General features: G+C 48.1%; 45 protein-coding genes (2 of these 45 running past the window's edge). 26 read left to right on the plus strand and 19 right to left on the minus strand.

What is annotated here, in order from left to right; translation table 11 throughout:
• Positions 1–122, minus strand: partial view of an S-(hydroxymethyl)glutathione dehydrogenase/class III alcohol dehydrogenase gene (locus ASC40_RS05165; RefSeq protein WP_055438710.1) — the 5' portion only. Its footprint begins 1,003 nt before the window's first position; 122 of the gene's 1,125 nt are visible here — the first part of the coding sequence; it begins with the start codon at positions 120–122; its stop codon lies beyond the left edge, outside the window.
• Between the two features lie 144 nt (positions 123–266).
• Positions 267–3,053, minus strand: coding sequence for a M16 family metallopeptidase (locus ASC40_RS05170; RefSeq protein WP_055438711.1), 2,787 nt, complete (start codon positions 3,051–3,053; stop codon positions 267–269).
• A 193-nt stretch (positions 3,054–3,246) separates the two neighbouring features.
• Between ASC40_RS05170 and udk the strand changes: the two genes are divergently transcribed.
• Positions 3,247–3,879: a uridine kinase gene (gene udk / locus ASC40_RS05175; RefSeq protein ID WP_055438712.1), complete on the plus strand. Its 633-nt coding sequence runs from the start codon at positions 3,247–3,249 to the stop codon at positions 3,877–3,879.
• Positions 3,880–3,915: 36 nt separating this feature from the next.
• Positions 3,916–5,163: a NupC/NupG family nucleoside CNT transporter gene (locus ASC40_RS05180; protein WP_055438713.1), complete on the plus strand. Its 1,248-nt coding sequence runs from the start codon at positions 3,916–3,918 to the stop codon at positions 5,161–5,163.
• Between the two features lie 33 nt (positions 5,164–5,196).
• On the opposite strand, the gene tesB is transcribed toward ASC40_RS05180, so the two are convergent.
• Positions 5,197–6,054, minus strand: coding sequence for an acyl-CoA thioesterase II (gene tesB / locus ASC40_RS05185; protein ID WP_055438714.1), 858 nt, complete (start codon positions 6,052–6,054; stop codon positions 5,197–5,199).
• Positions 6,055–6,107: 53 nt separating this feature from the next.
• Positions 6,108–6,983 carry a sensor domain-containing diguanylate cyclase gene (locus ASC40_RS05190; protein ID WP_055438715.1) on the minus strand — a complete coding sequence of 292 codons (876 nt, stop codon included), beginning with the start codon at positions 6,981–6,983 and terminating at the stop codon, positions 6,108–6,110.
• 244 nt (positions 6,984–7,227) lie between these two features.
• Between ASC40_RS05190 and acnA the strand changes: the two genes are divergently transcribed.
• A complete protein-coding gene (acnA, locus tag ASC40_RS05195; protein ID WP_055438716.1) occupies positions 7,228–9,906 on the plus strand; it encodes an aconitate hydratase AcnA in 2,679 nt (892 codons plus the stop codon).
• On the opposite strand, the gene ASC40_RS05200 is transcribed toward acnA, so the two are convergent.
• Both ASC40_RS05200 and folK read right to left on the minus strand, forming a co-directional pair.
• Positions 9,899–10,609: an SDR family oxidoreductase gene (locus tag ASC40_RS05200; protein WP_055438717.1), complete on the minus strand. Its 711-nt coding sequence runs from the start codon at positions 10,607–10,609 to the stop codon at positions 9,899–9,901. The two genes, acnA and ASC40_RS05200, sit on opposite strands and share 8 nt — an antisense overlap.
• Positions 10,602–11,018, minus strand: a complete 417-nt coding sequence (folK, locus tag ASC40_RS05205) for a 2-amino-4-hydroxy-6-hydroxymethyldihydropteridine diphosphokinase (RefSeq protein ID WP_072243388.1) — start codon at positions 11,016–11,018, stop codon at positions 10,602–10,604. The genes ASC40_RS05200 and folK overlap by 8 nt, the downstream gene beginning before the upstream one ends.
• 96 nt (positions 11,019–11,114) lie before the next feature.
• Between folK and ASC40_RS05210 the strand changes: the two genes are divergently transcribed.
• From ASC40_RS05210 to asnB, 4 genes are all read left to right on the plus strand, one after another.
• A complete protein-coding gene (locus ASC40_RS05210; protein WP_055438718.1) occupies positions 11,115–11,630 on the plus strand; it encodes a hypothetical protein in 516 nt (171 codons plus the stop codon).
• Positions 11,623–13,050, plus strand: coding sequence for a sodium:solute symporter family protein (locus ASC40_RS05215; protein ID WP_055438719.1), 1,428 nt, complete (start codon positions 11,623–11,625; stop codon positions 13,048–13,050). The genes ASC40_RS05210 and ASC40_RS05215 overlap by 8 nt, the downstream gene beginning before the upstream one ends.
• Before the next feature lie 125 nt (positions 13,051–13,175).
• Positions 13,176–14,240, plus strand: coding sequence for an aspartate/ornithine carbamoyltransferase family protein (locus tag ASC40_RS05220; RefSeq protein WP_055438720.1), 1,065 nt, complete (start codon positions 13,176–13,178; stop codon positions 14,238–14,240).
• Positions 14,241–14,257: 17 nt separating this feature from the next.
• Positions 14,258–16,273: an asparagine synthase (glutamine-hydrolyzing) gene (gene asnB / locus ASC40_RS05225; RefSeq protein ID WP_055438721.1), complete on the plus strand. Its 2,016-nt coding sequence runs from the start codon at positions 14,258–14,260 to the stop codon at positions 16,271–16,273.
• Between the two features lie 4 nt (positions 16,274–16,277).
• Here the strand turns inward: asnB and ASC40_RS05230 are convergent, their stop codons facing one another.
• The 8 genes from ASC40_RS05230 to mfd form a co-directional block, all read right to left on the minus strand.
• On the minus strand, positions 16,278–17,633 hold the full coding sequence (locus tag ASC40_RS05230; protein ID WP_055438722.1) for an alkaline phosphatase: 1,356 nt from the start codon (positions 17,631–17,633) through the stop codon (positions 16,278–16,280).
• 71 nt (positions 17,634–17,704) lie between these two features.
• A complete protein-coding gene (locus ASC40_RS05235; protein ID WP_055438723.1) occupies positions 17,705–18,565 on the minus strand; it encodes a PDZ domain-containing protein in 861 nt (286 codons plus the stop codon).
• An 11-nt stretch (positions 18,566–18,576) separates the two neighbouring features.
• Positions 18,577–18,924, minus strand: a complete 348-nt coding sequence (locus ASC40_RS05240; RefSeq protein ID WP_055438724.1) for a hypothetical protein — start codon at positions 18,922–18,924, stop codon at positions 18,577–18,579.
• Positions 18,917–19,474, minus strand: coding sequence for an RNA polymerase sigma factor (locus ASC40_RS05245; protein WP_055438725.1), 558 nt, complete (start codon positions 19,472–19,474; stop codon positions 18,917–18,919). The genes ASC40_RS05240 and ASC40_RS05245 overlap by 8 nt, the downstream gene beginning before the upstream one ends.
• Positions 19,475–19,552: 78 nt before the next feature.
• Entirely contained in the window at positions 19,553–21,337 is a 1,785-nt protein-coding gene (locus tag ASC40_RS05250) for an ExeM/NucH family extracellular endonuclease (protein WP_055438726.1), read from the minus strand.
• Positions 21,300–21,800, minus strand: a complete 501-nt coding sequence (locus ASC40_RS05255; RefSeq protein WP_055438727.1) for a MarR family winged helix-turn-helix transcriptional regulator — start codon at positions 21,798–21,800, stop codon at positions 21,300–21,302. The genes ASC40_RS05250 and ASC40_RS05255 overlap by 38 nt, the downstream gene beginning before the upstream one ends.
• A 26-nt stretch (positions 21,801–21,826) precedes the next feature.
• A complete protein-coding gene (locus ASC40_RS05260) occupies positions 21,827–22,900 on the minus strand; it encodes a CsiV family protein (protein ID WP_055438728.1) in 1,074 nt (357 codons plus the stop codon).
• A gap of 2 nt (positions 22,901–22,902) precedes the next feature.
• Positions 22,903–26,370: a transcription-repair coupling factor gene (gene mfd / locus ASC40_RS05265; protein ID WP_055438729.1), complete on the minus strand. Its 3,468-nt coding sequence runs from the start codon at positions 26,368–26,370 to the stop codon at positions 22,903–22,905.
• Between the two features lie 131 nt (positions 26,371–26,501).
• On the opposite strand from mfd, the gene ASC40_RS05270 reads away from it, so the two are divergent.
• From ASC40_RS05270 to ASC40_RS05280, 3 genes are read left to right on the plus strand one after another with little or no spacing between them, the layout of a single operon-like run.
• Positions 26,502–27,743, plus strand: a complete 1,242-nt coding sequence (locus ASC40_RS05270) for a lipoprotein-releasing ABC transporter permease subunit (protein ID WP_055438730.1) — start codon at positions 26,502–26,504, stop codon at positions 27,741–27,743.
• A complete protein-coding gene (gene lolD / locus ASC40_RS05275; protein WP_055438731.1) occupies positions 27,736–28,443 on the plus strand; it encodes a lipoprotein-releasing ABC transporter ATP-binding protein LolD in 708 nt (235 codons plus the stop codon). Before ASC40_RS05270 ends, lolD begins: the two co-directional genes overlap by 8 nt.
• Positions 28,440–29,669 carry a lipoprotein-releasing ABC transporter permease subunit gene (locus tag ASC40_RS05280; protein ID WP_072243389.1) on the plus strand — a complete coding sequence of 410 codons (1,230 nt, stop codon included), beginning with the start codon at positions 28,440–28,442 and terminating at the stop codon, positions 29,667–29,669. Before lolD ends, ASC40_RS05280 begins: the two co-directional genes overlap by 4 nt.
• Here ASC40_RS05280 and ASC40_RS05285 read toward each other — a convergent pair.
• A complete protein-coding gene (locus ASC40_RS05285) occupies positions 29,666–30,211 on the minus strand; it encodes a DUF2062 domain-containing protein (RefSeq protein WP_055438732.1) in 546 nt (181 codons plus the stop codon). The two genes, ASC40_RS05280 and ASC40_RS05285, sit on opposite strands and share 4 nt — an antisense overlap.
• 52 nt (positions 30,212–30,263) lie before the next feature.
• Here ASC40_RS05285 and ASC40_RS05290 point away from each other — a divergent pair, with 52 nt between their 5' ends.
• Genes ASC40_RS05290 through kdsB form a run of 5 tightly spaced genes read left to right on the plus strand, consistent with a single transcriptional unit; the run spans position 30,264 to position 36,398 of the window.
• The gene (locus tag ASC40_RS05290) at positions 30,264–32,555 is read left to right on the plus strand and encodes a DNA internalization-related competence protein ComEC/Rec2 (RefSeq protein ID WP_055438733.1); all 2,292 of its coding nucleotides are present in this window, start codon (positions 30,264–30,266) and stop codon (positions 32,553–32,555) included.
• A 57-nt stretch (positions 32,556–32,612) separates the two neighbouring features.
• Positions 32,613–34,388: a lipid A export permease/ATP-binding protein MsbA gene (gene msbA / locus ASC40_RS05295; RefSeq protein WP_055438734.1), complete on the plus strand. Its 1,776-nt coding sequence runs from the start codon at positions 32,613–32,615 to the stop codon at positions 34,386–34,388.
• A complete protein-coding gene (gene lpxK / locus ASC40_RS05300; RefSeq protein ID WP_055438735.1) occupies positions 34,389–35,453 on the plus strand; it encodes a tetraacyldisaccharide 4'-kinase in 1,065 nt (354 codons plus the stop codon). It abuts the gene before it with no gap.
• On the plus strand, positions 35,443–35,649 hold the full coding sequence (locus ASC40_RS05305) for a Trm112 family protein (RefSeq protein WP_055438736.1): 207 nt from the start codon (positions 35,443–35,445) through the stop codon (positions 35,647–35,649). Before lpxK ends, ASC40_RS05305 begins: the two co-directional genes overlap by 11 nt.
• Entirely contained in the window at positions 35,646–36,398 is a 753-nt protein-coding gene (kdsB, locus tag ASC40_RS05310) for a 3-deoxy-manno-octulosonate cytidylyltransferase (RefSeq protein ID WP_055438737.1), read from the plus strand. Before ASC40_RS05305 ends, kdsB begins: the two co-directional genes overlap by 4 nt.
• Here the strand turns inward: kdsB and ASC40_RS05315 are convergent.
• From ASC40_RS05315 to ASC40_RS05330, 4 genes are all read right to left on the minus strand, one after another.
• On the minus strand, positions 36,376–39,447 hold the full coding sequence (locus tag ASC40_RS05315) for an efflux RND transporter permease subunit (protein ID WP_055438738.1): 3,072 nt from the start codon (positions 39,445–39,447) through the stop codon (positions 36,376–36,378). The two genes, kdsB and ASC40_RS05315, sit on opposite strands and share 23 nt — an antisense overlap.
• Entirely contained in the window at positions 39,444–42,674 is a 3,231-nt protein-coding gene (locus ASC40_RS05320) for an efflux RND transporter permease subunit (RefSeq protein ID WP_055438739.1), read from the minus strand. The genes ASC40_RS05315 and ASC40_RS05320 overlap by 4 nt, the downstream gene beginning before the upstream one ends.
• Positions 42,674–43,801, minus strand: a complete 1,128-nt coding sequence (locus tag ASC40_RS05325) for an efflux RND transporter periplasmic adaptor subunit (RefSeq protein WP_055438740.1) — start codon at positions 43,799–43,801, stop codon at positions 42,674–42,676. Before ASC40_RS05325 ends, ASC40_RS05320 begins: the two co-directional genes overlap by 1 nt.
• A gap of 351 nt (positions 43,802–44,152) precedes the next feature.
• Entirely contained in the window at positions 44,153–45,433 is a 1,281-nt protein-coding gene (locus ASC40_RS05330) for a citrate synthase (protein WP_055438741.1), read from the minus strand.
• A 489-nt stretch (positions 45,434–45,922) separates the two neighbouring features.
• On the opposite strand from ASC40_RS05330, the gene sdhC reads away from it, so the two are divergent.
• The 11 genes from sdhC to ASC40_RS05385 all read left to right on the plus strand — a co-directional run.
• Positions 45,923–46,297 (plus strand): succinate dehydrogenase, cytochrome b556 subunit, encoded by a 375-nt coding sequence (gene sdhC, locus ASC40_RS05335; RefSeq protein WP_055438742.1) that lies wholly within the window; start codon positions 45,923–45,925, stop codon positions 46,295–46,297.
• Positions 46,291–46,647, plus strand: a complete 357-nt coding sequence (gene sdhD / locus ASC40_RS05340) for a succinate dehydrogenase, hydrophobic membrane anchor protein (RefSeq protein ID WP_055438743.1) — start codon at positions 46,291–46,293, stop codon at positions 46,645–46,647. Before sdhC ends, sdhD begins: the two co-directional genes overlap by 7 nt.
• The gene (gene sdhA, locus ASC40_RS05345) at positions 46,648–48,414 is read left to right on the plus strand and encodes a succinate dehydrogenase flavoprotein subunit (RefSeq protein WP_055438744.1); all 1,767 of its coding nucleotides are present in this window, start codon (positions 46,648–46,650) and stop codon (positions 48,412–48,414) included.
• 15 nt (positions 48,415–48,429) lie between these two features.
• A complete protein-coding gene (locus tag ASC40_RS05350; RefSeq protein ID WP_055438745.1) occupies positions 48,430–49,149 on the plus strand; it encodes a succinate dehydrogenase iron-sulfur subunit in 720 nt (239 codons plus the stop codon).
• Between the two features lie 101 nt (positions 49,150–49,250).
• The gene (sucA, locus tag ASC40_RS05355) at positions 49,251–52,058 is read left to right on the plus strand and encodes a 2-oxoglutarate dehydrogenase E1 component (protein WP_055438746.1); all 2,808 of its coding nucleotides are present in this window, start codon (positions 49,251–49,253) and stop codon (positions 52,056–52,058) included.
• A gap of 13 nt (positions 52,059–52,071) precedes the next feature.
• Complete coding sequence (odhB, locus tag ASC40_RS05360; RefSeq protein ID WP_055438747.1) at positions 52,072–53,631, plus strand: 2-oxoglutarate dehydrogenase complex dihydrolipoyllysine-residue succinyltransferase; 1,560 nt, start codon at positions 52,072–52,074, stop codon at positions 53,629–53,631.
• A gap of 145 nt (positions 53,632–53,776) precedes the next feature.
• Complete coding sequence (sucC, locus tag ASC40_RS05365; RefSeq protein ID WP_055438748.1) at positions 53,777–54,943, plus strand: ADP-forming succinate--CoA ligase subunit beta; 1,167 nt, start codon at positions 53,777–53,779, stop codon at positions 54,941–54,943.
• Entirely contained in the window at positions 54,943–55,815 is an 873-nt protein-coding gene (sucD, locus tag ASC40_RS05370; RefSeq protein WP_055438749.1) for a succinate--CoA ligase subunit alpha, read from the plus strand. The genes sucC and sucD overlap by 1 nt, the downstream gene beginning before the upstream one ends.
• Positions 55,816–55,908: 93 nt before the next feature.
• Entirely contained in the window at positions 55,909–56,811 is a 903-nt protein-coding gene (locus ASC40_RS05375; protein ID WP_055438750.1) for a DMT family transporter, read from the plus strand.
• A gap of 108 nt (positions 56,812–56,919) precedes the next feature.
• On the plus strand, positions 56,920–57,204 hold the full coding sequence (locus ASC40_RS05380; protein ID WP_055438751.1) for an excalibur calcium-binding domain-containing protein: 285 nt from the start codon (positions 56,920–56,922) through the stop codon (positions 57,202–57,204).
• Positions 57,182–57,671: the 5' end (the start) of a hypothetical protein gene (locus ASC40_RS05385; protein ID WP_141656111.1), read on the plus strand. The gene runs 902 nt beyond the window's last position; only the first 490 of its 1,392 coding nucleotides appear in the window; it begins with the start codon at positions 57,182–57,184; its stop codon lies off the right edge, out of view. The genes ASC40_RS05380 and ASC40_RS05385 overlap by 23 nt, the downstream gene beginning before the upstream one ends.

Consider the following 57,671-nt stretch of genomic DNA (forward strand, 5'->3'; position numbering starts at 1 on the left):
CCGGTGGCAACAATACGCACTAACACTTCACCTTTTTGCGGCGGCATTAAGTCCACTTCTTCAATGGATAATGGCTCGCCAGGTGCCCATGCTACTGCAGCGCGCGTTTTGATCATGTCCATGGTTACGTCCTTTTGCTTTCATGTATGAGAAGGGTAGTTTAACCCTTACGGTGGAAAATTAAAAAAGGCTCATAAAAAAGCCGCTCTGTAGCTAGGCTAGCAGAGCGGCAATAGGTGCAGAATACTACATTAGTTGAACGTGTGTTACAGCGGGTTACCATCGCTATCAAGCATAGTCACTTCACCTAAGTTCAAACTACGAACTTCGTCAGTGATTGTTGCTGCGTCGCCAATAATAACCCAAGTAAGTGACTCCGGATTAATTAGCGTATTTGCGTTGGCTTTCACGTCATCTAAGGTAATAGACGTTACACGCTCGGCATAGTTCTCTAACCATGCCATATCTTTACCTTTATCTAACGTACCCACAATGGCACTTAGCAATGCGCCTTTAGTTTCGTAGGCGCCTGGCAGTTTCGCCGTTTTGTTCATTTGAACTTTCTCAAGCTCTGCTGCTGTTGCTGGCTTTTTGGTTTGGTACTGGGTCAACTCTTTTACGATTTCTTGAATCGACTCTTTGGTTTTATCAGTTTGTACCGGCGCCATGGTAATGAACATACCGGCTTCATTGTAGCTAGACCAAATAGTACGGGCACCGTAAGACCAACCTTTGTCTTCGCGTAGGTTCATGTTGATGCGGCTGGTGAAACTGCCGCCCAAAATGGTATTGGTCACGTCTAATGCTTCAGCGTTATCAACGCGCTCAGATGGTGCTAAATGCCCCGCTAAAATAGTTGATTGTGGTGCGCCGGGTTGGTCAATAATGTACACACGCTGCTGTGGCTGCATGGCAACATCGGTGAACTGCTTGGTTGGCTTCGCTGTCGCTGGAGCCTGCCAGTTGCTCAGGGCCGCTTCCAACATTGGCTTAATTTCAGCTTCTGTTGTGGCACCCACAATAACTAAGCGTGCATTGTCAGGGCGCAACCATGTATTACGGTAACTAATTAAGTCATCACGAGTTAATGACGTGATTGAAGCTTCAGTACCCGAGCCGGTTAACGGCACACCATAAGCATGGTTATCACCAAAAATTAAACCTGGCAGAATACGAATTGCCTGGCTGGTTGGTGAGGCTTTCTCTTTCTTAATATTTTCTAGCCAGTTGCCGCGTTTACGTTCAATTTCATCTTCGGCAAAGGCGGCATTTTGTACCACGTCAGCAAAAATCGCTAAGCTTGGCTCAAGATTTGCTACCAAACTGTCCATGGATACGGTTGAGCTGTCGATACCTGCGTTGGTGTACAAGTTGGTGCCGAGCATCTCTAGTTCACGAGCGATGTCTTGCGATGTGCGCTGTGCGGTACCTTCACGCAGCATGCTCATGGCAAAGCTAGCGGTACCCACTTTACCACCGAAATCTGAAGCGTAACCGCTATCAAAGCTTAAGTTCATTTGTACAGTAGGTACGTCGTGACGTTCAGCTAAAGCCACTTCAAGGCCGTTTGACAGGGTAAAAGTGGTTAGCTCTGGCAAATCAAGCTTGGGCAACTCGCCAACTTCAGGAAGTTTAGAGCGGTCAGCTTGTGCCGCTGCTGGCTGATAACGCGGCTGTGGCACAACGTTTAGTACAAATGCACCATCGCTTAACCAGCGTTTTGCGGCGGCTTGAATGTCGGCCGGGGTAGCACTTTTTAGTTGTTCAAATTCGGCTTTGTAGAAACCAGGGTCGCCATGGTAAACCTCACCAGCGGCTAGCAAGTCTGACTTACCACCAAAGCCACCAATACGCTCTGCACCACGAACAAAGTCGGCTACACCAGAGAACTTCACGCGCGCTAGCTCTTCAGCAGTTGGGCCTTCGGCAATAATTTTCGCAAGCTCTTCGTCAATAATGGCTTCAATGCGCTCAAGTTCGACACCAGGTTTGGCATCGGCAATCACGAAGAACTGGCCGGCAAGGGTACGTTCATATTGGAAGCCAGAAACCATACTGGCAATTTGCTCTTCGTGAACTAGGCGCTGATACAGACGCGAGTTTTTACCGCTTGCTAAAATACTGGTTAGCAAATTCAAGTAAGTTGAGTCGGTGGTACCCATTTCAGCAGTATTCCACAGCTTATAAACTCGTGCTGCAGGCACGTTGTCTTCCATTGTGGCGCGCTTGGTGCCGGTTCTTTTCGCAACCCAGCTTTCTAATTTCTGTAGCGGCTTACCCGGTGCAATATGGCCAAAGTATTTCTGCATTTTTTCTTTCGCAGTCGCAACATCAATGTCGCCGGCCAAAACAACCACCGCGTTAGCGGCACCGTAGTAGTCGTTAAACCACTGATGCACGTCTTCTAAAGACGCAGCATTTAGGTCTTCCATCGAACCAATGGTTGACCACGAGTATGGGTGACCTTCAGGGAAGGTTTGTTCAGCTAAGAAGCCAAATACACGGCCATAAGGCTGAGCTTCGCCTTGGCGCTTCTCGTTTTGTACAACGCCGCGTTGCTCATCAAGCTTGGCTTGGGTAACAGCACCAAGCAAGTGACCCATACGATCAGATTCCATCCATAACGCCATGTCGAGCGCCGGGGTTGGTACGTTTTGGAAGTAGTTGGTACGGTCACTGTTGGTGGTGCCGTTCATGTCGGTAGCACCTGCACGTTCAAACGGACCGAAATATTCGTCATCATAGTTTTCGGTGCCGTTAAACATTAAGTGTTCAAATAAATGCGCAAAGCCGGTTTGACCTTGTTTTTCGTCTTTTGAACCTACGGCGTACCAAACGTTTACCGCCACAATAGGCGCTTTACGGTCTTCATGAACAACAACGCGTAGACCGTTATCTAAAGTGAAGCTTTCGTAGTTAATGGCAACGTTCGGGAACTGTTGGGCTGCAACTGCTGTAGTTTCGGTAGCTGGTGCATTGTTTGCGGTAGCTTGGCAGCCGGTCAGTAATACAGAAGCAACAGCGACAGCCGTTAGCGTATGACGAAATTTCATAGTCGGTTTCCTTGTTTATACCTAACATGAATAAATTAATGTGTGGCTATCATAGCCAACCTTGGCAACCGAGCCTATGAATTCGCGGCGCAAAAATGTAACAAGATTGTTCAAACTTTTACAAAGCTTCCATTTAGCCGCCTAATCGACGATAATTCTCGGCTGTTGTCGGGCAAAAAGAAAGAAGTTAAGCGTGGGAAAAACAACCATCATCGCCATTGCAGGCGCATCTGCATCGGGTAAAAGTTTATTTGCATCAACCGTTTACCAAGAGCTCGTGGCTGAGCTTGGTGGGCAAGGTATTGCTATATTGGCTGAAGACGCTTATTACCGTGACCAAAGCCACATGAGTTTTGAGCAGCGTCAGTTGACCAACTACGACCACCCGTCGGCATTTGAACATGAGTTGTTGGTTGAGCATTTAGAGCAGCTTCGTCAAGGCCAAGCTATTGAAATGCCTCAATACAGTTATAAAACCCATACACGCTTGCCAGACACCATAAAAATTAGTCCAGGGAAGGTCATCATGGTTGAAGGAATTCTTCTGCTTAACGACCCTAACCTGCGAAAAATATTCGATATTTCTGTGTTTATGGATACGCCGCTTGATGTTTGTTTGCTGCGCCGTATGACACGAGATGTGGAAGAACGCGGCCGTACGATTCAGTCAGTAGCAGAGCAGTATCAAGAAACCGTGCGTCCCGCCTTTTTTGAGTTTATTCTGCCTTCGAAGCAATTTGCTGATTTAGTGGTTACCCGTGGTGGCCACAATGAAATTGCCATCGATTTAATTAAATCAAAAATTCGCCAGTTGCTGGCTGAATAATCCGATAAATAACGATAACAAAAACGGCATTTACTTATGAATAGTTTTCTTGGAATCGCGATCATCTTATTGGTTGCTTATTTATTTTCTAGTAACCGTAAACAGATTCGCTGGCGCACCGTAGGCGGGGCATTTGCATTTCAATTAGCATTGGGTGCGTTTGTGCTTTATGTGCCATTTGGGCAAGACGTTTTATATGCGGTCGCCTCGGGCGTCGCTAAAGTAATTGCTTTTACCAACGCCGGTATTCAGTTTATGTTTGGTGGCTTAGCGTCGGCCGATTTTGGCTTCGTGTTCGCCATTCAAGTGCTTAGCGTTATTGTCTTTTTCTCGTCTTTAATTTCGGTGCTGTATTACTTAGGTATTATGAAGTGGATTATCCGCGTGTTGGGTGGTTCATTGCAAAAAATAATCGGTAGTAGCCGTCCTGAATCAATGTCAGCTGCCGCTAACGTATTTGTTGGCCAAACCGAAGCACCCATGATGGTACGCCCATTTATTGCCAGCATGACACGCTCAGAATTATTTGCGGTTATGGTTGGTGGTATGGCGTCAGTGTCAGGCTCTGTATTGGCTGGCTATGCTGGTGTTGGGGTTGAGCTGAAATACCTTATTGCCGCCAGTTTTATGGCAGCACCTGCTGGCTTGTTAATGGCCAAAATGATAATTCCAGAAACCGAAAAACCGCGCGAAGATATTGAAAATATTATCGCCGGCGCAGGTGATGGCGCAAAAACCGACGATGTTGAGGTTGAAGACCGCGCGGTTAACGTCATTGATGCCGCCGCTGCGGGCGCCTCCAGCGGTGTGCAACTCGCTATTAATGTGGGGGCTATGTTGATTGCTTTCGTGGCACTTATTGCACTAATTAACGGCATGTTTGGGTGGGTTGGCGGCTGGTTTGGCTACCCAGACTTATCGCTGCAACAACTCTTTGGTTATATTTTCCAACCAGTTGCGTATGTGCTGGGCGTTAGCTGGGACGAAGCGCAGCTTGCTGGTAGCTTTATCGGCCAAAAGCTGGTGATTAATGAGTTCGTAGCATACCTCGACTTTGTGAACTACAAAGATCAGTTAAGCATGCACAGCCAAGTGATTATTACCTTCGTACTCTGTGGTTTTGCTAACTTTTCATCCATTGCAATTTTGCTTGGTGGGCTAGGTGGTATGGCGCCAAGCCGTCGTCATGACATTGCGCGCCTAGGCTTAAAAGCATTATTAGCGGCAACTCTTGCAAATATGATGAGCGCCGCCATTGCTGGTTTCTTCTTTACGCTTGGTTAACGAGCGAGTCAGCTAAGCGCTAGGGCTAACCGCCTAGCGCTTACGCATCACACCTTCTTGCATAGTCGAGGCCACCAAGGTGCCGTCGCGACTAAATATCTGACCACGAACCAAGCCGCGAGCTCCAGTAGCTGCTGGGCTGTCTATGGCATATAGCAACCAGTCGTCCATACGAAAGTCTTTATGAAACCACATAGAATGGTCAATGGTGGCCATTTGAATGTTGGGCTGCGCAAAGCTGTGGCCGTGCGGCTGCAGGGCAGTCGGTAAAAAGTTAAAGTCTGAGGCGTAAGCCAATAAATATTTGTGTACACGCGGGTCATCTGGCATGTCGCCATTAGCGCGAATCCAAACATAACGGCGCGGTTCATCAACCACAGGTTTAAATGGATTATTAGCGGTCACGAAACGCATTTCTATCGGTTTTTCGCAAATAAATTTGTTACGAATAGCCTCTGGTATGAGTTCGGCATGTTCACGATAAATATCAATATCAGAAACCAAGCCTTCTGGGCCCGGTACTTCAGGCATGCTGTCTTGGTGTTCAAAACCAGGCTCGTCAATTTGAAATGACGCAGTCATGTAAAAAATGGGCTTGCCGTATTGAATAGCTTGCACGCGGCGGGTTGAAAAACTTTTGCCATCGCGAATATTTTCTACATCGTAAACAATGGGTTTGTGGGCATCGCCTGGGCGCAAAAAATAGGTGTGTAGCGAGTGCACTTTGCGGTCTTCAGGCAAGGTTTCTTTGGCCGCCGATAACGCCTGACCAATCACTTGGCCGCCGAATACGGCGCCGAATCCTAAGTCTTGGCTTTGGCCGCGATAAATTCCTTGCTCAATGGTTTCTAGCTTCAATAAGTCTAGTAAATCGTGTAACACCTGACTCATACGGTTTCCTTATCTGGTCTGATGAGTTCATTATAAGGCTTAAATAGTGCGCTTCAAGCGTTGCGTTTGGCTTTATACATGGCGTTATCAGCATGCAGAAGCAGTTTTTCAAGATCGTTACCATGCTGTTTTGACAGCGCAATACCAAAGCTTGCCGCTAAGTCAAACTGGATATTCGGTATGCTCGCTATTTGAATTGCTTTGCCTAAGGCGTGCTGAATTTTTTTTACAATAGCTTCGGCGTCGCTTTGCTGCTGAATACGTTCAAGTAGTACGACAAACTCATCACCGCCAATTCGAGCGACTGTGTCGTGGCTGCGCACCGCAGTACTTAGGCGCTGTGCTGCGGCATGCAGTATTTGGTCACCAATAGCATGGCCATATTTATCGTTTATTTCTTTAAAATGGTTTAAGTCAATGTAAACAATGGCGATGTCACTATGGTGCTCAAGCGCTTGGGTTGCGCGTTGATAAAAATAACTGCGATTAGGTAACTCGGTGAGAGGGTCAAACATTGCAAGCTTTTCAAGCTTCTCCAACAGCTGCTGGCGTTCTTTCTCTACTTTGCGTTGCGCTGTGACATCTCGTGCCACGGCCACGCGTAAATCATCTTTTTCTGAGTAGCGGGCAGACCAAAGTATGGTGGCAACCTCGCCACTTTTGCGAATATAGCGGTTTTCGAAATCAAACTTAACCACCCCCTGCATAATTTCGGTAGTGGCTTGGTGCGTGCGTTCATGGTCATCGGGATGCATAAACTCATACATGGAATGGCCAATCATTTCTTGCGGCGCGTAGCCAAATACCCGTTCTCCACCGGCGCTTACATAAATGAACTCGCCTTTCGGGTTCACCACACAAATAGCGTCAAGCAGTAAATCTATATACTCGCCGAGCGCTTCAAATGTTTTCAATTTAGGGTGCGTCATGGTTTGATCATCGTTTCGTTTTATTACAAAGCTATTATTATTTGATCCACACATTGGTATGACATCTTATACCAATTGTTAGTAATGTTGCGAATACTTGTCATGCATCAATGTGTTAGGCGGTTGATCTTTGTCTTCTAAATACCCATAGTGATTAAATACTTAATATAAGTAAGCGCTATGGCTGAACCACAAATTTGTGTCTAAGCTTAAGGGATGCATCGTTTAGATAAGGAGTTAGGCTATGTCGAGCAACGACAGCTTGAATACGTTAAGTACGCTAGAAGTAAACGGTAAAACCTTTCATTATCACAGCTTACCGAAAGCTGCTGAGCAATTAAAAAGTATTGGCGACGTTAGCAAGTTGCCGACGTCAATGAAGGTGCTGCTAGAAAACTTACTACGCAATGAAGACGGTAGCACGGTCACCAAAGACGATATTGAAGCCATTGGTCACTGGCTAAAAGAACGAAAGTCTGACCGCGAAATTCAGTACCGCCCAGCGCGCGTACTGATGCAAGATTTCACCGGCGTTCCAGCCGTCGTTGATTTAGCCGCCATGCGTGACGCCGTGGCCAAAGCTGGGCAAGACCCAGATCAAATTAACCCATTGTCAGCAGTTGATTTGGTCATTGACCACTCGGTTATGGTCGACAAATTTGCCACGCCCGAAGCTTTTAAAGAAAACGTTCGTATAGAAATGGAGCGTAACTTCGAGCGTTACCAGTTTTTACGTTGGGGCCAAAATGCCTTTGAAAACTTCCGCGTCGTACCACCGGGTACTGGTATTTGCCACCAAGTAAACCTTGAATATTTAGCCAAAGTCGCTTGGACCAAAGAGCAAGACGGTAAAACCTATGTCATGCCAGACACGCTGGTGGGTACCGATTCGCACACCACCATGATCAACGGCCTTGGTGTATTGGGCTGGGGTGTTGGCGGTATTGAAGCCGAAGCGGCAATGTTAGGCCAACCGGTGTCAATGCTAATTCCTGAGGTGATTGGTTTTCGTATGACCGGTAAGTTACCTGAAGGTGTTACCGCAACGGATTTAGTACTTACCGTAACCCAAATGCTACGCAAGCATGGTGTGGTGGGTAAATTTGTCGAGTTCTATGGCCCAGGCCTTGATAACCTGCCATTAGCAGACCGTGCCACCATTGGTAATATGGCGCCAGAATACGGTGCAACCTGTGGCTTCTTCCCAGTTGACCAAGAAACCTTGCGCTACTTAGAACTGTCTGGTCGCGATCAAGACACCATTGATTTGGTGGAAGCTTATGCAAAAGCTCAAGGCATGTGGCGTGAAACCGGTAACGAGCCAGTGTTTACAGATAGTTTAGAACTTGATTTAAGCACTGTAGAAGCATCGTTGGCAGGGCCGAAACGGCCACAAGACCGTGTTGGTATGCCGCAATTAGGAGCAGCCTTTGATTTGGTGCTAGAAAGCAGCGGTCAAAGTGCCGAAAAAGACAAAGCGGTGAAAGTGAAAGGCAAAGACTACAGTTTGTCACATGGTGATGTAGTTATTGCAGCAATTACTTCATGTACCAATACCTCGAATCCAAGTGTGCTTATGGCCGCTGGTTTGGTGGCGAAAAAAGCGATTGAAAAAGGCTTAAACCGCAAACCTTGGGTGAAGTCGTCGCTGGCGCCTGGTTCAAAGGTTGTGACCGATTACTTAGCCAAAGCCGGATTTACCCAATACCTCGATAAACTAGGCTTTAACCTTGTAGGGTACGGCTGTACCACCTGTATTGGTAACTCAGGGCCATTACCGGATGAAATTACTGACGCTATTCGCGAGGGGAATCTTACGGTGTCGTCGGTACTTTCGGGTAACCGCAACTTTGAAGGCCGTATTCACCAAGACGTGAAAGCCAACTGGTTGGCATCGCCACCCTTAGTGGTTGCCTATGCGTTGGCCGGTACAACCCGTATTGATTTGAGCAAAGACCCCTTAGGCGAAGATCAAAACGGCAACCCTGTGTACTTAAAAGACATTTGGCCAAGCAGCAATGAAATTGCTGAAGCTGTTCAGTTTGTAGACGGTGACATGTTCCGCCGTGAATATGGCGAAGTATTTAAAGGTGATGACGAGTGGCGCGCTATTCCAATTGGTGAGGGTAAAACCTACAACTGGAGCGATGACTCAACCTACGTGAAAAACCCGCCATATTTCATTGGTATCGACAAGCCGCTAGCCGGCCTTGGTGATGTCAAAGACGCACGGGTGTTGGCGGTATTTGGCGACACCATCACCACCGACCACATTTCGCCGGCCGGTTCTATTAAACCAGATTCGCCAGCGGGTAAATACTTGCAAGAAAATGGCGTGGCGGTGAAAGACTTTAACTCGTACGGTTCGCGTCGTGGTAACCACGAAGTGATGATGCGTGGTACTTTTGCCAATATTCGCATTAAAAACCAAATGCTAGATGGCGTTGAGGGTGGTTATACCCGACATATACCAAGTGGCAAAGAAATGTCGATTTACGATGCCGCGATGTTGTATCAGAAAGAAGAAACGCCATTGGTGGTGTTGGCAGGTAAAGAATACGGTACCGGCTCAAGCCGTGACTGGGCTGCAAAAGGCACCACATTGTTAGGCGTAAAAGCGGTTATTGCCGAGAGCTTTGAGCGTATTCACCGTTCTAACTTAGTGGGCATGGGCGTGTTGCCATTGCAGTTTATGGATGGCGAAGGCGTACAAGCGCACGGCTTAAAAGGCGATGAACAGATTAGTATTGTTGGCATTGATGACAACTTAAAACCAGGCCAAATGCTAAAAGTTCACGCCAAGAAGGCCGACGGTTCAACGGCTGAGTTTGAGGTGAAATGCCGCATTGATACTGGTAACGAGCTGGAGTACTACCGTAGCGGCGGCATTTTACATTACGTGTTACGACAAATGCTTAAATAAGCAGGGCGCGGCCACCGTCGACTTTAATCGACTCGCCGGTGACAAACGGGTTGTCGCGCAAAAAGCGCACCGTGGCGATCATCGGTTCAAGGCCGCCTTCTAGCTTTAATGGCGTTTCAGCGAGTACTTTTTGACGGTGCTCGCTGTCGTGCTCAGGCAAAAACAATATTGGCCCTGGCTGGATAGCGTTAACCCGCACCGCTGGGGCTAATTTTTTGGCGAATGCCAAGGTTAAACTGGCTAAGCCAGCTTTTGCGGCACAGTAGGCCACGTAGTTGGTTGAGGGGCTGTCGACGTAAATATCGGTGATATTCACCACACTGCCGTTGGCAACTGCTAATAATGGCTGTAAGTCGCGAATCAACAAATATGGCGCCGCTGTGTGCACGTTTAACACAGTGTTGAGGTTAGCCAAATCGTCGTCAACAACAGTATTGTCGAAAAAGCACGAGGCGTTGTTCACCAGTAAATCAAGCTGTTGTGTGTGCTGTTTCACCGCGCTAATTAACTGCGAAACCTGTTGCAGGTCAGCTAGGTTCGCTTGCACCGCAACCGCGCCGCGCTGCTCAAGCTCGGAAACGCCGTCTTTAGAAGTGTTGTAGTGGGCTATCACCTGATAACCATCGTCAAGTAGAGCATGAGCTAGGGCTAAACCAAAGCGCCGACCCGAGCCGGTAATGAAAGCAGTTTTGCTATTAGTCATGACTTAACTCCATGTCGCGGGAGAGCTCGGTTGCTAATGGGCGCAAACTTTTAATCACCGCGGTTAAATATTCAGGCACTTGCTGCCAACTGTCGTCATACTGTGCTTCGCCTAAAATATCGATATCCATAGGTCGATCTTTTTGGCTGCTCAACGGGTCGTCACGATCGCGACCGAGATCAATTTCTATTTGATTAAATTGCTGTTTTAGCTCCCGCGCATTGAGCGGGGTATCAATGAGTAACAGCGCGTTTAAAAACTGCGCTTGGCTTTGCATGGCCACAGGGCGGGTATAAATAGCCCGTGAATAGTGAGCGTGACCAAGAATTTTAAGCCGCTCTCGTGCTTTGGCAAAGTTTTTCTCGGGCGCAATGTTTGCCCCCATGGTGCATAAAAATAATCGACGCATAGTGATTTCCATACTGCAATGCTTGTGAGCATACCTTAAGTTGCAATGATTTTCCTCACTTGGTAGCCTAGATACAAAGGGCTACAGGAAGGAATAGTGCCAAACCGCGCAAGGTTCGTTATTCACATCTCGCTGTTGTTACTCATCACGCTGTTTGCGCGACCCACGTATGCCTTGTCGCAATCAACGGCTGAACCCCCTTACGCACTCAGTGCCCCCGAATTAAGTCGTGAAGGCTACTTTGTACTTAGCGCACAAGCGCAATCATCAGCTCCAGTACAGTCGTTGTGGGTAGATTACGCCACCAGTGCTCAGTTTTCTTATGTTAGTCGCTCATACCCATGGTTGGGGCAGGGCGTGCAAGACTTTCAACAAATTACCTTAACCGGATTCACGTCGGGCGATCATTACTTCCGTTTGCGTAACGCTGCGGGCGATGTGCTTAGTAACGTGGTGCATGTGCGAGTGGATCACTACCCGTTGTGGCAGGCGCTCGGATTATTCTTTGCGGGTTTAACGGTATTTATTGTTCTGGTGGTGTTGATTATTGGCAACCATCGCGCGGCGTCACGCGCTAAAGTATTGCAATCTAAAGGTGCCAACCATGAATAAAGCCACTGATTTTGCGCTCGATAGCACGCTTGGCCTAACCCTAGTTGCCATATTTGGTGTGCTGTGGATAGCTTTTGGCTGGTATTTGGGCCGCAAAAACAAGTCACATGAAGACTTTGCCTTAGCTGGCCGCAATGTCGGCTTCGCCTTAGCCGCAGCCACTGCTATGGCCACGTGGGTAACCAGTAACACCACCTTGGTAGCCCCACAATTAACCTATCAGCTAGGTGTTTGGGGCATGGTCGGCTACTCATTTGCTGCCTTAGGGCTCATTTTATTTGCCCCCCTTGCAGCGCGAATTAAACGCTTAATGCCCAATGGTTATACATCGGGCGACTTTATTCGATTGCGCTTTGGGCGTGCTGCGTGGTGGGTATTCATGGTTATTTCGGTGGTGTATGCCATGGGCTGGTTGGTTAGCTTAGGCATGGCTGGCGGTATTTTACTGCAAGCCCTCAGTGGCTTGGACTACCACATTGGCATGAGCGCAATTTTGCTCATCTGCGTGGGCTATACATTGTTTGGCGGCTTACGCGCCGTTATTGCCACCGATTTTATTCAAGCACTGATTATTATTGTTGGTGTGGTGGGTATTGCGTGGTTTTTAATCGACACCGTCAGCTTAGAGACTATTCATACAGAGCTCAGCACGGACCATCCGCAGCTACTTGATTTGCTGTTTCCAGCTGCAGTGATGTTTTTATTCAATAACATTTTCTTTGGTTTGGGTGAGATTTTTCATTCGAACGTGTGGTGGTCACGGGCGCTGGCGTTCAAAGGTAAGGTCGCCTTTAAAGCCTTTATGTTGGGCGGATTGCTGTGGTTGCCAATTCCTATCGTGACAGGCTTTATTGCGCTTGCTGCACCGCAGTTAGGCATTTTTCCGCCTACCGCCGACATGGTCGGGCCTATGGTCGCTGCCGAAGTGCTGGGCAAGGTCGGCGCTATTGTGGTGTTTATCGTGGTATTTTCCGCATTAGCGTCTAGTCTTGACTCATTGTTGGCGGCCACATCTGACCTAGTGACGCGTGATTTTTATCATAAGAAATTACGCCCCGCAGCAAGCGATCAGCAATTATTGCGGGTTAACCGCTATTGTATAGCCGGCCTTGGCATACTGACTTGGCTGTTATGTCTGCCGCAAATTGCGACCCTAGGCGCATTACTGAATTTTGCCGGCGCCTTTGTAGCTAGCACTATTTTTCCAATAGTTTTTGGCCTGTACCAACGTCGTTTAACGGGTGGTTATGCGGCTTTAGCAATGGCGGTCGGCACCATGGCAGGCTTGGTGAGTTATTTTGCAATTGGCTTTTATGTGGCGGCGTTAGTTAGCTGCGTTGTTTCAGCAGTGATATGTGCTGCTGGCCTGTGGCGTAGTCGCACCTTGTTTAATTGGCAAGACATGCAGGAGCGTGCGTAATGCTCGGCTTAACTGGTTTTAGTGTGTTGGTCACGGTGTGCTTAATTTTAACGGCTTTAGCGCCAGTAGTTTTATTGGGGCTATGGTTAAAAGATTTAATTTCTAAACAACTTTGGTAACCCATTATGAATGTAAATGACGTTTCGTTTGAACGCGAACGGCCTGATGTGTATGGCGATGCACACCCAAAAGCGCTGTTACGGGTCATTCAAGAAGACGGTGATTTTTTAGTTAAGTTGGCTAATCAGCACATTGTGTCGGGCGATCAATTTGATCAAGACACTATGAAGCAACTGTTTCGCCTAGCGGCAAAAATAGAGAGTAATCCAAAGCGCTTTAGCTCACCGCTGCAAAACAAAATTTTGATCAGCGCTTTTTATGAGCCGAGTACGCGTACTCGGCTATCGTTTGAAAGCGCCTGGCACCGCTTAGGTGGCGATATTATGTCAATTACAGACCGTTCTACCACGGGTATTGCCAAAGGTGAGTGCTTAGCCGATGTGGCTGAAATGTTTAATAATTACGGCGACTGTGTGGTTCTGCGTGACAACAACGAAAGTTCATTGTACGAAATGATGGATGCCTTGCGTATTCCCATTATTAACGCCGGTAACGGTGTGGATGAGCACCCAACACAGGCGTTGTCTGACATGTATGCCATTTTTAAGTGGCGTCCAGAGCTGATTGACCCTGCTAACAATAGCAAAATTCGTATTGGCGTTATTGGGGTACCGAATAAAATGCGCACAGTACGCAGCTTTCTAAAATGCTTGTCGGTGTTTCCCCATGCGGTTGAAGAACTGGTAATTATTCATGACCAAGCCAGCGCCAAAGAGCTATTTGGTGCAGGCCAGCGTGAAGAACTAGAAGCCCGTGGCATAAAAATTAGCACCGCCACTGAGCTTGATGACGTGCTACCACAGTTAGATGTGGTTTACATTAACGCCATATCTTGGGAAGGCGACACCTTTAACACCTATGGCAGTGCGTTTCATTTAACCGCTAACTCGCCACTTAAAGACGATGCCATTATTTTGCACCCACTGGCGCGTGGCGAAGAGTTATCGACCGATTTAGACCATACCGCACACAACTGGTACTTCAGCCAAGCTCGCGGCGCTGTGTTTCTGCGCATGGCGTTGCTTACTTGTATGGTTGAACGTGCTGAGCGCGTTATTGACGTGGTATAACCCGAGGAGTTTGAAGTATGTGTGGAATAGCAGGAATTTTTAATCGCGATGCCAGCCAAGCGCCACAGGCGCAAACCTTGGTCAATATGGCTGCCATTATGCATCACCGCGGGCCTGACGGTTTTGGCTACCATGTTATGCCCAACACCGGCGTTGGTTTTAGCCACGCGCGATTGTCAATTATTGATTTAAACGAAGACCGCGCTCGCCAGCCATTTTTAAACAAAAACGGCAATTTGTTGCTAGCTCACAACGGTGAATTTTATGACTTTAAACGCATTCGTGCAGACTTAACCGCGCAAGGCGCACGCTTTCACAGTAAAAGTGATTCGGAAATTGTTCTGCACTTGTTTGAACGCGTTGGCCTAGAACGTACGCTAACCGAACTGCGTGGTGAGTTTGCTTTTGCGCTTTATGATCAAACCGACGACGCTATGTACTTAGTGCGTGACCGGTTTGGTATTAAGCCGCTGTATTACGTTGAAACTGACCAAGGCGTGGTATTTGGCTCAGAATTAAAAGTATTGTTTGCGCACCCAAGCGTAAAACGTGAGTTTTCATCAGAAGGTTTGTATCACCAGCTTATTCAAGTGATGGTGCCGGGTTCCACCGCATTTGCTGGGGTTAAACAAGTAGCGCCTGGGCATGTGGTAAAAATACAACGCCAAAATGGCAAGTTAACACTGTCTGAAGACAAATATTGGGACGTTAATTTTCCGCAAGTGCACGAGTATCCGGGCGATGACGTAGACGAGACACAGTATATTGAAGGTGTGCGCAAACATTTGTTGGAAGCCGTACAACATCGCTTAACCGCCGATGTTCCCGTTGGTTGTTACTTGTCCGGTGGTATTGACTCATGCGCAATATTGGGGCTGTCAGCGGCTGCCACACAAACCTCAGTGAAAGCTTTTACTATTGGCTTTGACTCAAATGAGTACGATGAAACCCCTATTGCCCAAGAAATGGCTGAAGCCACGGGCGCCGATCATCACATCATGCGACTCAATGCCGATGATCTGTATGATCATTTTGTGAAAACTATTTGGCACACCGAACGCACTATTTACAACACCTTGGGCGTTGCGAAGTATTTAATGAGCCAGCAGGTTAACCAAGTTGGCTATAAAGTAGTGTTGACGGGGGAAGGCTCAGATGAGCTGTTTGCGGGTTACCCAGCATTTCGTAAAGACATGTTTTTGCATGGCTTAGACCATTTGCCGGATAGCGAACGTAAGGCGTGGCAAGAGCTGCTAGAGAAAAACAACAAGTTGTTCAAAGGGGCCATGCTAGCGCGCGAAGAATTTGTCAGCCCCGCGTTTAACGCAAAAATGGGCTTTACCCCAAGCTGTGTGCAGCCGTGGTTGTCGTGCGGAGATATTGCGCTGCCACTGATTGCCGAAAAACGCCGTGAAAAACTAACCGACTATGACGCCGGTAAAGCCATTGCCGAAACTTTAGACGAAACCATGCTCAAAGGTCGCCACCCGTTAGACCGTGCTCAGTACGTTTGGATAAAAACCATGTTAGAAGGGCAGATTCTAACGTGGGGCGGTGATCGCGTTGACATGGCGAACTCGATGGAAGCCCGTCCAGCGTTTTTAGACCATCACTTAGCTGAATATGCGTTTACCGTACCGCCGCATTTGCGTATTAAAGGCAATAAAGAAAAATATGTACTGCGCGAAGCCATGAAAGGCTTATTGCCTGAGACTTTGTACAAACGCGAGAAGTTTGCGTTTATGGCGCCGCCGGCGCATACCGATCCGAAAAAGTGGCAGGCGGTGCTGAAACTGGCTGAGCAGTTTTTGTCAAAAGAAGCGGTGGAAGAGGCCGGTTTACTCGACTTTGATGCCGTACAAACCACTTTTGCACGGCATGAATCCGACACGGTTTCAATTGACGAAAAAGTACAACTTGATGCGGTGATTAACCATATGCTTGGGGTACAAATTCTGCACCACCATTTTGTCAAAACTGACGTGCCGCAGTTAGCGCAACAGCGTGCCAACGAACTTGGTTGGCACGCCTAATCGCTTAACGAACGAGTTCAATTAGCGCTTTGGCTATATCGGTGTTGTCGATATAGCCTTTGAACGCCTCTGCACCTGGGCCGGAAGCCATGACAGGTACGTCTACGGCAGTATGGCCACCGGTAGTCCAGCCGGTACGGGTATGCTCGCTGATAATACGAACCAGCACCTGATGAATAGGCTTCAAACGGTCGCGGCCTGACAGTTCTTTATCTAGCTTCACTTCGCCTAATTGCTTCCATTGTTTACTAGTAAGTTTGAACGCCAGCTTGTCTTCCACATAAGCCCGCCATTGCTGACGTGGCATATCGAATAAATGGGTTGCTATGCCTTCAATTGACTGGCTAATAGCATTCACTTTATCTGAGTGCCAAGCGTATTCACCGCCGTGGCCAAGGGTTAAACCGCCCGTTGAGTGGTCAGCGGTAATGACTAATAAAGTATTTGGGTGCTTAGCGATATAATCACGAACAACCTGCACTGCAGCCGCAAAGTCAGCCATTTCATGCACCGCACAGGCAATATCGTTGGCATGGCCGCACCAATCAATCATGCTGCCTTCAACCATTAACGCAAACGGCTTGCCGTTTGCGGCGCTTTTTTCCGTCAATAGGCGTAGGGCATGGGTTGTCATGTTGGCTAAACGGCCAGGTTTATCGTCAATGGCAAATGGCAACGCTTTGGGTGCCAACAAGCCCATCACTGGTGTATGTGTTTGTTGTGCTAAATGCTCCATGCTTGTCACAATTTGCAGGCCTTGTTGCTCAAGCTCCGGTAACCAGTTTTTGTCATCGCGATGAAAGTAATCGTAACCACCGCCCAATAGTACGTCGAAACTCCAACCGCCATTAGCAACTTGTGTTGCATACGAATCGGCAATGTCATTGTACATGTTGCGAGAAGGGTGGTGGGTGAAAAAACTCGCTGGCGTAGCATGATTTACTTGTACTGTTGCCACCGCCCCGGTAGCCCAGCCATGTTGACGAGCAATCTCCATTAACGTGCGTTGTGGTGCTTTATCGGTGTCGACACCAATGGCACCGTTGTAACTTTTTACGCCACTAGCCAACGCTGTTGCGCTTGCTGCTGAGTCGGTTACCCAAGTGTCGTCATCTGGATATGTTGTTGCGGCACCAACCAACAAATCATCAAAGGGTGTCTTAGCAAGTTGGTCGGCGCCGAGTTGGCTCATGGCATAGCGGTAAGCCGAAATATACTCAAACCCCATACCGTCGCCAATCATAAAGATAATATTCGGCGCTGGTGTAGCAGCAGGTTCAGAAGTTGTGGTGCTTGCGCAACCGCTTAATGTTAAGCTCGCAATTAGCGTAGCTGCACCTGCTGAAATAAATTTATTCATAAGCGCTTAGAGCCTCTAAGTAAACAATTTCGCCAATCATAGCACGAGCTTATGACAGCTTAATGACTTAATCAGTCGAGTGAACAACTATGCTCGGTGACCTTCCATACAACGGGCTCCCAATAGCCACCATCGGTACGTGAAAACCGTTTTTCACGAATAAAATGGGCAGCAATATAGTAGGTTTTGTCGGCTTCAACGTTAAGTGTTAGCTGCTTTGCTGTATCGATACCGGATTTGCGACGTAACGAGCGATCGGAAATAAGCTCATGCACGCCAATAACATGCTCTCCGGCGGCTAATTTAAAGTTTGGATTTTTGTGTCTTACGTTATTGCCATCAATGGTATTGATAAATGCAGGGAAAAAATCGCGAGTCACTGGCGGGGTAAAGAACACACTAACGCGCCCACAAGACTGATTGGTTGCGTCAGTGACTGTTGATTCGCTAATTGTATTATCAACTTCTAAACGCCAACCAGGAATAACCGTTGCTTGTGCGACCCCTTTCAACTCAAGGGTGTCTGACCCACGTTGGATAGTCACACTAAACGCTTGGTTGTGCTCAAGTCGCTCGATGGTTTCTAATGTCGAGGCTAGCTCGCGCGGGTTTATCGCTTCGCCATTGATGTGCGTAAGTTTGTCATCTTTTTGCAAACCCATAGCAGCAGCGACCGATTGTGCACGTACCGTTAGCACGGTTCCATTGGGTTGTATAATAGCTCCCCAATCGACAAAACTTCGGGCCGGCTCTTCCAACACAACTTGTTCTTGTGAACCGTAAGCCTTGCTGGCTGCAATAGCGGCTGCGCGCGCGTTTTCACGTGCTTCTTGCTGCTGGGTATTGGCAGCGGTAATAGCTGTCGACGAAGCCGACGACAATGGGGTAAAGCTTGTAAGCAGTATAGCTAGGGTTAATATTGAGCGTTTCATGTCTTTCACTCCTATTGCGTTAATAGCGCACGTTGCTGCCACAAATACTCTAAAGTCGCCTCATCTGCGCCGTGCAGTAAAGCAAGTTGAATTCGTTCATCAAGCGCCGCCAGCGTGTAATTATTGGCAAGTAACATTGGTGTATCGCTGGCAGCAGCAGGGCCCGCGTTAGGTTGGGCATGAAACTGCCAGCCAATGTAGCTAACGGCTACAACAACAGCTGCGGCACTAGCCAACGCCCAAGCGCGACCGGGGCTGCTTGGTTTTACCTGCTGCCAAGTCAATTCTATCGAGTCGCTGTGCTGCTCAACATGCTTATTCCAACGACGTTGTAAGGCTTTCTCGTGATCGTTAATCATGTTGTTCCTCATTTAAAAAGGTATATAACTTTATTAAGGCGCGGCGATAACGTTGTCGTATTGTTGCCGACGGCTGCTGCATAAGCTCAGCGATTTCTTCATGGCTATAGCCCTCTCCAAGAAACAGCCAAACAATTGTGCGCTCCTGCGTTTCCAGTTGGCTAATCAACCTATCAATATCATCCAGTTGAGTTAACCAGTCCGCCATGTTGTGCCATGAGGTATCCGCAATGTCCGGTAGCTCGTTACTTATTTGAGGTTGTTGCCGGCGAAACTCAGCTAAGGCGGTGCGAATAGTTAATTGCTTTAACCAACCACCAAAAGCTTGCGGATCGCGAATTTGATGAATTTTACGAAAGGCTTGAATGAACACATCTTGCGCTAAGTCACGCGCTAATTCACGGTCGTGGCACAAACCCATTAAGGTGCGCAACACAGCAGGCTTAAAGGTTTCAAAAATAACCCGCTGTGCTTGCGATTTGCCACCTAAGGCCTGGTGAAATATTGTGGGGCTTAGCGCGCAACCAAAACCAATTCGTTTGTGTTCCACTCAATTCGCCTTTGTTGCTTATGTGTATTGATTACAACAATTAAGATGCAACAAAGGCGAGTACTGTGACAAGTTTAATTAAAATTGAATATCGGCATACACAGGGTCGTGATCTGACGAACGATAGGCTGAAGGTGCATACCATTGTGAGTTTTGCGCTGCACGGTCATATTGCAGAAGGGTTGGCTCATCAGCATTTATTGACCAAGTAGCCTGATTGACGACGCGGCCAGTTAACAGACTAGAAACCAATAAATGATCTAAGCTACCGGCTTGTGCGTCGTACACGTAGCTGTATGCTTGCGGGTCAAAGGCATCAATGCGATTGTAATATCCGTGCGCCAGTAAAGTCTGAATTGGGTCTTCTTGACCATAGGCATTAAAGTCTCCCATTAACACACGTAAGCCGTGATTTTTTAAATCCGGATGACTGTCAATAAAGGTGGCGAGATGCTTGGCTGATTCAGTACGGGCTGCATTCCAACATCCTTGGCCATCTTGTTGATTAGCATTGGGATTTTGTGCGTCTTTGGGGCAGCTACCTTTTGATTTGAAGTGGTTTACGGCTATGACTAAATTTTCCACAGTGTTGCTCGGAGCAAAGCGCTGAATTAAAGGCAAGCGACTGCGGGTTCCAAATGGAGCTTCGGTAATGGTCAGGGGTTGACCTTGAGGTTGTACTTTGTCGCTACGATAGATTAAACCGTTGGTAATACTATCATCACCAAAACTGTTTACCCCCGCACGTATAAAGCGCCAAGGGTGCCCTGTTTGCTTGGCTAACGCCGCGGTTAATTCAGCAATTGCACTGTATTGGTCATAGCCATCATTTTCAATTTCCATCAGACCAATAATGTCAGCATTTAGCAGGCTCAACGCCGCAATGATTTTGTCGTGCTGACGTTGAAAATCAGCGGCAGATTTAGCTCCGCGCTCGGTAGGAAAGCTTTTTTCAGCACCATTGCCATTGAAGTAATTCAATACATTAAACGCAGCCACGCGAACCGTGTTGGTCGCTGGCGCTGCGGGCGCCGTTGGCCGCTTATTCGTTTCAATAACGGTTACGGCGGTAGTTGGTTGCAGCCGGTACGAGCCTTTAAACTCATTTAATACACCGGTTACCGGAGCAATAACATCACCACTTCGTAACGTGTTCTCAGCGGTAAGTGAGGGCTGCGGTAGGTTAATTTGTGGTGGGTTTGGCGCTAAATTATCGTCAATAATTAATCTTGCTAAGTTATTGGCTTGCGCTTGAGCTCGCGCGTCAGCCCCCGGCTTGTGATGTTGCGTTGGCGTGTATAAACGCATGGGTGCAACATCAAATTGACCGTGGCGTTGCAATTGATAGTGGCCGTTTACGGTCAGTGATTGCGTGAGTGATAGCAGCATTCCTTCAACGGCTTCAAATGCTTCAGTACTTGCAACTGGTAGCGTAAACGGCGTTGCTTCTGTGGTTTGCTCTGAAGCACAAACGGCACTGGCACTAATGTTTTGCAATTGAGTTACGCCATTATGCTCGTGCACTACACCGGTAATGTACACCGCGTCGCCAACCTTGACTGTGGCATTTTGTTCGGCAATAAATAAGCCGTTTGAGGTGGCCGCATTGTGGTCGTCGTCAACCTCTGCGCTTTGAATGAAATAGCCACCAAGCTCATTTTTATTGTGCCAGTTGGCGGTTACCACACCACGCGTAGTTAGCGTTTGATTTAGCAGTGGCGACACGTCACCGCTGCCTTGAATTTGCGGAATAGGGGTGATTTCGACATCACATAACGCCGGCTTGCTTAATTGAGCACAGCTACTTAACAGAAGTAGCGATAAGCTACTTACGCTTAGGCGTACGATATTTTTGTTGTTCATAGGTTCCTACTTCAAGTACGTCTGCGGCATCAAGTCGTTCCGCGTCCATCATGGTGGCAATTCGTTGCATACCGGCAACTAATTGTGATTGTTCCCAGTCAGCGAGTGCTTGGAATTTGTGTATAAAGTCTTCTTGCAAAGGCCGAGGAGCTTCGGCAAGTCGCTCGCTACCCCGCGTTGTAAGTGACAACACCACGCGGCGCCGGTCTTGCACACTACGCTCGCGATGAATAAGTTCACGATGTTCTAAGCGGTCGATAACATTACTTACAGTTGCTGGGCTTAGGGTAATATTTTGTGCGACCGAACTTGCCGTAATGCCTTCAGGCGCAGCAGCAATTTCGCGCAGTATTAACAACTGTGGTGCGGTTAGTCCGGTACGCTTATTTAACTGTTTTGAGTACAAATCTGTTGCGCGAATAACTTTGCGTAATGCAAGCAACAGCTCTTCGTACTTTTCCATAAGTAATTCCGTTTGTTCTCAATGTATTAGCGTCGAGCTGATAATTCAGTACGACGAATTTGTACAACCAACCCTAAGCGCGGATGATCAAAGTAATGGGTTTCGTGACTGATGACACGGCGCAATTGATTGAGCCGATAACTACGCAAGAATTTAGAGTCTAGCTGAGGTTGCAAGGCCTGTTCAATTTGAGCAGCTAATTCGCGTTGATTAAACTGCACGCGTTGCGGTTCTCGTAGCTCGAGATCGCTATCAATATGTAAGTAATTACCGACCAAATAAATATGTAACGTACCGTCTAACTCCCACACCGGGGTAGGGCGTTCTGAGCGCTCTCGTGCAGCAAGTAATGGCGGCGGGTTCGGGGTGCGATGATCGCGGTAGCTCAGTTGAAGTTGTTGTTGCTCAACACGATTCAATAAACTCTCAAGTTCTTCGAATAATTGCGGCACTTGCTTGGATGAGTGTTCAGCAGCTGGCTCAAGCGCTACAAATGGCAGTTGCGGGTAGCCATTGGGTAAAAATTCAGGGCCAAAATTACGCCCACCGAAGAGCCGAACCTTGTAATTTTCCGCTCGATTGAACACTGGCGTGCGGTATGTGGCATGCAATAGTGGCGTACCAACATTGCGGCGGATAAGTTGCTCACGAAAGTCAGCAAATTCGAATTCTTCCGACGCTAATAAAAACGGACCTGGCTGTGTCTGCATGTCGCCGCCATAGCCACTAATTATTGTTGCCGGTGCTGCACTAAAACCACTCATGATGCGCGCAGAGTCATACCAAACCGAGTATGGGTCTAGTTCGCTTGGCATTGCGCAGAACACGGGGCGTGTAAGATTTTCTTCAGGGCAAATATCAAGCGCGTGCAGAAAGGCGCTGAAGTCAGGCGCGTAAAACGCCGACAGCAGATCATTTTGCGCTTCAAATTGACGCGGCGGATGCCATGGAAAGCTCTCGTTTTCGTCGTTCGGAGCGTGTTTAAACACTAACACTTCAACATCGAACCAACGCCAATCAGCCGGCGATTGTTGTGCGCCAGCGCTCATGCTACAAAGCCCCATCACGGCAATTATGCTGTTACGCAACCATGCTGTCATAACTATCCTCGTGCGAATTCTTCAAGTAATGACTCTACCAGTTTCAGGCGGCTTTGAGTATCTTCAATTTTCCCAAGATAACGTAAACGGTTCGGGCCTTCTAGGCGGTACAAATTCGGTTGCGACTGAATTAAACCAATTAATAATTGCGGCGAAACACGAGTGTCGTCGGCAAATTCAAAGTTGATACCTAGCGGGCCGCCATCTATTTTACGAATACCTAGTTTACCCGCGCGATTGCGCAACTCGGTAACACGAATGAGGTTTTTTACCGCATCTGGCAATAAACCAAAACGGTCAATTAGCTCAACTTGAATTTCATGCAGGCCTTGGCTGTCATCGCTGCTGGCAATACGCTTATATAAACTTAAGCGGGTGTTTACATCGGCAATATAAGTGTCTGGTAACAAAGCTGGCACGCGTAAATCTACTTCTGATTGTGCTTTTAGCAGTTGATCCAGTGCCGGTTGCTTACCGTCGCGTAGCGCAGTGACAGCTTGCTCAAGCATTTCCATATACAAAGTAAAGCCAATAGTTTCAATTTGGCCGCTTTGCTCATCACCAAGTAGCTCGCCGGCACCTCGAATTTCTAAGTCGTGGGTCGCCAACATAAAGCCAGCGCCTAAGTCTTCTAGCTGCGAAATAGCCTCAAGGCGCTTTAAAGCATCTTTGGTCATACGCTTAGGCGGTGGGGTCAGTAAGTATGCATAGGCCTGATGATGCGAGCGGCCAACTCGGCCGCGAAGTTGATGCATTTGTGCCAAGCCAAGATGGTCGGCACGGTCCATGACAATAGTGTTTGCTGTGGGTACGTCAATACCGGTTTCGACAATAGTGGTGCACACCAACACGTTATAACGTTGATGATAAAAGTCCGACATGATGCGCTCGAGCTCGCGCTCGCGCATTTGTCCGTGGGCCACAGTAATGCGCGCTTCGGGAACCAGCTCGGCTAGCTTTTCAGCGGTTTTATCTATGGTTTCGACATTGTTGTGTAAGAAATACACCTGCCCACCACGCAAAATTTCGCGCAATATGGCCTCACGAATAGTTGGCTCGTCATATTCACGAACAAAAGTTTTCACCGCTAGTCGCTTCGCCGGTGGCGTTGCAATAATAGATAAATCACGTACGCCTTGCATGGCCATGTTGAGCGTTCGTGGTATGGGGGTTGCAGTTAACGTGAGAATATCTACGTCGGCGCGAAGCTTTTTAATGGCTTCTTTTTGACGCACTCCAAAGCGATGCTCCTCGTCGACAATCAATAATCCTAAGTCTTTAAACTTCACGTCGGCACTGAGCAATTTATGGGTTCCAATAACCAGGTCAATTTTGCCTTCGGCCATGTCATCGAGAATTTTCTGGGTTTGTTTGCCCGTTTTAAATCGAGACAGAACTTCAACGCGAATGGGCCAATCAGCAAAACGATCCTTAAAGTTTTCGTAGTGCTGCTGCGCAAGCAGGGTGGTGGGTACTAGCACCGCCACTTGTTTATTGTCATTCACGGCAACAAAGGCAGCGCGCATAGCGACCTCGGTTTTACCGAAACCAACGTCGCCACACACTAACCGGTCCATGGCGCGGTCCGACTGCATGTCGCCAAGCACACCGGCAATAGCCGCTTGTTGGTCATCGGTTTCTTCGAATGGAAAGCTTGCCGCAAAGCGCTGATATTCGTTGTGATCAAGTCGATATTGATAGCCAGGCTTGGCTTCACGACGGGCATACACGTCTAATAATTCAGCGGCCACGTCACGAATTTTCTCAGCCGCTTTACGTTTGGCTTTTTCCCACTGGTCATTGCCTAATTTGTGCAACGGTGCCGAGCTTTCTTCGCCGCCGCTATAACGGCTTAGCACATGTAAAGCGGCAACTGGCACATACAACTTACTGTTGTTGGCATATTCAATGGTGACAAACTCGGTGGTGACGCCGCCGGTGTCTAAGGTTTGTAAGCCTTGGTAACGGCCGACACCGTGATCAATATGAACGACCGGCTGACCAATGCGCAATTCCGCTAAGTTACGCACCATATTTTCGGCGTTAACGGTGGCTTTTTGATCGCGGCGACGACGCTGGGCAATGCGCTGGCCAAGTAATTCGGTTTCAGTAATGACGAGCAGTTTGTGTTCTGGCAACGCAAACGAGTTAATAATTGGGCTCACACTGACGCCGCATGGGTCATTGCTGTCTAAAAACGCTTGAAAGGTTTCAAACTCAGCTAAGCCTAATTGTAGTGGCGCTAATAATTCGCGTAAGGTTTCACGGCGCCCAGCGGACTCCACCAAAAATAATACGCGGTAGCTGTTATCAAACGCGTTAGCCAAGCGCTGCTGTAGGCTCTCTAGCGGGTTTTTTAGTTGGTGATTAACGGCTATTTCGCCAATCGCTTCACTAGCAAACTGTTGTGGGCCGGGTTGCGGTTTGTCACCGGGCACCATAGCGCGTATACGCGGCATGGCTTTAAAGGCCCCATGTAGTTGGTCAACACTAAGGTATAACTGCTGTGGCGGTAGCAACGGGCGTAAGGGGTCATAGCGACGCTGCTCGTAGCGCTGGTTAATGTCGTGCCACAAATGGTCAAGGCTGCCCTGTAAATCGCCAAAACTAACTAATAACGTATTGTCGGGAAGATAGTCGAATAGCGTGGCGGTTTGTTCAAAAAATAGTGGTAAGTAGTATTCTATGCCGCCTGGAAATTGCTGATTCGACACTTGGTAATACACCGAATCGCGCGCGTTCGAAGCTTCAAATTGCTCACGATAGTTCGCCCGAAACCGCTCAATTGCCGTGGTGTGAGTTGGAAATTCGTGGGCCGGTAATAGGTTAATAGCGTCAATTTCACCTGCAGATAGCTGAGTATCTGGGTCAAAGGTACGAATGGAGTCAACTTCGTCATCAAAAAAGTCAATGCGAAAAGGTGCTGCGCTGCCCATGGGGAACAAGTCAAGCAAAGAACCGCGTACGCAAAACTCACCATGCTCCATAACTTGGGCAACATGACGATAACCAGCACGCTCTAGGCGTTGACGTAGCCCATGAATATCAAGTTTTTGACCTTTGTTAACTTGTATTGCTTGGCCGCTGACATAATCCGTTGGTGCAACCCGGTGCATCAGCGTGTTTAATGACACAATAAGCGCGCCGCGCTGCATATCTGGTAAGCGCGCCAATACGCTCAAGCGCTCAGAAATAATATCTTGGTGCGGAGAAAAGCTGTCATAAGGTAGGGTTTCCCAGTCCGGAAATACCATAACCTGTTGGCGCCAAGACGGGGCAAAATATTGCACCTCGTGCTCTAAGCGATGTGCTTGCGGCGCATCTGGGGTGACAATTAATACTGGCCCGTCATGTTGCTCAATGAGCTGGCCAAGAGCTAACGCAATGCTGCTGCCAGCTAACTGCTGCCAGGTCATGTCGCGCGCGCTGTCTTTCGGCTTGGGCGGGTTAAGAATGGACGCCTTGGTCATGAGTTTCTGAATTCTCTACTGCGTATGTTCATTGGGAAACGAAATTTTGTTGAGAGTATACCGCAACTTGGCGCTTGGATCAGTCGTCAGTTTTCTTTATGCTTGCAGCGCTAAGTTATTTAGGAATAAATATGTTTAAGCCTGCCACTCTATTTTTAGGGTTCCGATACAGCCGTGCTCGACATGGCAATAAATTTACGCGTTTTATTAACCGCTTTGCCTTGGCCGGCATCTTAATTGGTGTCGCTGCGCTGATTATTGTCAGCTCGGTAATGAACGGCTTTGAGCAGCAACTTAAGCAACGAATTCTTGGCGTGGTACCGCAACTGGTGGTGACTGCAGCCGATGGCTCAAGTGTTGAGAATTGGTCTGAGCTGGCTGCAAGCGTGCCTAAGTTAACGGACCAAGTTGCAGTGTTTCCGCAAGTGGGCTCAGCAGGTGTGGTACAAAGCAGTGGGCAATTGCGACCCGTTTATATTCAAGGGCTGTTTCCGCACACGGCCGATGCGGCGGTGCAATGGCAACCGTTGCGCGACTATCAAGTGTATGGCGATGTTGAAAAACTGCGCTCTGGTGAGTATCGAGTTATCTTAGGCCAGGCTTTGGCGCAAGAACTGGGAGTATGGCCGGGCGATACTATTCGTGTGGTTGCGGCGGCGGGAGGTGTTTACACCCCGCTAGGTTTAATGCCAGCTCAACGTCAGTTCACGGTTGCCGCCATTGTCGGTATGCAGTCTGAAGCTGATAGTCAATTGCTGGTAATGCATGGCGCCGATGCCGCACGATTATTGAGGTTACCAGCAAATCACGTTTCTGCGGTACGCTACTACTTTAACGACCCATTTAGTGCTCTTAAGGTTGAAGCTCAACTGCAGGCCGCCGTTGGTGAGGCCTACAAAACGCAGTCATGGCGCGCACAATATGGTGAATTGTTTGACGCAGTGAGCATGGAAAAACGCATGGTGAGCTTAATGCTCGGGCTTATTATTGCGGTTGCGGCGTTTAATATTGTGTCAGCGTTGATGATGGTTATACAGGACAAACGTGCCGATATTGCCATTTTGCAAACCATGGGTTTGCGCCGTAGCCATTTGCACATGATGTTTATGGTACAAGGGCTGTTTAATGGTTTAGTGGGTAGCTTGGTGGGGCTCATTATTGGCCTGTTAGTTGGTAATTATCTTAATGAAATTATTCAGGGGCTCGGTATTGATTTAAGTTTTACTGGGCAACTTGGGTTGCCGGTGCTAATGCAGCCGCTGCAAATTACCATCATTGTACTCGCAGCGATGTTGCTAACCCTGTTAGCCACGTTGTACCCAGCGTGGCGCGCTAGTCGCGTTTTACCAGCAGAAGCTTTGCGTTATGAATAATAAAAAGGATTCGCCCATGCTCATGGAGTGTCGTCATTTATCGCGTAGTTACCAAGACGGTGACAGGCAGCTACAGGTGTTGCAAGACATTAATTTATCGGTTGCCGCCGGTGAAATGTTAGCTATTGTTGGCAGCTCTGGCTCGGGCAAGAGCACCTTGCTGCATTGTATGGGTGGGCTTGACAAGCCAAGTGCCGGTTCGGTGTTATTCGGCGGGCAGGCCATTGAAGAGTGGTCAGCAAACAAATTAGCCGACTGGCGTAATCAGCAACTTGGCTTTATTTATCAGTTTCACCATTTGTTGCCTGAGTTTACGGCACTGGAAAATGTCGCTATGCCATTGCTTATTGCCGGCATAAAAGCAACTCAGGCAGAACTACGAGCCAAGGCGTTATTGCAACGGGTAGGCTTAGCGGAGCGTGCGCAACATCGGCCGGCGGAATTGTCGGGCGGTGAACGTCAGCGGGTGGCTATTGCTCGGGCTTTAGCGAATGAACCAAGCTTAGTTTTGGCCGATGAGCCTACCGGGAATCTTGACGACGCAACAGCCGTGCAAGTATTTGAGTTACTGAAAGAGCTGAACCAAGAGCTCGACACGGCCTTTGTGATTGTGACGCACGATCAAAGTTTGGCAGCACAACTCCCACGTACGCTTAGCCTACATCATGGCCAACTTGAACAGGTGGAGCAAACGGCATGATGCAGCCGTGGAATTTAACCTGGCAATTAGCGCTACGTTTTCGCGGCCGCCGCGAGCGTTCAGGGTTTATTTCGTTTATTTCAGCGTCGTCCACGCTTGGCATTGCGCTTGGCTGCATGGTTTTTATTGCGGGCTTAAGTGTCATGAACGGCTTCGAAAAAGTATTACAAGAGCGTTTTTTGAGTTTAATTCCGCATGTTGAATACACCGCGGTAAATCAGCAGTTAAAAAACCCGGAAGCCATTTTAGCGGCTAGTCGTGCTCACCCGGCTGTGCGTTCTGCTAACCAAGTTATCCGCACCCAAGCTATGGTTCAGCAAGGCGCGCAATTTACAGGGGTGCAGGTGCACGCCGTTGACACTAGCCAACCTCAAGCCATTGCCGACTATACTGCGTCAGAAACTTGGCAGGCGTTACAGGCCACTGCCGGTGGCGTGGTGCTAGGACATCAGTTAGCGCAAAAGCTCAAGCTGACGCGTGGCGACAAACTCATGTTATTAGTGGCTCAAAACGCCAACTTTAAAGAACCAAGGCGAGTACGGTTAGAAGTGGTTGGCACCTTCAATTTTGGCGGCCAAGTTGACCATCAATATGCTTATGTCAACCTAGCGACAGGTCGCAACCTAGTCGGGTTAGAGCAGGGCTCAACGGCGGTCGAGCTATACTTGAATGACGTTATGCAGGCACAACAAGTAGCCAATGAACTGGGCTATCGCATTGAAGACTATGTGTATATTGACCATTGGATGCGCGCTCAAGGCCACTTATATCGTGATATTCAACTTGTGCGTTTTGTCATGTATTTGGTGCTAATTTTGGTGTTAGCAGTGGCATGCTTCAACATTGTTTCAACCCTGATCATGACAGTACAAGAGAAACAACGACACATTGGTATTTTGCGCACTATGGGCCTGCGCGCTCAACAAATCATGCGAGTATTCATTTGGCAAGGGCTGCAGAATGGTTTGGTTGGTATCGTTTTTGGTGTTGTAGCAGGGGTAGCTTTAACGCTGGCGTTACCTAAGTTCATGGCGGCGTTACAGTGGCTTACCGGTAGCTCATTGTTGGCCAGCGATGTCTATTTTATTGACCAAATTCCGGTTGATTTGCAGATATGGAATGTTTTCATGGTTGCAGCAATAGCACTTGTTATGAGTGTTGTTGCTACCTTGTACCCAGCGTGGCGTGCTGCAAAAACCGAAATAGTTCGCGCTATAAGTGGCTAGTCATGATGGACACGCTGTTTTGCTTTGATAAGCATGCGTTGAGCCCGCTCGCGCCAAGCATTAACCACTGATTGACGCCACAGTATGCTAATTGAGAAATAACCAATAATACTGCTTACTACTGCCATAATTAAACAGCCCAGTAAAAAGGCCGGGCCAATAGTCGTAACGCTTTCACCAAGCCACTGCCATGATAGTTCAAAACTGAACGTTTGCGATGGTTGGTCTAAAATAAACGCACCAAGCAAATAGCAAAAATAAAACAGCACTGGCATGGTAATTGGATTAGACACCCAGACTAGGGCAACCGACAAGGGTAAGTTCACCCGAAACGGAATGGCAGCAGCGGCTGCTAATACCATTTGGAAAGGAACCGGTATAAACGCGCAAAATAACCCAACTGCAAATGCGCCTGCTGCTGAACGACGATTGAGATGCCACAAGTTTGCGTCGTGTAGTAAACGACCAAAGATTTTCAAGCTTCGGCTGTTCTTCACGGTTTCATGATTTGGCATGATGCGTTGAATAAACTTACGTGGCATTTTTTGTCCGTCTAAATCAAGCTAACTTTTACGAGAAACAGGTACAACGTCCATGGATAGGTGGTTGTGCGCAGCACTTTTTGGCTATTCCCTGTCATTTTTTTTCAGCAAGCAACTGGTTCTTGCACAATGGTTATGGTTAGCGATTTTCGTGGCGCTAACAGCCATTGGTTTAACCTGGTGGCTTGATTGGCGCCAGCGCTCGCTGATGCTCGTTCTCGGTTGTGTATTGTGCGGTATTGCATGGGGTACTGGCAATGCTTATTTGCATTTTCAGCGTCAGTTGCCGCCGCACTTGTGGCAACAAACGCTGCCCATTGTTGTCGATATTACTGAAATAACCCAAATTGGCGAACAATATTGGCGGGTAGAGGGAACTCTAGTTAGTGCAGCCAATGAATACACTCCTAAGCAACCGCAGCTGCGATTGAATTGGTATGAACCGCCGGCACAATTAGAACCACCACAGGCCGGTACACGCTGGCAATTTCTGGCGCGATTAAAAGCACCGCAAGGTGTACGTAATGACGGTAGCTTTTTGTACCACCGTTATTTAGTGAGTCGACAAATTCATGGGCTCGGCAGTATTCGCAACGGTTTTTATGTCAGTGGTGAAGCTTCCTGGCGGCAACTGTTATTTGAACGCTTACAGCCATTGGCTCCGCACTTGCGACAATTCGGTGTGTTGCTTGCCTTGATCATGGGGGAGCGGCAGGCTTTAACATTCGACCAATGGCAAATGTATCAGCGCACTGGGCTGGCTCACCTTATTGCTATTTCTGGCTTGCATTTAAGTTTAGTTGCAGGCGGAGTGCTGTTTGCAAGCCATAGTCTTGGTCGCTATGCAGCGCGAAGTCGACGTCGGCGAGAGCAGTTAAACAGCTGGCAAGTTGGGGTGCTAATCGCACTTGTGGCTGCTTTGGGTTATGCCGCTTTGGCTGGGTTTGCAACGGCTACCTTGCGCGCATTTGCCATGTTCGCGGTTGTCATTGTGCACAAACACTATGCCATTCATACGCCCATGAGTCGCGTGTTGCTGCGTTCAATTGGCGTGGTGGTATTGTTTGAGCCATTTGCCTGGCTGCAACCCGGGTTTTGGTTATCTGTGACGGCGGTCGCCACCATTATGCTCATGCATTGGCGGTGGCCCCAAATTCACGGGCGATGGCGTGCATTGCGCGAGTTATGGCGTTTGGAGTTGGTACTGACGTTACTGATGTGGCCTCTCACCGCAATGTTATTTGGTGGTTTGCCCGTGCTTGCACCGCTGACAAATCTGGTGGTGGTTCCAATTATTGCTATGTGGGTTTTGCCGCTAAGCCTATTTGCCATGCTGGCGGCGCTTTGTAATAGCTTAGCTATTGCTGGGGGGCTGTTATGGCTCGCGGAACAACCGTTAAACTTGCTCCAACCTATTTTAAGGTACTTAGGCAGTGCAACGTGGCAGTGGTTGCCGAGCACTGTTACTGGCCCTGTTCTGCTTATCGGGTTGCTTGTTGTGGTATGGCTTTGGCCTTGGCGCTGGCGCTGGAAATTCTCCCTAAGTGCCGCATTGGTGCTTAGTTTGTTAGTTATACAGCAGCTAACCCGACAACGCAGCGATCTAATACTGCATATTCTTGATGTTGACCAAGGCAGCGCTATGGTATTGCAGCAAGGAGCTACTGCACTGTTAATTGATACTGGGGCCAATTGGGAGCTGGGTGGCAATATGGCGGAACGCGTGATTATTCCGTTTTTACAACATCATCAGTTAACACCGGAGGTTGCTTTTGTCAGCCATACAGACAATGACCACAACGGCGGGGTGGCACTGCTAAAACAGCTTTACCCACGGGTGCGTTGGTTTGGTAGTGGCACTGGAAGTCCATGCGTTGCCGGACAATCTGGGCAATGGAAAAAAGCACATTGGCAGGTTTTACATCCGCGTACGGTAACCGATAATTCCAATAACGATGATAGCTGTGTGCTGCTGCTAACTATCAATGACACGCGAGTATTATTGCCTGGCGATATCACCAAAGGTGCTGAGCGGCAATTGCTTGCCCACGCAGCGAACGTAAAAGCAGATATTTTAGTGTTGCCGCATCATGGCAGTAATAGCTCGAGTGAAGGTTATTTTTTAAGTGGCGTTGCACCGCAACACGCGATAGCAAGTCGTGGTCGTAACAACGCATACGGTATGGTGGCAGAGCCGGTTAAACAGCGTTTGCGGCAACGCAATATTTCACTGTTAGATACCGCGCTAGGAGGCCAGTTGTCGATTAGCTTTCAGGCCGGTAGTTACGAAATTGAACAGCCTTGGGCGGGCCGTCATCGAGCATGGTTTGATGCAGATAACTAGCCAGTAACCCTACAAAGCGGTTAGAATGCTGGTATCGTTAAACTTTTAAAGACATGCATGAGCGCTAATATTCATCCAGAAAACTTAACGGATACCCTAAGAAAACGTATTTTCCGCCGTTTAATAGGGTACATTAAGCCATACAAAATGGCGTTTATTTGCTCGGTGTTAGCCATGGTTGGTTATGCCGCGGTAGATACATTTTTCTTTTCGCAAATTGAAACGCTGATTGACGAAGGCTTGACCGAGCAAGACTCAACCATATTGGTATACGGCGCTATTTTTGTGCCATTAGTGTTTATTGCTCGGGGGACATTTAATTTCATCTCAACCTACCTATTGAACTGGGTAGGCTTTCGTGTGGTGACTACCTTACGCCAAGAGCTGTTTGACCACATGATGAAGCTACCGGTGTCTTTTCATGACCGCCACTCAACCGGTGACCTGCTGTCAAAAATTACTTACACCACGCAACAAGTAGCGGAAGCGAGCTCACGAGCTATCTTGATACTCATTCGTGAAGGCGCGTTTGTGATTGGCTTGTTAAGCCTTATGTTTTATATCAGTTGGCAGCTGTCATTGGTGTTTTTGGTGGTGGGACCACTAATCGCCAAAGTGGTTTCTGTGGTTTCAAAGCGTTTTCGTCAGGTTTCTCGTCGTATTCAAACGGCTATGGGCACCGTCACCACCACCGCCGAGCAAATGCTCAATGGCCATAAAGTTGTGGTGATGTACGAGGGCCAAAAACGCGAGTCCAAGCGCTTTCGCGACATTAACAATATGACTCGTAATCAAAATATGAAATTGATTACGGCGCAAACTATCAGCACCTCAGTTATTCAGCTAATTGCGTCATTTAGTTTGTCTATGGTGTTGGTATTGGCCAGTTACCCAGAAATGCTTGAGCAGCTGTCGGCAGGTGCGTTTACCACGCTGCTAACTTCTATGATTATGTTGTTACGCCCACTGAAGCAGCTAACAACTGTAAATAGTGACTTTCAACGGGGTATTGCAGCGGCGCAAAGCATTTTTGAAGTGCTTGATGAACAAGCCGAGCCAAATGCGGGTAGCCATAAAGTAGAGCGTGCGCGCGGTGCAATTCGCTTCGATGACGTTTTGTTTACCTACGACGAGGCCGAATCACCCGCGTTAGATCATGTTAGTTTTAGCGTTGAGCCAGGCAAAACCCTCGCGTTAGTAGGGCGCTCAGGCAGTGGAAAGTCAACTATTTCGAATTTGCTAACTCGCTTTTACGCCCCACAAGGCGGACATATTTATTTGGATGACGTAGATATTTACGACTACAAACTCAAATGTTTACGTCGTCAGTTTGCATTGGTATCGCAACATGTCACCTTATTTAATGACACCATAGCTAATAATATAGCCTATGGCGCACATGGCGAGGTTACTCCTGAACGTATTCGTGAAGTGGCTGAACAGGCATTTATTACTGAATTTACCGATAACTTGCCCAATGGCTTAAATACCATGGTAGGTGAGAATGGTGTCATGCTCTCGGGCGGGCAACGCCAACGTATTGCTATTGCGCGAGCATTATTGCGCGATGCGCCAATTTTGATTCTTGATGAGGCTACCTCAGCACTTGATACCGAGTCAGAACGTCATATTCAAAAAGCGTTGAGCCGTTTGCAGCAAAACCGCACCTCGATTGTGATAGCACACCGTTTGTCGACCATTGAAAATGCCGACGAGATTTTGGTGATGGAAGAGGGGCGTGTGGTAGAGCGGGGCAATCACCAAGCCTTGTTAGAACAGCAAGGAGCTTATTATCAGTTGTATAGCCTTCAGTTTAGTGGGGGCGACAACTAAATGTTTTGGCAACGCGCCTGGTATCGTCGTGGTGTGGATTTTCGCCTGTGGTTACTGTTGCCACTTCATTGGTTGTTTTGTGGGTTAAGCGCGGTGCGGCGGTTGCTGTACAGCATTGGCCTGTTGGCGGCGTATCGGGCGCCAGTTCCGGTTATTGTCGTGGGCAATATTAGTGTGGGTGGAACCGGCAAAACACCAGTGACTGAAGCCCTTATTCAGTGGCTTATTCGTCAAGGCTTGCAGCCGGCAATTATTTCGCGTGGCTACGGCGGTAAAGGCCCATTTCCTCAATTAGTCACGGCAGCTTCCTCGGCTGCTGCGGTTGGCGATGAACCTAAGTTATTAGCCACTCGCACCCAAGTTCCTCTCGTTGTCGGCGCCAATCGCCAACAAGCCATTGAACTGTTGCTCAAACAACACCCTGAAGTGTCCGTTATTGTCAGTGACGATGGTTTACAACATTACGCGTTAGCGCGTGACATTGAAGTGGTTGTGGTGGATGGCCAGCGCGGCTTTGGTAATGGTTGGCGGTTGCCATTAGGGCCACTGCGTGAACCATTATCACGCTTGCAGCATGTCGATTTTATTGTGCAAAATGGCGAGTCGCCATCAGCGGCATTGGCCGGGCTGAAAGTGCGAACCTGGCGTTTTGATTTGCTTCCAGGCAGTTGGAGACGCGTCAACCAAGCACAAGGCAGCCAAGCTGAGTCGGTAACGCTTGAGCCTGGAAACTATGTGGCGGTGGCTGGCATTGGTAATCCGCAACGATTTTTTGACACGGTGGCAGCAACCTTGGCGGCAGAAGCTACAATTAGAGTTGTTGAGACCAAGGCGTTTGCTGACCACCACCCGTTTACTGCCGCAGATTTTCAGCAATTTAATGCATGCACTGGGGTGCTAATGACCGAAAAAGACGCTGCAAAGTGTCAGCCATTTGCCCCTGATAATTGGTATTATTTGCCGGTTTCAGCGCAGTTTGAAACCGAATTTTGGCAGCAGTTTGCAAAGCAATTGCAAACCAAACAAACACTTCATGAGGCAGCAAGGAGTACTTATGGCAGTTGATGAGCGCACGCTGAATATTTTGGCGTGTCCGTTATGTAAAGGGAAATTGGTTTGGATGGCGACACAAAGCGAATTGATTTGTCGCGGCGATCGCTTAGCATTTCCGGTGCGTAACGATATTCCAATGTTACTCAGTCATGAAGCCCGCGAATTAAGTCGCGAAGAGCTTGAGCAAATGGAGCAACACAAGTCATGAGTTTTACCGTTATTATTCCGGCGCGGTATGCATCGTCACGTTTACCCGGCAAGCCGTTAGCCATGATCGGCAACAAGAGCATGATTCAACGGGTATATGAGCGGGCGGCAGCAGCCGGTGCTGCAGAAGTGATTGTAGCCACCGATGATCAGCGTATTGTGGATGCGGTTGAAGCCTTCGGCGGGCGCGCCATGATGACCGCCGCGCATCATAATTCGGGTACCGAGCGCATCGCTGAGGTGATTGATTATTTAGCAATAGCCGACGATCAAGTGGTGGTAAACGTGCAGGGTGATGAGCCGTTTATTCCACCTGAAATTATTCGCCAAGTTGCAGATAATTTAGCCAACCAAAAAGTGGCCCAAATGGCTACTTTAGCCGTGCCGATTCATTCACTAGAAGAGGTCACGAGCCCCCATGCGGTTAAAGTAGTGACCGATGTGAACGGCTATGCGTTGTATTTTAGTCGCGCGCCAATTCCATATGAGCGCGACGGTTTAACCCAAAGTAAATTAGGCGAGTTGGCAGATTATCGACGCCATATTGGCATTTATGCCTATCGTGCAGGTTTTGTTTGGCGCTACGTGGAGTGGGAGCCAAGCCCACTTGAGCAAATTGAATCATTAGAGCAGCTTCGCGTACTGTGGTACGGCGAGCGTATTCACGTTGCTGAAGCGATAGCGAATCCGCCGGCTGGCATTGATACGCCAGCCGACTTAGCCCGCGCTAACCAGGTAGTAACCGACTAACCTGCGCTTGAGCGCGCTGGCGTAAACGTAACCAGCGTGCTCTTATTCCCAGTAAACGCGCATAGGCGTAAGGCACTAGGAATAAACTGGTAACCGTTGAAAACACCAAACCACCAATAATCGCAATGGCCATTGGTGCATACGGTGGGCCGTCGCCGCCAATTTGAGTGGTACCGAAAGCTAATGGAACGAGCCCAAGTACAGTGGTGGATACTGTCATTAATATCGGCCGCAAGCGGCTGACACTACCGTCAATAATGGCACGCTTAAGCGTTGCACCTTGCTCAAGCAACTGGTTTATGCGATCGACCAGTACAATACCGTTATTCACCACGATTCCCATTAGAATTAAGATACCAATCATGGCCATAATTGAAATAGACTGGCCAGTAACCATTAGTGCCCAAAATACCCCAACTATTGAGAATATTAGCGACGTAATCACTGCCGTTGGCAACAAAATTGACTCAAATAATGCAGCCATGACGATATAGATTAACGCCACCGCAAGTAGGGTATTCACCAACATCACACTTTGGTTTTCTTGTTGGCGTTGGAAGCTGCCATCTAAGCTCCATTGGTAACCCTGCGGCAGTTCAATTTGGCTTAGCACTTGGGTAAGCTTTTCGCGCGCTTCGCTAACCGTTAGCTCGTTCAAGTTGGCATCAATGTTGAGCGAGGTACGTCGGTCGGTACGGCGAATTTGGCCAAGGCGTGGTTGCTTGGTAATGGTTGCGACGTCTTGCAGTGTTAACACCCGGTTGTCGGCTTGCATGACCGGCAGGGTGTATAATGCGTCAAGCGAAAACTCTAACTCTTTGGCAAAAGCCACGCGCAAGTCAATTTCGCCATTGGGGTCGCCGCGATAAGAGCGCAATCGCTGTCCACGTAAAGCCGTTGCTACGGTACGCGCAATATCGGCAGAGCTTAGGCCCAAGCGGTGCACGCGTTCACGATCAATGCGAATCACCAGTTCAAATTGCCCCGCATCCATTTCGGTTTGTACGTCTGTTAGGCCTTCAATTTTGGCTAACCGCGGCACTAAATCGGTGGCTATTTGTTGTAATACATCGGTTGATTGACCGCTTAGCGTGACGCGCACACCCTCGCGGCCGCCACCAAAGCCAAATTTGGGCTCGCTGCGCAGTAGATTAGGCATATCTGCGCGAATACGTTCCATTAAGTCAGCCAGTTTTTCATCGCGATTTTCTTTTAGCAAAATCGTAGAAATTGCGTAACTTGGCGTGTAATAGCTGTAAACAGCGTCGATATCAAAGCTATCTTGATTTGCATATAGGTAACTCTCAAGTTGCGTTACTTCGTCTTCAACTTCAGCCAAGCTATATTGTGTGTGCAGGTTATAGGTAATAAACAACCGGTCGTTAAACCCTTGAGGACCCTCGTCACCGCTTACCTGACTAAAGGGTATGGCAATACTTAACAGCATGAGTACGGCGAAAACACCTGTCCACACCGGGTGACGCCACGACCACTCTAACGCTTTTTGATACCGTCCCGCAGCTGGCTTTGCTTGCGTTTGTGGTGGCAAAGAGCGCACAGAACTAAACCGCCGTAGCTTGGTAATAAGCAGGGGTACTAACGTTTGTGACAGTAACAACGAGGCTAGCAGTGACAAACAGATAGCTACGGCGGTGTGCTCTAAGAATATAGTGAGGTCGGTTTTGCTACCAAAAATGTTGGGTAAAAACACAATAGCGGTAGTTAAGGTACCGGCAACAACCGCCAAGGATACACTACCAACACCCGTGATAGTGGCTTGTTTACCCGTTAGCCCTTGTTCATATTCGTGTTGAATACTTTCGGTGATGACCACCGCATTATCAACCAGCATACCCACGGCGAGCATTAGGCCCATAAGCGACAATACGTTCAGTGAGTAGCCTAAGAAATACATGCCGCCTAGCGCAATACAAATGGCAATAGGTACGCTCAGCACCACCACCAAAGTGGTGACGATATTGCGCAAAAAGGCATACAACACAATAAAACTGAGCAGGGCGCCAAGTAAACCGGCGCTGACCAAGTCACTTAGCGAGGTGGTTACACCCTTGGCAGTGTCGTCCATAATAAATAAATTAATGCCGTTAAACTGAGGATCATTACGAATTTCTTCAACAACCTTCATCACCCGCGCCGAAACTTCGACTAAGTTCGCGCTTGACTCCTTAAACACTTCCATACCAATGGCATAACGTTGATCAAGGTGACGGCCATCTACTTTGCGCGGCATCTCGCGTTCAATGGTCGCAATATCGCGTAGTTTTAAGCCCGCGCGAATTGGAAAGTTGCCAATGTCATACTGTGATTGAAATTCGCCAACCGGGTTGACCAAAATACGCTGATAATTATTTTCGATATAACCCGCGGTGAGCGAAAAGTTCGCTTGTTGTAGCAGCTTGGTAATGTCTTGCGGTGCAAGCTGGTGTGCTAATAACGCCGCCTGGTTCAAACGAATAACAATTTGTTGCGGCTCAACCCCATACAGGGTTACCCGCGACACACCGTCAACGCGCTCGAGCGGCTTGCGCAAGCTGCGGTCAAGTAAGTCATAGGCGTTGGATAAGTCACGCTGGCTACTAATACGCAACTGAAATACCGGCATGTCTTCGGTATTAAATTGAAACACAAGTACACGTTCAATGTCGTCGGGCAGCAGGTGTTTAACCGCGTCGACTTTTTCGCGAGCTTCTAAACTTTGCGCATTAATGTCTTGGCCCCAATCAAATTGCAATAGCACTTGGGCCGAGTCAGAAGTCGAGATTGAGCGCATGCGTTTCACGTTGCTTAGGGTGGCGAGCGCTTCTTCAAGCGGCCGCGTAATCAGGCGCTCAACCTCCGCAGGGGTTGAATTAGGGTAGGGCACTTGCACCACAATTTCAGGTATTTCAATGCCAGGAAACTTTTCTAACGGCAGTAACCGCGAACTAATAGCGCCGAGCAGTAACATGGATAAAAACATCATGCAGGTGGTGACTGGACGACGCAGCGCCCAGCTAGCTAACAACGAACCTATCTGCGCAGCGTTCATGCGGCATCCTCCGTGGTTGGCGCAATTTGCTTACGGTCTATAAGCACGTACAAGCACGGAATAAACAGCAACGTGAGTAGAGTCGAAAACAGCAGACCGGCAATGACACTAATGGCCATAGGGGCTCGAATTTCAGCGCCTTCGCCTAGCCCAATGGCCAGTGGCAGTAAGCCGAGCACTGTGGTGAGCATGGTCATAAGTATGGGGCGTAAACGCTGCTGTGCCGCCTGCGCAACGGCGCTAAAACGCTCCAAGCCCTCACTGCGCAATTGGTTAATACGGTCGACCAAAACAATAGCGTTGTTAACGACAATACCGGCCAACATAATTAACCCGATAAACACAATAATACTCAGCTCGGTACCCATTAAGTACAGGCCTAATATGGAACCCGCACCGGCTAGTGGCACGCTGAACAAAATAAACAGTGGGTGCACAAACGACTCAAACTGCGAAGCCATGACCAGGTAAACCAGAAATACTGCTAATAACAGTGCAAACTGTAGCGAGGTAAATGAGCGCTGCATGTCTTCGTTTTGCCCAGCAATTCGGCCGCTAATGGTGAGTGGCAGTTGGGTTTGCGCTAACAGACGCTCGGCTTCGGCGACACCTGCACCAAGGTCACCAAAGGCAATGTTGGCCTCAACCAAGGCCGTACGTTGTTGATCAACCCGAGTGATTTCACTGGGCCCTATAACCGGCACCACACGAGCAACAGCTTGCAAGGGTACCTCACGTTCGGCACCTGGGTTGATGATCACTTGTTGTAAATCACGCAGGGAGTCTCTGTCTACCGCTTGGCTACGCACTAAAATATCAATTTTTCGATCGGCAAGGCTAAACTGGCTGGCTACGCGTCCACCAATTTTTGTGGCAAGTAACTCAGAAACTTCGGCACTGGTTAAGCCGTATTGGCTTAATTTAGCGTGATCAAAATACACGGCTAATTCGGGTTGGCCATCGGTCATGTTTACACGAATGTCGGTAAATCGGTCATTTGCGCCAAGTTGCTCAGCTGTTTGTTCGGCAGCTTGTTGTAGCAATGCTAAGTCATAGCCGGTTAACTCAATAACAATAGGGCTGGCAAAACTAAATAACTCGGGCGAACCAAACTTGGCCATAACGCCAGGAATGCGCTGCACTCGCTCACGTAACGCTTGTTGCACAGCGGCGACATTGGCGCCGGCATTCATGACCACATTTAGCCGGCCCCATTGGTTACCGCTTTGGCCGGGGGCGGCGTTTAGCAAACTACCGGTACCGGCAATGGTGTAATAACGATTTACTGCTGAATTGAGCGCTGGGTTGTCAGCAATTACTTGGCCGAGCTGATCAAGTACTTGGTCAGTTTCGTGAATGGTTGCACCAGGTTGCAATTCAACTTCAACGTAAAACTCACCCTGCGCCATGTTCGGTAATAACGCGACGGGTAATTGCGGTAACAGGGCGTAGCATGCGGCTGAACTTAATAGAATAACGCTTAACGTAAAGCCTGCATGCCGCAAAGAACGCTGCAGTAAAGCTTTGTAGCCACGTTCGCACACAGTGTAGGCACGATTAAATAACGCTAACAACGGCTTGGTTACGAAGAAGAACAGCCATGCCAACAGGCGCCAAACGGTGATAACTGCGGTCATGATAGCTAACGGCAACCAGCGAAATAGCAGGTACAAAGGTGTTTTTAACCAAAAACGCCAGCCCGAAGCGTAGGGCAGCGGAGCTGCAGCACTGGTGTTGTCAGTTGACTTTTTACGGCTCGACAGCATGGGAATTAATGTTAGTGCAACCAACAATGACGCCGCTAAAGCAAAGGTAACCGTAAGTGCCTGATCACGGAACAACTGGCCAGCAATACCTTCCACAAACACCAACGGGAAGAACACCGCCATAGTGGTGAGCGTAGAGGCAGTAATTGCCCCTGCAACTTCCTGGGTGCCGCGCTCAGCGGCGACCTCACTGGTTTGATCTTGCTGATGTCGCGCTATGTTTTCCAACACCACAATAGCATTATCAACCAACATACCAACGGCAAGCGCAATGCCGCCGAGTGACATCATGTTGAGCGAAACCTGATAACCATAGAGCAAGTTGAAGGTGGCGATAATTGAAATAGGAATAGCCAAGCTGATAATAATTGTCGGCCACACGCGCTGTAAAAACAGGTAAATAATCACCATGGCTAATAGGCCACCCATAATGGCAGCATCACGCACTTCGGCAATGGCGGCGCTAATAAATACCGCTTGGTCGTATATGGGATTAATCTGGTAATCGCTCGGTATCAATTTGGCGTCGTTAAGCTGGCGCAACGCTGACTGAATGGCTTTGGAAACCTGTACGGTATTGGCGTCACCTTCTTTGTATAGCGACACTTCAACGGCTTCCATGCCAGCCACACGGCTAATTGAGTCACGCTCTTTGTAACTATTCTCAACGGTGGCAATGTCTTTAAGCAGTACCGGACGGTTATTACGAGTGGTTAAATAAATAGAACGAATATCGTCAAGACTCTCAAACTGGTTTAAGGTTCGCACCAAAAATTCAGCGCGGTTAGCCTCAATGCGGCCACCCGACAGATTGATGTTTTCCTCGCGTAGACGCTGCGAAATAAGCGTCATCGGAATTTGCAAACTGGCCGCTTGGCGCTCGTTTACCAATACTTGTATTTCATCTTCTAAACCGCCGCCTAAGCGCACGGAAGCAACGCCTTCAATGCTTTCTAGTTGGCGTTTTAGGTCTTCTTCGGCATAGGTGCGCAAGCGTTTAAGTTGCGCTACGGAAGGTGCTTGATCGGTGTTAAACCCTAAGGCAAGGCGATACACCGGCTCTTCAGTTGGGTTAAAGCGCAGTAACACTGGTTTTTCAATGTCGAGTGGTAGCTCAACTAAGTCAAGTTTTTCGCGTACATCAAGGCTTGCCATATCCATGTCAGAGCCCCAGCTAAACTCCAGCAAGACATCGCTTTGGCCAGCACGAGAAATAGACTCAATACGGCGTAAACCTTTCACCGTGCCGAGGTTTTCCTCAATGGGTTTACTCACTAGCTGTTCAACTTCACCCGGCGCGCCGCCTGGGTAGTCGGTGCGCACGGTAAGGGTTGGGTAGGCTAAGTCTGGTAATAAAGTCACCGGAATACGGCCTAGCGAGACCATGCCAAACAACAATACCGCAAGGGTTAGCATGGCAATGGTTACGGGACGTTTTACCGCAAGTTTAACCATGCTCATTATTGTTGCTCACTTGCTGCTGCTACGGGATGAGCGGCGTCTGGCTGCTCGTTTACGGGTTGGTTATCCACGCGAATTACTTCCACCAAGGCGGCATCTTTTAAGTTTGCTTGGCCGCTAACCACAATGGACTCGCCGGAGCGTAATCCACCAATGATTTCCAAACGGTGTTCGTCTTCAAAACCGATTTGAACATCTACTTTATGCGCAACACCTTCGCTATCAACGGTAAACACGCTGTGTTGGTTATCCAAACTTTGCACTGCATATCGTGGCACGGTCACAGTGTTTTTGCTGGTGGCATAGTTCAAGTCTACATGCGCAAACATACCGGCTTTCAGTTGGGCTTGGTGATTGGGTACGTTAAGTACAACTTTGAAAGTGCCTGAATGGGTATCAACCACTGGGCTAATGCGCTCAACCTGAGCATCGACCACTTGATTGGGCAGGGCACTTAAGTGTAACTGAGCGGTTTGCCCAACCCGCACGTGTTGTAATTCGCGCTCAGGAAGGTACACGTTGCCTTGCAACTGGTCTAGTGCGACGATATGAAATAGTTTTTGTTGTTCGTATTGGCGAACTAAGTTACCTGGTTTTACATAGCGGGTCGCAATATATCCGCTAATTGGCGCCCGAATTTCGGTTTCCGCCAAGTTTAAAGCGGCCATGTCGTATTTTGCTTGCAACATGTCAGCTTGAAAGCGCAATTTGTCATAGGCGTCTGCGCTAATCATGTCGCGTTCTGCCATGTCTTTCACGCGTTTCAATTCTTGCTGAATTGAGTTTAGTTCGGCTTTCGCTTGGGCAACTTGAATGCGGTATTCGGCATCGCGAATGTGCGCTAATAACTGACCAGCCTCAACATAGTCACCTTCTTCAACCAGAACCGATTCGACAATACCGTTGGCCTTGCTGGTTACGTCGGCTTCAGCACGAGCCTCTAGAGTGGCCGTGGTTTTAAAGCTTGACGTTATTTCACCAAGGGTAACAACTTGGGTGGCCACCGGAATGCGGGCAACGGTTTCGGCTTTGGCAGTTTCGTTGCTTGCACCGGCATCGCTACAACCACTTAGTCCAAGTATTGCAACTACAGCTAGGGCGCTTAAGGTTAACTTGGTATTGTTCATGACTCTGGTCCTCAATTCGTTTTCGTTTTCGTTATTCGCTTTTCGTGCGCTTCGCTGTTCGTCCGCTCGGCTGGTCGAACCGTGCCAGCACGGACGAACAGTGAACGTAGTGAACGGACGAACAGCGAAGCGTACCCATAACGTTCTTATATATATCTGGTTAGAGTTATGCAGGCTTCGTGCCAACTTTTTTCAGTGTTTAAAAAATCTTGATAAAGCTATGTCGGTAAAGGGTTTAGCTGAAGGTTAGTGTTTAGACGACGCGGAAGCGTAAAAGGTTGAGTGGTGTGAAAAAATAAAAAAAGCACTCCGAAGAGTGCTTTTTGACGAATAGTTAGCGAATTTTACAAATTAACGTTTAATTGGTTTGAATTCGCGTTGGGCCGCGCCAGTGTATAGCTGACGTGGACGACCGATTTTCTGGTTCGCTTCACCCATCATTTCGTGCCAGTGAGAAATCCAACCCACAGTACGCGAAAGGGCAAAGATAACCGTGAACATATTGGTTGGAATACCAATCGCTTTCAAAATAATACCTGAGTAGAAATCGACGTTCGGGTACAATTTCTTCTCAACGAAGTATGGGTCTTCAAGCGCAATACGCTCAAGCTCCATTGCTACATCTAACAATGGGTCATTGATGTTCAGCTCTTTCAGTACTTCGTGCGCACTTTCACGCATAACCGTGGCGCGCGGATCAAAATTCTTGTAAACACGGTGACCGAAGCCCATCAGACGGAATGGATCATTCTTGTCTTTTGCTTTGTCGATGTATTTTGGAATGTTTTCAACCGAACCAATTTCTTTCAACATGCGCAAGCACGCTTCGTTAGCACCACCGTGCGCAGGACCCCACAATGACGCAACACCAGCCGCAATACACGCATATGGATTAGCGCCTGAAGAACCGGCTAAACGTACGGTTGAAGTTGACGCGTTTTGTTCGTGGTCAGCGTGCAAAGTAAAGATACGGTCCATCGCTTTAGCGATAGTTGGGCTGATTTTATAGTCTTCCGCTGGTACTGAGAACATCATGTTTAAGAAATTCTCGGAGTAGCTTAAGTCGTTGCGTGGATACACGAACGGCTGGCCAATGCTGAATTTATAGGCCATGGCCGCAATGGTTGGCATTTTCGCAATGAGGCGATAGGCGCTTCGCAGGCGCTGTTTTTCGTCATGAATGTCTAAGTCGTCATGATAAAACGATGACAAAGCACCGGTTACCGCACAGAGCATGGCCATTGGGTGTGCGTCGCGGCGGAAACCATTAAAAAAGTTATGCAAACCTTGGTGCACCATGGTGTGCTTGGTAATGGTTTGCTTGAACGCCGCGTATTCTTCTTCGTTTGGCGCTTCGCCATGCAGCAGCATGTAACATACTTCGAGATAATCCGCTTGAGTTGCAAGCTGATCAATTGGATATCCGCGATGCAGTAGAATGCCATTCTCACCGTCAATATAGGTAATCTTAGATTCACATGAACCTGTTGCTAAGAAACCTGGGTCAAAGGTGAAAAACCCATGCTTGCCTAGAGTACGCACGTCAATTACATCATAGCCGGCTGTACCAGATAATACTGGCAACTCAATGGATTGGCCGTCAATCTGCAGGGTGGCTTTACGATCAGCCATAAGGAAATCTCCTTGTTTAAGTCTGCTTCATCACTAAAAAGGGCGATAGAATTTACTTGATCTTAACCGTCAATGTCAATTCAAACGGTCGTTTAAACTGCATTAAACTGATGACTCATGTCAACTTAACAGTCCATAAGTTAAGTAAACGGTTTGGTTAATGGCATGCAAACCGTTGGCAAGTTTCAGTCGTACAGTGTTACGCATCAATGTGACATTTGGATGACTCTGCATGTTATACGCTGAAATCAAAACCCGTTGAATGCGACTAAGGTAGAATTGTCTTTCGGTACTGGATTTTATTGTCTTGATCTAGTCAGAAAAAATTTACGTTTTTATAGGAAACACGCCGCTAAGGAATTGTAATTCATAAGCATGGCTTATATACTTTGGCGGCGATCTCACAGGGTCCTCTTCTGAATTGGATAGAGCGAGGATGTTTGAAGTTCCGAGCATGTTTCAAATGCTTTTCGTTAAGGCACAACAATCGTGAAAAAACAAAGACCTGTAAATTTAGATTTAAACACTATCAGCTTTCCAGCTGCAGCCATTAGTTCCATTTTGCACCGTATATCTGGCGTGATCATGTTGGTCGGCGTCGGCTTTTTGGTGTGGGCGCTGGCGACATCATTGCAGTCAGCAGAAGGTTTTGACATGGTGCACGGCTTATTGACTGGCTTTATTGCTAAGTTCATTGCGTGGGGCATCATGACTGCTTTGGGTTACCACTTGCTAGCCGGTGTTCGCCACATGTTCATGGATATGGGCCACTTTGAAGAACTCGATTCGGGCCGCATTAGCGCCAAAATTGTATTCGTTCTGGCTATCATTCTTTCAGTATTGGCGGGAGTTTGGTTATGGTAAAAGCAGCTTCAACTTTCGGCCGCACCGGTAGCCACGACTTTATTCTACTGCGTGCATCGGCCATTATTATGGCGCTGTACACCATTTTTATGGTGAGCTTCTTAGTTTCTGCAGACGCCATTACCTACGCAACGTGGACCAACTTGTTCGCGCATCTAGGTATGAAAATATTCACTATGTTAGCGTTAACAGCCGTGCTTATTCATGGTTGGATCGGTATTTTCCAAGTACTCACCGATTACGTTAAACACACTGGCTTACGAGCTTTTCTTCAATACGCAGTCTGCGTCGCATTAATCGTTTACTGGTTAGCTGGTTTATTGGTTGTGTGGCCTGTGGAGGGTGTCTAAGTGAGCGTACAAACACTCGAATTTGATGCCGTAGTTATCGGCGCTGGTGGCGCGGGTATGCGCGCTGCTTTGCAAATTTCTCAGTCAGGCATGACTTGTGCCTTGATGTCTAAAGTATTCCCAACCCGTTCACACACGGTATCAGCGCAGGGCGGTATTACTGTAGCTTTAGGTAACGCGCACGAAGACAACTGGGAATGGCACATGTTTGATACCGTAAAAGGTTCAGACTATATCGGCGACCAAGACGCCATTGAGTACATGTGCAAAACCGGGCCTGAAGCTATTTTAGAACTGGAAAATATGGGCTTGCCATTTTCACGTTTTGAAAACGGCAAAGTGTACCAGCGTCCATTTGGTGGCCAGTCAAAAGCATTTGGTGGTGAGCAAGCGGCACGTACAGCGGCTGCAGCTGACCGTACTGGTCATGCTTTATTGCACTTGCTGTATCAACAAAACGTTAAAAACAAAACCACCGTATTTTCTGAGTGGTATGCGCTAGACCTCGTGAAAAACGAAGACGGCGCTATTGTTGGAGTAACCACACTAAATATTGAAACCGGCGAAATCTTCTACGTAAAAGCCAAGGCTGTTGTATTAGCAACTGGTGGTGCAGGGCGTATTTATGCGTCGACCACGAACGCACACATTAACACCGGTGACGGTGTTGGTATGGCACTTCGTGCTGGCGTACCAGTACAAGACATGGAAATGTGGCAGTTCCACCCAACCGGTATTGCCGGTGCGGGTACCTTGGTTACAGAAGGTTGCCGTGGTGAGGGTGGTTACTTATTGAATAAAGACGGCGAGCGTTTTATGGAACGCTATGCACCAAACGCGAAAGACTTAGCATCACGCGACGTGGTCGCACGTTCAATGATGACCGAAATTCGTGAAGGTCGTGGTTGTGATGGCCCATTAGGCCCACACTTGAAACTTAAGCTTGATCACTTAGGTCGCGACGTATTGGAAAGCCGGTTACCAGGTGTTTGTGACTTAGCGAAAACCTTTGCGCACGTTGACCCAGCAGAAGAGCCAATTCCAGTAATTCCTACCTGTCACTACATGATGGGCGGTATTCCTACTGACGTAAACGGCCAAGCGCTGCAAATAGACGACAAAGGCAATGCAACCCCAATTCATGGCTTGTTTGCCTGTGGTGAAATTGCCTGTGTATCAGTACACGGTGCGAACCGCCTAGGTGGTAACTCGTTGTTAGACTTGGTGGTATTTGGTCGTGCAACGGGCTTGCACTTGGCCGATGCGATGAAGTCATTGGGCGAAGCGAAAGAAGCGTCGCAAGACGATATCGACGCAGCCTTGGCACGCGTACGTCGTTGGGAAAACAACAAAGACGGCGAAGACCCAGTACAAATCAAGAAAGACTTGCAAAAATGTATGCAGCTTAACTTCTCGGTATTCCGTGAAGGTAAAGCCATGGCTGAAGGTTTGGAAGAGCTTAAGAAAATTCGCGAACGCCTTAAAAACGCTCGTCTGGATGACACCAGTAAAGAATTTAACACGCAGCGCATTGAGTGCTTAGAGTTAGATAACTTAATGGAAACCGCGTACTCAACTGCGGTGGCAGCGAACTTCCGTACTGAAAGTCGTGGCGCACACAGCCGTGCCGACTTCCCAGAGCGTGATGACGACAACTGGTTAGTGCACACAGTTTACCGCCCGCAGGACGAGTCAATTGTGAAGCGCGAAGTGAATATGCAGCCAAAACTGCGTGAAGCATTCCCGCCAAAAGCGCGGACTTACTAAGGTTAGGTGACAACGATGAAGAAGTTGAATATTTCAGTTTATCGTTACAACCCAGACGTTGATAACGCACCCTACATGAAAGAGTACACCCTTGAGGTGGAAAAAAACCGTGACATGATGGTGCTCGACTTGCTGTTGTTGTTGAAAGAGCAAGACCCAACGTTGGCGTTCCGTCGTTCATGCCGTGAAGGTGTGTGTGGTTCTGACGGGTTGAACATGAATGGTAAAAACGGTTTAGCGTGTATTACGCCATTGTCTGCGCTAAAAGGCGGCGACAAGAAAATCGTGATTCGTCCATTGCCTGGTCTGCCTGTTATCCGCGACTTGATTGTGGATATGAGTCAGTTCTATACGCAGTACGAAAAAATCAAGCCGTATCTTATCAACGATGACAAAACACCACCTGCGCGTGAGCGTTTGCAGTCGGTTGAAGATCGGGCGAAGTTGGATGGCTTGTACGAATGTATTCTGTGTGCATGTTGTTCAACCTCATGTCCTTCGTTCTGGTGGAACCCAGACAAGTTTATCGGTCCAGCGGGCTTATTGAACGCGTATCGCTTCTTAATTGATAGCCGCGATACTGCAACAGAAGAACGTTTGAATGAACTTGATGATGCATTCAGCGTATTCCGCTGCCATGGCATTATGAACTGTGTAAACGTATGTCCTAAGGGTCTTAACCCAACGAAGGCTATTGGTAACATCAAATCCATGCTATTGAATCGCGCAATTTAATAAAATTGCTTAGATTTGCTATAGTAGTGGCCGAGCTGTATCGAAATAGCCATCCAGCTTGGATGGCTATTTTTTTATAAAACGAGTGTGAAGGAACAGCGATGCAAGATGGCGTAATGCAAGCCTGGCTAGAATCCTCCCACCTGGCTGGTGGTAATATGGCCTATGTCGAAGAGTTGTTTGAGTTATATCTCGACGACCCGACAGCGGTTGGTGATGAGTGGCGCAAGTTCTTTGATCAATTGCCGCGCGAGGGCGCTGGTGTTGATACAAAGCACAGTGCAGTTCGTGAGCAATTCCGTACGCTGGCAAAGAATAAGCTGAAGCAAGCCGGCACGGTAACCGCCGGAGCGCCGGATCAAAAGCAAGTCAAAGTACTGCAGTTGATTAACGCGTATCGCTTCCGTGGACATCAGCACGCGAATCTTGATCCACTCGATTTATGGAAACAAGAACCGGTTGCCGATTTATCATTAGAGCACCACGACTTATCAAAAGACGACTTCGATAAAGAGTTTAACGTCGGTTCATTAGCGGTTGGTCAAGAGACCATGAAGCTTGGTGAGATTTTTGAGGTGTTGAACAATATCTACTGCGGCCCAATTGGCGCCGAGTACATGCATATTGTTTCAACCGAAGAAAAACGTTGGATTCAGCAGCGCTTAGAAGGCGTTCGTGGTCGCCCAGAATTTAAATCTGAGCAACAGCAAAAAATTCTTAAAGAACTGATTGCGGCTGACGGCTTAGAAAAATACTTAGGCTCTAAATTCCCAGGCGCAAAACGTTTCTCACTGGAAGGCGGCGATAGCCTTATTCCAATGCTAAAAGCGTTGATTAGCCGCGCGGGTGAGCAGGGCGGCAAAGAAGTCGTGATTGGTATGGCGCACCGTGGCCGTTTAAACGTGCTGGTGAACGTACTGGGTAAAAAGCCGCAAGACCTGTTTGACGAATTTGCCGGTAAGCACAGCAACAACAAAGGCTCGGGTGACGTGAAGTACCACTCTGGCTTTTCATCAGACTTTGCTACCCCTGGTGGCGATGTACATTTAGCCTTAGCGTTTAACCCGTCGCATCTCGAAATCGTTAACCCAGTGGTTATGGGCTCGGTGCGTGCACGTATGGACCGTTTAGGTGACAAAACGGGCGCTAAAGTGTTGCCGATTACCATTCACGGTGACTCAGCCATTGCTGGCCAAGGCATTGTGCAAGAAACCTTCAACATGTCGCAGACACGCGCGTACCAAGTTGGCGGTTCAATTCGTATTGTGGTGAATAACCAAGTTGGTTTTACCACCTCAAAACGCGAAGACACACGCTCAACGCAGTACTGTACCGATATTGCAAAAATGGTGCAGGCGCCAATTTTCCATGTGAACGCAGATGACCCAGAAGCGGTTGTGTTCGTGACTCAGTTAGCGCTTGATTTCCGCAATACGTTTAAGCGCGACGTCATGATCGACTTAGTGTGTTATCGCCGTCACGGCCATAACGAAGCTGATGAGCCAAGCGCGACGCAGCCACTGATGTACAGCAAGGTGAAAAAGCACCCAGTTGCGCGAGCAATTTATGCCGAGCGCTTAAGCAAAGCGGGTGTATTAAAATCAGGCGACGATGATCAATTGGTGAGTGACTACCGCGATGCCCTAGATAAAGGCGAGATTGTGGTGGACGAATGGCGCGAAATGAAGAGCCACTCGTCTGACTGGACACCATATATTGGCCAAGAGTGGGACGTTGAGTACGACGCTAAAATTAGCAAGCAGCAGCTGGAAAAAATTGGCGTGGCGATGAGTACAGTGCCAAAAGAACACAAGCTGCACTCACGCGTACAGAAAGTTTATGAAGAACGCATGAAAATGGCGAACGGCGAAAAAGCCGCTGATTGGGGCTTCGCGGAAACCTTAGCCTATGCCACCTTGGTTGATGAAGGCGTGCATATTCGCCTAACCGGCCAAGACAGTGGCCGCGGAACCTTTTTCCATCGTCATGCGGTGCTGCACAACCAAAAAGATGCAGCAACTTATATGCCGCTGAATAATATTCGTGATGGCCAAGGCCAAATCGAAATTTACGACTCGGTGTTATCAGAAGCGGCAGTTGTTGCTTTTGAATACGGTTACGCCACTGCAGAGCCGAAGTCTTTGGTCATGTGGGAAGCGCAATTTGGTGACTTCGTCAACGGTGCGCAAGTTGTTATTGACCAATTCTTAAGTTCAGGTGAGCAGAAGTGGGGTCGCTTATGTGGTCTAACATTATTGCTACCGCATGGCTACGAAGGTCAAGGCCCAGAGCATAGCTCGGCACGTTTAGAGCGCTTCTTACAGCTCTCTGCAGACCATAACTGGTCAGTGTGTGTGCCAACGACGCCAGCGCAGGTGTTCCACATGATTCGTCGTCAGCATTTACGTCCGGTTCGCCGTCCGTTGATTGTGATGACTCCAAAATCATTGTTACGTCATCCATTAGCTGTTTCTGAGCTGGATGAAATGACTAGCGGAACGTTCCAAAATGCGATTGGTGAAATCGATTCTTTGGCACCGAAAAAAGTTAAACGCGTGGTAATCTGTTCAGGCAAAGTATATTACGACCTGTTACAAGAGCGCCGTAAGCGTGAGCAAGAGGACGTCGCAATTATTCGTATTGAACAGTTGTATCCGTTCCCTGCAGAAGAAGTCGCTGAAATTATGAAAGATTATCAGCATGTGAAAGATTTTGTTTGGTGTCAGGAAGAGCCGCAAAACCAAGGTGCTTGGTACAGTAGTCAGCACCATTTCCGTGCGGCAATTCCTAAGGGCGCAGAACTAACTTACGCGGGTCGTGAAGCTTCGGCAGCACCAGCAGTAGGTTATTTATCTGAGCATAACAAACAGCAACAAAAATTAGTCGATGACGCGCTAACCATTAAATAGGTGACAATTGACCATGGCTATTGATATTAAAGTTCCACAACTTCCTGAATCTGTTGCAGACGCAACAGTGGCTACTTGGCACGTGAAGCCAGGTGACAAAGTCTCGCGCGATCAGAATCTGGTCGATATCGAAACCGACAAAGTGGTGTTGGAAGTGGTTGCACCTGCTGATGGCGTAATCGGTGAAATCATCGCTGAAGAAGGCGCCACTGTTGGCGCCGAAGAAGTGATTGGTAAGCTTGAAGAAGGCGACGGTGCTGCTGCGGATAAATCAGATGACAAATCTGACGCGAAAGCAGATGACAAAAAATCTGAGCAAAAAGACGACAAGAAAGCTGACAAGAAGGCCGACAAAAAGTCGTCTGGTTCAGGCGAAAAGCTTGAAGTTAAGGTACCTCAGTTACCTGAGTCTGTTGCTGACGCAACTATTGCTACCTGGCACGTAAAAGCTGGCGAAGCAGTAACTCGCGACCAAAACTTAGTTGATATTGAAACCGACAAAGTGGTGCTTGAAGTTGTCGCCCCAGCTGATGGTGTGTTGGCGGAAATCAAACAAGAAGAAGGCGCAACAGTCGGTGCTGATGACGTGATTGGTATTGTTGAAGCAGGTGCGTCAGCTAGTTCTAGTGAATCAGCAAAAGAATCTGCCAGCGACAGCAAAGAAGAAGCGGCAGACGAAGGTGATAGCGAAGTAGCTGGCCCAGCGGTACGTCGCTTGTTGGCGGAAAACAACTTGAAAGTGTCTGACGTAAAAGGCACTGGTAAAGGCGGCCGCGTGACCAAAGAAGACGTTGAGAAACACTTGAAAGACGGTGCAGCGAAGAAATCTGAGCCAGCTAAGGCTGCAAGTGCTCCAGCGCCAACTGCCGGTGATCGTGATCAGAAACGTGTGCCAATGACACGTCTGCGCAAAACGATTGCGAAGCGCTTGTTAGAAGCGAAGAACGCAACCGCTATGTTGACCACGTTCAATGAAGTGAACATGAAGCCAATTATGGACTTGCGTTCGAAGTACAAAGACGAATTTGAAAAACGTCACGACACGCGCTTAGGTTTCATGGGCTTCTACGTGAAAGCTGTTACTGAAGCACTGAAACGCTTCCCAGAAGTAAACGCGTCAATTGACGGTGACGACATTGTGTACCACAACTACTTTGATATCAGCATTGCGGTATCAACGCCACGTGGTTTGGTTACACCAGTATTGCGTGACACCGATAAAATGAGCATTGCGGAAATCGAAAATGGCATCCGTGACCTAGCTATCAAAGGCCGTGACGGTAAATTGACCATGGACGATATGCAAGGTGGTAACTTCACCATTACCAACGGTGGCGTATTCGGTTCATTGCTTTCAACGCCAATTTTGAATCCACCACAAAGCGCTATTTTGGGCATGCACAAAATTCAAGATCGCCCAATGGCTGTTGACGGTAAAGTAGAAATTCTGCCAATGATGTACTTAGCGTTGTCATATGACCACCGCATTATTGACGGTAAAGAATCTGTTGGTTTCTTAGTAACCATCAAAGAGTTGTTAGAAGATCCGCAGCGTTTGTTGTTGGACCTATAACATAATGCACAGCCGCTGTGTTGCAATTGCATGTCAATTGAAGCAGCGGCTGTATTTTTTGCGCGCAAAACTGTAAAATACGCGCGAATTTTCGGGTAAGCAGCATGACGCTGCTTTTGTTGTTCAAACGAATCGGAAGATCATCATGAACTTGCATGAGTATCAGGCTAAACAACTCTTCAAAGAGTTCGGTTTGCCAGTATCTGAAGGCTTTGCAGTTGACACTGCTGACGAAGCCGTTGAAGCTGCCAAAAAAATCGGCGGTGATCGTTGGGTTGTTAAAGCTCAAGTACACGCAGGCGGCCGCGGTAAAGCGGGCGGTGTTAAATTAGTTTCTAGCCATGACGAAGTGCACGCATTTGCGAGCAACTGGTTAGGTAAAAACTTGGTGACTTACCAAACAGACGCAAACGGTCAGCCGGTTGCTAAAATTTTGGTAGAAAGCTTGACTGATATCGCTTCAGAACTGTACTTAGGCGCAGTTGTTGACCGTGCTACACGTAAAATCGTGTTCATGGCGTCAACCGAAGGTGGTGTTGAAATCGAGAAAGTTGCTGAAGAAACGCCAGAAAAAATCTTGAAAGCAATCATTGATCCAACGGTAGGCGCACAGCCATTCCAAGGTCGTGAGCTTGGCTTCAAATTAGGCTTAAACCCAGAGCAAGTGAAGCAATTCACTAAAATCTTCTTGGGTTTGGCGAAAATGTTCGAACAATATGATTTCGCATTGTTAGAAATCAACCCGTTGGTTATCACTGAGCAAGGCAACTTGCATTGCTTAGACGGTAAAATCAACATTGACAGCAACGCGTTGTATCGTCAGCCAAAAATCCGTGAAATGCATGACCCGTCTCAAGAAGATGAGCGTGAAGCACAAGCGGCTAAATGGGAACTGAACTACGTTGCACTAGACGGCAACATCGGTTGTATGGTTAACGGCGCAGGCTTAGCGATGGGTACAATGGACATCGTTAAATTGTCTGGTGGCCAACCAGCCAACTTCTTGGACGTTGGTGGCGGCGCAACCAAAGAGCGCGTTACTGAAGCGTTCAAGATCATCCTGTCTGACGCAAATGTTAAAGCCGTATTGGTTAACATTTTCGGTGGTATCGTTCGTTGCGACATGATCGCAGAAGGTATCATGGGCGCCGTTGAAGAAGTCGGCGTGAAAGTGCCTGTAGTTGTGCGTTTAGAAGGTAACAACGCAGACTTAGGTCGTCAGAAATTAGCAGAAAGTGGCCTGAACATCATTGCAGCAGAGAGTTTGTCTGACGCTGCTGATAAAGTGGTTGCTGCGGCAGGAGGTCAATAATGTCTATCTTGATCGATAAAAATACCAAAGTTATCTGCCAGGGTTTCACTGGTGGTCAGGGTACTTTCCACTCTGAGCAAGCTATTGCTTACGGCACGCAAATGGTTGGTGGTGTAACTCCAGGTAAAGGCGGTCAAACGCACCTTGGTTTACCCGTATTTAACACTGTACGTGAAGCAGTTGAAGCAACTGGCGCAACTGCATCAGTGATCTACGTACCAGCGCCATTCTGTAAAGACTCAATTATTGAAGCTGCAGACGCCGGTATCGAGCTTATCGTATGTATCACTGAAGGCATTCCAACGTTAGACATGCTTTACGTGAAAGAATACCTGACGCACAAAGGCGTGCGCATGATTGGTCCTAACTGCCCAGGTGTTATCACGCCAGACGAATGTAAGATTGGCATCATGCCTGGTCACATTCACAAAGCAGGTAAAGTAGGTATCGTATCGCGTTCAGGTACGTTGACTTATGAAGCCGTGAAGCAGACAACTGACGAAGGTTTCGGCCAGTCTACTTGTGTTGGTATTGGTGGTGACCCAATTCCTGGTTCAAACTTCATCGATATTCTTGAATTATTCGAGAAAGATCCAGCAACTGAAGCGATCGTCATGATCGGTGAAATTGGTGGTACCGCAGAAGAAGAAGCAGCTGAGTACATCAAGCACAACGTAACGAAACCAGTTGTTTCTTACATTGCTGGTGTTACTGCTCCTCCAGGTAAGCGTATGGGCCATGCCGGTGCGATTATCTCAGGCGGTAAAGGCACTGCTGATGAGAAATTTGCAGCATTAGAAGCTGCTGGCGTTAAAACAGTACGTAGCCTTGCCGATATCGGTAAAGCGTTACGTGAGAAAACTGGCTGGTAAGCTACGTTTTTAAGCACAACGTCTGTTACGATAAAAGCCGCTCACTTGAGCGGCTTTTTTTGTGGCCAACGCACCGCTATAACAAGGATAATTATGTTCAGAACCGCTATGTTGTTTTTCTTATCGTTACTCGCGTTTGCTGGCAATTCGGTGATCAACCGTTACGCATTATTAACTCAACATATTGATCCGAATACTTTTGTGGCAGTTCGCATTGTTAGTGGCGCGGTTGCCATGCTGGTTATTTGGTATACGGTGAAGGTTGTTGCAACATCGCGGCAAGCCAAGCGACAACAGCCAGCGGTTACCGAAGCCATAAGCAACGTTGCACGACGTGGAACCTGGTGGGGAGCCTTTACCTTGGCTTTATATGCGGTCGCATTTTCGTTGGCTTACAACCAATTGGAAACCGGCTTTGGCGCGTTAATTTTGTTCGCCTCTGTGCAGTTGTCCATGCTTGCGGTGGGCTGGGTGCAGGGAAACAAACTAACAGCCAAAGAAGCGCTTGGCAGCAGTTTAGCCTTGCTCGGGCTCATCTATTTAGTCTATCCCACGCTAGGCGTACCTAGTTCCCTATGGGCCTGCGTTGCCATGGTGACGGCGGGTACCGCTTGGGGGCTATATTCACTGCATGGTCGGGGTAGCGCCTCACCATTAACCGACACCACGTTTAATTTCGTGCGCGCCACACCGGTTGTCGTATTGCTAGTGATCTGGCAATACGGAGACATAGTCATCAGCCCGCAAGGGCTTGTTCTCGCTGTCTGTTCAGGCGTGGTTACGTCAGGGCTTGGCTACGCCATTTGGTATCTGGTGTTACCCCAGCTTAAGGTTTCAACAGCGGCTATAGGTCAACTCTCGGTACCGCTTATTGCTGCGGTAGGCGGGGTGGTATTTGCGCGCGAAATAATCACCCAACAACTGGTGGTTGCAGCGCTGCTTATTGTTGGTGGCATGCTGATAGTGATTCGGAAGCCGACAAAGCCATTGAAATAATCTACGAACCACTATGATCTTTATAAAATTGTAATATTTAAATTATCTGTCTATTATTAGCGCATAACAAATGTGGTGAGAGTGTTAAAAACTATAAGGATTCTCTCCATGAAAAAAATAATACTAATTGCTGCGCTAATACTCGCAATTTGGAATTACTACGAAGAGCAACAACCTCGTCCAGAGAACCGTAGCGGTTTGCTGGCTGAGTTTGTGCAAAGCGTACAGGGTCAAGTATTAAAAAAAGACCCGAAATTTCAATGTGATGGTCGGAAATTCTGTCCTGAAATGACTTCTCGAGCTGAAGCTGAATTTTTCTTGCGCTTCTGCCCCGATAGCCAGCTCGACGATAATCATAATGGTATTCCGTGTGAAAACGATGCGCGTTTCTAAGCTGATTAAAAAGCACTGGCAAGGCGATTACTCGCTAGGCAAGGCTTATTGGCTTATCGGCGTTGGTTTAACTTGCTGTTTAAGCCTCGCGGCATTTGCTCTCAACTCTTTATTAAATCAATTCGCAGTTGCGCAATCGGTGTATAGCGCGCTTGTAATCTGTTTGTACTCGTTTACCGCGGTATTTACCATATGGCAATTGGTGGGTATTTGGCGCTCGGCGAAATATCACACTTCCAATGGCGGGCGGCAGGGCTGGGCAACTGCAGCGCAAGTCATGGTAATAGTTGCCGCATTACGTGCGGTGTTCGACTTTAACCAGTTTGGTTTGCCAATGATGCAAACTAACGTGGGCTTAATGAACGCCAGTGAGTTAACTAATCAGATCGAGCTTCGTGTGCTTAACCAAGGCACCGAAATCGAGCTGATAGGCCCGTTGCCATACGGAACTACTGAGAGTGTTCAAG

Origin of the sequence: Pseudidiomarina woesei (assembly GCF_001418345.1) — a bacterium.
Taxonomy (GTDB): domain Bacteria; phylum Pseudomonadota; class Gammaproteobacteria; order Enterobacterales; family Alteromonadaceae; genus Pseudidiomarina; species Pseudidiomarina woesei.

Bases quoted from the DNA above. Each gene is read 5' to 3' on its own strand.
- ASC40_RS05170 (WP_055438711.1), bottom strand. From the start codon at position 3,053: ATGAAATTTCGTCATACGCTAACGGCTGTCGCTGTTGCTTCTGTATTA.
- ASC40_RS05180 (WP_055438713.1), top strand. From the start codon at position 3,916: ATGAATAGTTTTCTTGGAATCGCGATCATCTTATTGGTTGCTTATTTA.
- tesB (WP_055438714.1), bottom strand. From the start codon at position 6,054: ATGAGTCAGGTGTTACACGATTTACTAGACTTATTGAAGCTAGAAACC.
- ASC40_RS05190 (WP_055438715.1), bottom strand. From the start codon at position 6,983: ATGACGCACCCTAAATTGAAAACATTTGAAGCGCTCGGCGAGTATATA.
- acnA (WP_055438716.1), top strand. From the start codon at position 7,228: ATGTCGAGCAACGACAGCTTGAATACGTTAAGTACGCTAGAAGTAAAC.
- ASC40_RS05200 (WP_055438717.1), bottom strand. From the start codon at position 10,609: ATGACTAATAGCAAAACTGCTTTCATTACCGGCTCGGGTCGGCGCTTT.
- folK (WP_072243388.1), bottom strand. From the start codon at position 11,018: ATGCGTCGATTATTTTTATGCACCATGGGGGCAAACATTGCGCCCGAG.
- ASC40_RS05215 (WP_055438719.1), top strand. From the start codon at position 11,623: ATGAATAAAGCCACTGATTTTGCGCTCGATAGCACGCTTGGCCTAACC.
- ASC40_RS05220 (WP_055438720.1), top strand. From the start codon at position 13,176: ATGAATGTAAATGACGTTTCGTTTGAACGCGAACGGCCTGATGTGTAT.
- asnB (WP_055438721.1), top strand. From the start codon at position 14,258: ATGTGTGGAATAGCAGGAATTTTTAATCGCGATGCCAGCCAAGCGCCA.
- ASC40_RS05230 (WP_055438722.1), bottom strand. From the start codon at position 17,633: ATGAATAAATTTATTTCAGCAGGTGCAGCTACGCTAATTGCGAGCTTA.
- ASC40_RS05235 (WP_055438723.1), bottom strand. From the start codon at position 18,565: ATGAAACGCTCAATATTAACCCTAGCTATACTGCTTACAAGCTTTACC.
- ASC40_RS05240 (WP_055438724.1), bottom strand. From the start codon at position 18,924: ATGATTAACGATCACGAGAAAGCCTTACAACGTCGTTGGAATAAGCAT.
- ASC40_RS05250 (WP_055438726.1), bottom strand. From the start codon at position 21,337: ATGAACAACAAAAATATCGTACGCCTAAGCGTAAGTAGCTTATCGCTA.
- ASC40_RS05255 (WP_055438727.1), bottom strand. From the start codon at position 21,800: ATGGAAAAGTACGAAGAGCTGTTGCTTGCATTACGCAAAGTTATTCGC.
- ASC40_RS05260 (WP_055438728.1), bottom strand. From the start codon at position 22,900: ATGACAGCATGGTTGCGTAACAGCATAATTGCCGTGATGGGGCTTTGT.
- mfd (WP_055438729.1), bottom strand. From the start codon at position 26,370: ATGACCAAGGCGTCCATTCTTAACCCGCCCAAGCCGAAAGACAGCGCG.
- ASC40_RS05270 (WP_055438730.1), top strand. From the start codon at position 26,502: ATGTTTAAGCCTGCCACTCTATTTTTAGGGTTCCGATACAGCCGTGCT.
- lolD (WP_055438731.1), top strand. From the start codon at position 27,736: ATGAATAATAAAAAGGATTCGCCCATGCTCATGGAGTGTCGTCATTTA.
- ASC40_RS05280 (WP_072243389.1), top strand. From the start codon at position 28,440: ATGATGCAGCCGTGGAATTTAACCTGGCAATTAGCGCTACGTTTTCGC.
- ASC40_RS05285 (WP_055438732.1), bottom strand. From the start codon at position 30,211: ATGCCACGTAAGTTTATTCAACGCATCATGCCAAATCATGAAACCGTG.
- ASC40_RS05290 (WP_055438733.1), top strand. From the start codon at position 30,264: ATGGATAGGTGGTTGTGCGCAGCACTTTTTGGCTATTCCCTGTCATTT.
- msbA (WP_055438734.1), top strand. From the start codon at position 32,613: ATGAGCGCTAATATTCATCCAGAAAACTTAACGGATACCCTAAGAAAA.
- lpxK (WP_055438735.1), top strand. From the start codon at position 34,389: ATGTTTTGGCAACGCGCCTGGTATCGTCGTGGTGTGGATTTTCGCCTG.
- ASC40_RS05305 (WP_055438736.1), top strand. From the start codon at position 35,443: ATGGCAGTTGATGAGCGCACGCTGAATATTTTGGCGTGTCCGTTATGT.
- kdsB (WP_055438737.1), top strand. From the start codon at position 35,646: ATGAGTTTTACCGTTATTATTCCGGCGCGGTATGCATCGTCACGTTTA.
- ASC40_RS05315 (WP_055438738.1), bottom strand. From the start codon at position 39,447: ATGAACGCTGCGCAGATAGGTTCGTTGTTAGCTAGCTGGGCGCTGCGT.
- ASC40_RS05320 (WP_055438739.1), bottom strand. From the start codon at position 42,674: ATGAGCATGGTTAAACTTGCGGTAAAACGTCCCGTAACCATTGCCATG.
- ASC40_RS05325 (WP_055438740.1), bottom strand. From the start codon at position 43,801: ATGAACAATACCAAGTTAACCTTAAGCGCCCTAGCTGTAGTTGCAATA.
- ASC40_RS05330 (WP_055438741.1), bottom strand. From the start codon at position 45,433: ATGGCTGATCGTAAAGCCACCCTGCAGATTGACGGCCAATCCATTGAG.
- sdhD (WP_055438743.1), top strand. From the start codon at position 46,291: ATGGTAAAAGCAGCTTCAACTTTCGGCCGCACCGGTAGCCACGACTTT.
- ASC40_RS05350 (WP_055438745.1), top strand. From the start codon at position 48,430: ATGAAGAAGTTGAATATTTCAGTTTATCGTTACAACCCAGACGTTGAT.
- sucA (WP_055438746.1), top strand. From the start codon at position 49,251: ATGCAAGATGGCGTAATGCAAGCCTGGCTAGAATCCTCCCACCTGGCT.
- odhB (WP_055438747.1), top strand. From the start codon at position 52,072: ATGGCTATTGATATTAAAGTTCCACAACTTCCTGAATCTGTTGCAGAC.
- sucC (WP_055438748.1), top strand. From the start codon at position 53,777: ATGAACTTGCATGAGTATCAGGCTAAACAACTCTTCAAAGAGTTCGGT.
- sucD (WP_055438749.1), top strand. From the start codon at position 54,943: ATGTCTATCTTGATCGATAAAAATACCAAAGTTATCTGCCAGGGTTTC.
- ASC40_RS05375 (WP_055438750.1), top strand. From the start codon at position 55,909: ATGTTCAGAACCGCTATGTTGTTTTTCTTATCGTTACTCGCGTTTGCT.
- ASC40_RS05380 (WP_055438751.1), top strand. From the start codon at position 56,920: ATGAAAAAAATAATACTAATTGCTGCGCTAATACTCGCAATTTGGAAT.